Here is a 57,671-nt window from a genome sequence, read left to right as displayed (position 1 = left end):
GCCTGGTCGCCGAGCATGGTCGGCAGGAATGGAACGAACGGACTGACCGCGACGGTGCCCGTCTCTGTCGCTGTCGTGGCCGTCACCTCCGGCGGCGCGGACGCAGCGACGAGCCCGGTGACGAGTGCTGGCGACGCGCCGAGGAGGGGCTCATCGTCTGCGGCGAAGCGCGATGGTGACAGCTCGGCGGCCAGCATCGGGCGCGTCGGCGACAGCTCGTCGTCTGTCGCGGAGCGCGGCTGCGGCAGGTCCGCGTCCCCGTGCGGCACCCGGTGTTGTGCACCAGGGCGGATACGGTGAGCGCGCAGCACGGGCGCGCCGGACGACAGCAACTAACGGCGCGAGGGTTGCTACCTCTTCCGTAGCCGCTCGGGCAGCGGCTTGGTGTGCAGGACGGCCAGCTCGCGGTTCGGCCGGGTGAGTGCCGTGTAGAGCGGCCCCTGCCGGCCGAGGTTCTGTGGGAAGTCAGCGGGCTCGACCACGACGACAGCGTCGAACTCCAACCCGCGGGCGGTGTCCGGGTGGGCAACGACAACCTCGCGGCCCGAGTGCTCCCAGGTGAAGCGGTCGCTTCGGGACTTCGCCCAACCCGCCAGCCGCAGCATGGTCTCCACTGCCTTCGGGTCGGCGGTGATGATGGCGAGGGTGCCCTGAGGATACGAAGACTGCAGGCGGCTCAGGTGGCGGATCACCGTGGCAGGCAGGCCCGACTGCTGGCACTTCTCGACGGTCGGCTCGGGCCCCTCCTCCTGAAAGGCCAGGACCGCGCGTTCCGCAGCGGGGAGAAGCCGGTTGGCGTATTCGAGGATCGGTCGGGTGGACCGGTAGCCCCGTTCGAGCCGGCGCACCGGAGGATCGCCGTAGGGGATGGCGAGCAGACCCAGGACTTGTGCCCACGACGCCAGGGTGTGGTCGGAGCGCCGCTGGTTGAGGTCGCCGATGAGTGTCCACGCGTGCGCCTCGTTCATCGACGCCAGCAGGAGCCACTCCAGCGGCGTCACGTCTTGGGCCTCGTCGACGATGATGTGTTCGATGCCTACGAGGTCGCGTGGTTTGGCGACCTCCCACTGGATGGTCGCGAGCAAAGGGGTGTGCGCTCGCATGGTGAGGGCGTCCCGGGTCGGTGGGAGCCTGCGCAGATAGGCGTCCCACTCCGGGTCTCGCGTCACTGGGGATTCACTGCTGCCGTTTCGGCGCACGTGATCGTAGACATCGTCACATGTCGGTTTCGTGCCGGTGGCCTTCAGCCGCGTGACCGTGGCTCGCACGAACATGGCCAGTTCTTGATCGACATCCTGCCAGGACCGGGAGATCGTGCCCCGGGGCTCACTTCCCATGCCGAGTATGTGCAGCATCAGCTCTGGCAGCGAGAGGACCCGGACGCGCTCCGATCCGCCGGTGAGCCGGTCGATCACCGCCTGTACGTGCCGAGAGTAGCCACTGGTCGGTCCCACGATCAGGACGTCGCCATCGAGGGTGTTCTCTTCTGGAGTGTCGTCGCTGACAAGGTAGGCCGCCCGGTGGGAGGCGACGATGGTCTTGCCAGTGCCGGGCTGGCCTTCGATGATCATGCTGTCCATCGCCGGCACGGTGACAAGGTCGTACTGGTCGGGCTGGAGCGTGGCGAGCACGGGGGCGAGGCTCTTGGTGCGCGGCGCAGCGAGCCGTGCGCGCAGCAGATTCTCCGCACGCACGGGTGGCCGCGTGGGGGGTCCGGACTGGGCACCCGGGCGCGAGGGCGGATCCTTGGGCCGCCCGGCCGGGAAGGCTGGGCGTACGGGTTGCGCCGAAGGGGCTGCGGCGGTATCAGCCGAAAACACGGCCGCGGGCGAGTTGCGTTGGTGAGGTACTGGCGGTGTGGAGCCGGCGGTCGGGGCGGACGCTGCTGGCTTCTGCGGTGTCGTCGGCTGCGCCGGTGGGGAGTGTGTGGGTGCCGGTGGCGTCGGGGGCCGGGGCGCTGCGGGTGGGCGGAGCGTTCGGCTCGGCGCGGTGGGGACGGTCAGTGCGCGCTTGCGGAAGGGGTGCGCCGGGACGTCGTCGCACACCGGCTCGTCGTGGAAGTCGACGATGTCGTCGCCCCGGTGCTCGAAGGCGCGGATGACGGCGACCTCGTTGCACAACTCGTGGTGACGGGACCCGCGGAAGAACGTGCAGGCGACGGGGGCGGCCCAGCTGAAGACGTAGACGCCGTCGAGGTTGGCGTAGGTCTCGCCGATATAGAAGTCGCCGTGCCCGTCGAGAATTTCCTCGTCCGCCTCGCCGAGGGCCACGCGACCGACGAGAGAGCCGAACGGCATGACAGGGCTGTTCGGCAAGCCGGTGCCTGTCCAGAAGTTGTTGCGCGATCCCTGATGCGTGATGGGTTGGCTGGCCCGCTCCTGAACCTTGCGGCGGTAGCGCTTCTGCGCGGTCCGCTCGTCTTCGAGATCGAGCTGTTTCCTACCCAGGGTCATCCCTTCTCCGTCCCGTTGACGATCTGGACAACACATGCGGCGAGCGGCTCCAGCCGGATCTCCGGTTGGCTCGCGGTGCGAATGTCTTCCAGCAATGCGGCGAATTTTTCCTTCGCGCGGCGCTCCTGGCCTCGAAATCCCGCGACGGCGCTGTGCCCGCGGCCGCGGGACAGGGCAGTCTCGATTCGCTTGCGGATCGTCGCCAGCTTCCGCTGGTGCTGGGCGGTGACCGTGATGATCCGCGCCTCCTGCAGCGCCGCGAACTCACCGTCCCGCCGGGCCTGCTCGTCAAGGTGGCGCAGGTGCAGGCGGTCCGTCGCGCGCTCGGCGAGCCTGGGGAGCCGGTCGATGGTGGGCAACGGCGCGTCGACGAGCTTTCCCTCCGCCAGCGCGGCCAGCAGGGCGTCTACCGGTCCGTCGCCGGCATTGCGCCCGGCATCGGTGACCGCGGCGCCCCAAATCTCGTCACCACGTGGGGAAGCGGTCGCGGCCGTCGCGAGCACGACGACGTAGGCGCCGGGGGCGACCTTGTCCGGGTCGCCCGTGATTCTTAGCGACGCGAAGCGCGCCTGCCGATGACCGGGAATCGCCGCCGCCGCCATAGTGAGCGGGCTCGTGGCGGTGAGCAGGGTGCCGCCGTTGGTGCGGGCGTGTTCCTGGTCGAGGACGAGCGTGAGCGGCAGTTCGTTGCGCAGTTGTGCAGAGATCGCCCGCGTCTCGGTGCGTGAGCGCTGCGAGGACTTGGCGAGATCGTCGACGCGGGCGGCCATGGCGGCGTTCCCACGTAGTTCCAGGGTGAGGCCGTTGGGCGCGACCTTCACGCCGGTCGCGGCATCGGTGCGCGCCCAGTCGTCGAGCAGCAGCGCAAGCTCGCGCTGCCCGATGTAGCGGCCCGTCCTCACCAGGTCGTCCTCGAGCCCGGCGACGTCGACGTCATTGCTTACCAGCAGCGCGTTCGACGCGTCCGTGACGTCCTGCAGGCCGGCGCGCTGCTCCTCGATGGCAGTCAGCGCCTCGTGCAGCTTCTGTTCCCGCTGAGCTGGCGTCAGGGTGAAGTCGAAGCCGGCCTGCAGCGCCCTCGGCGCCTGCGCCGAGATGATGGGCTCCAGTGCACCGATGGACGACTCAAAGATCTCGATGCGATCCAGCAGGCGGGCAAGGATGCGCTCGTCGATGGTCTCCTCGTTGACGAAATTGACGACGAGGATCGTCTCCTCCTTCTGTCCGATCCGGTCGATGCGGCCGATGCGCTGCTCGATCTCCATCGGGTTCCACGGCAGGTCATAGTTGATCACCGCCGAGCAGAACTCGAAGTCCAGACCTTCGCTGGCCACCCGGTTGGCAAGCACGAAGTCATAGCCACCGGCACGGAAATCGGTCATGATCTGGCGCCGCGCTTCGCGGCTGACGCCGCCGTGCATGACCGCGACTTTGAACTCGGTGCCGAGCCGGTCGGCGAGGTAGGCCAGGGTTGGGCGGGAGTGTGTGAAGAGCAGCGCTCGACGCTCCTGCTGGTGCAGCCCTCGCAGCACCGCCCGCAGCCTGTCGAACTTGGTGTCAACGTGCTCGGGGAGGCGCTTGGCGGCCGCGACGAGGGCGCCGTGCGGCTCGAGCCGGTAGGCGGTGGTGTCCGAGTCGGCGTCGGTGATGTCGCCGAAGGCATCCGGGTTGAGCACCGCCTGACGCGCCATGGGCAGGCATGCGCTGGCCAGGCGTAGCGGCATCTGCATCGCAAAGTAGAGGTTGCTGTCCATCGCTGCGGCCCGGTTTACGCACCACTGGACGTACTCCTTGTAGAAGGCCGACTCCGCGTTGAGCCACTCAATTTCCTGCCGGTCCTCGGTGCGCTTGGCCTTTCGGTCGTCGACCTCGACCTTCTTGGTGCGCGTGATGACGGTGGAGAGTGTGTTCAGCCCGGCCAGGTAGCGCTTGGCGTCGACAATGTCGCGCGGCGTCAGCTCGTCCTTGGCCAGCACGCCACGCAGGAGCCCGAAGTCGGGCCGCCGCATGAGCGCGCCACCGAGCGATGAGGTCCTGAGCTCATCGAGCTGAGCGAGCAGCTCCCGACTGCGGACCCCCTTCTCGACAAGGCGCGCGGTGACGGCGTTGATGACACGGTTGGGCTCCAGCCGTAGCTGCAGGTCCAGGCTGCTCCCGTAGTCCTCGGGGACGAGGAGTTCGAGCAGGTTGAGCAGGTCCTGCTCGCGCAGGTTGATCGGCGTCGCCGTGAGGAAGACCAGGTTCGCGGACCAGTCCGCCAGCTCCGTGCCGAGCGCGTAGCTCTTGGTGTCCTGGTTACGCATGGAGTGCGCCTCGTCAACGATCACCAGATCGAATTCGGGCGGCACGGCCCGCAGATCCTCCAGCCCACCCCACGTACGCAGACGTTCCAGACTGCAGATGTAGGCATGGCGGCCAGGCAACCGGTTCTGCTGGTGGCGCTGGAGAAACGACCTCAAGCCCGCACTATCGAGCTCCGTGAGCTCGAACTCGAAGCGGTCTTCCATCTCCTGCTTCCACTTGCCCACCAGGCTCGACGGGCACACGACCAGAACCCGGTCGGCCTCTCCGCGGGCCTCCATCTCGGTCCAGATAAGGCCTGCCTCGATGGTCTTACCCAGGCCCACCTCGTCAGCGATGAGCAGCCTCGCCTTGCCGGTCTGCAGCAGCTTGAGCACCGGCTTGAACTGGTATGGCCGGAACGTCGTCCGCGTGGCGCGGAACGAAAAGAGCGTGTTGGCGAACTTGCCCAGGAGCTTGGCGCGGGTGAGCGTGGCACCGAACCTGCTCGCCGGGGTCGGCTCGCGGGTCACCCACGTGGGCGGGGCGTCAATCTGCGGACGTGGCCGCAGCCGCGACTCCACGACGTCCTGCTGGCGGCCCTCAACCATCACCGTGTAGGACCAATGCTCGCGGAGGAACTTGCGGTCACGCACCACCACGTCCACCCCACCGGGGTGAGTGATGGCGGCCTCGTTCACCGCGAAGAGCGGGGCAGGGACCCTCGCGGCCCTGTGCCACAGCTCCTCCACCCAGCCCCACGCGGCGAGCAGCGGATGCTCGGCGTCGAGACCGTAAGGCGATTCCACCATGGCGCCGCCCGGCAATGCACCGGCTGCTGCGACCTGCAGGATGATCGGGCCGTCGTCCACCCCTTGGAACCAGTAGACGCCCTCGGGGAGTTCCACCTCCGGGTGCCACAGCACCCGGCACTCGCCCACTTGATCGGCGAGCGACCGCACGGGCGCGTCCAGGACGAGCGCGCGCGCGAACCGACCCCGGTCAAGGGCGACATCGGTCCGCTCGTAGTCGGGGAAGTAGCCGAAGGTCACATCACCAGGCGACGAGAGGGGCATCACCGAGCAGGCACTCCTTGGCGTCCGCAGTTTGTCGGTAGGAAGAAGCCAGGGCCGAACCTGGCTAATGTGGCGCAAGTCTATGGGCCGGATCGCAGGTCAGGGGTCATCCCTTCGTGATCATCAGTGCTCCATCCGGCCATTCATGTGCTGACCCGTCGTTCATCCGCGGATCCCCTGATCCGCAATGCCGCCTGTAGCTGCAATGGATCGGGAGAGGCTTGCGTGCGGCCAGCTACCAACGAAGCACGGACCTCTGCGACCGCTCTCATACAGTCATCCGTGGGCGAGCTTCCCCGCGAAGGAAATGGGCATCGCCTTCGATGTAACGGGGGCCCTGCGGATCTTTTCGGACGCCACCACGCTGATCGCGGGGACCGGCTCCCGCGTCTGCGGGACATCAGCGGCCGGCTCAACGAGGGCATCCTGCTGACGGCGGGCAGCGACTGTAGCCGCAGGTGCTCGCATCAATCCGGAGGCGGCCGTTACCGCCGATCCGCACCTGTTAACTGGAACTCGTAACGGTCCGCCTCGCGGGCAACGGCGCGAACTAGCGCTTGGAAGACGTCCGAAGTGAGTCCGTCCTTCGGCGTCCACCCGTGGGCGATCATCCGACCGTCCGCGTCGACCCGGAAGCCCACCAGCCGGCTGTGGCGGTTCCTCTCCCAGGCCTCCCGATACAGGCGGTCCCACTGCCCGACGATGTCAGCTCCGGCGACCACAGCGGTGAGGAGATACCCCTCCGCGCCGTCGTGTACGTGTACGAAATGTGAGCGGCCATTGGCGAAGGAAACTCTCACCTGCTTTCCCTTTGGCCGCATGTCATCGGTCTCGCAGAGCCGACGCCAGTCATCGCGCATGCCGAACATCCCGCTCCAACTCCGCCCTGAACTCCTTGAGCAGTCGATCGCGTTCGGGAAGATGCTCCCGTTCGAGCCCATCAGCGAGCGTCGTGACCCGCCGGATCAGCGCCCCGACCCGAGGCGGGTCGTACGCCGGTTCGGTGAGCAGGACATCCTCCTCCACGGTGACGTCGTAGCTGCCGCCGCGGGCCTCGACGGTGCCGAGCCGCGCCGGTATGCCGGCCGACCACCTCGCCAGATCATCCCACTGGTCCGCGGTGCTGATCCGCCCGATTGGGCTGACACACCGGACGACGAGGTGCGAGCCTTCCCGTTCCAGTTGCAGACTGAACGGCTGCTGCCGCCCGCCGGCGAAGACGACCGTGCCAAGGAGCCCGCCGTCGCCGGGCTGGTTCCGCTCCCACTCGACCGCGAGGTCGGGCAGGACCGCGCGTGCCAGCCCGTTGAAGCGCTCGAACTGCTCCATGGCATTCGTCTCGTCCACCGCCAGCGGCCGGTCCTGCCCGTCGAGGTGCTCCGGGCGTACCGGAAAGGAGGTCCGGAGCGGTTCGGCCGGCGGCGGTGGGACGTCCTCATCCGCCAGTGCCTCCCGGCTGACGTCGAGGTGGCCGTCGCCGGTGGTCGGCAAGATCAAGCCTTCGTGCATCAGCCGGAGGAAATCGTTGATCCTGCGCAGTACCCGACGGACCTGCAGGCGTTCCACGGTGTCGGTGAGATGGGGGTAGTACACCTGCAGCCGGTCGTCGCCGTCCGCACGGTCCAGGGCCGTCAGCCGACGCTCGCTCTCGGACCGCACCCGGTCGATCCGCCCAATCCGCTGCTCGATCGCCGACGGGGTCCAGGCCAGACCGTAGTGGTATACGCGGGAGCAGAAGGTGTGCAGATCCTCCCCTTCCTGAAGGAGGTCGGTGCAGATCAGCACGAGCGGATAACCGGGGAGACGGAATTGGTGCACGTGGCGCCTGTTGACCCGGCCGGACATGCCGGCGACGGGCTCCTGCGCGGTGAAGAGTCGGCTGACAAGAGCGCGTGCTTCTCGCAGATCGACCTGCCTCGCATCGGGCAGGTTGGTATCGAGGACGAGCTCGTAGTGCTCGGCCAAGGCGGCAAGTTCATCCAACCCTGCCCACTGTCGGGTGCCGGGTGAGGCCGCTGCCTGGCTTTCGAGTTCCTCGAGGTATGCGGTGATCGCCACGTCCGGCCGGTCGATCGCGGCGGAAGGCTCCAGCGTTGGCAGGTGGTCGGTGACCACCGCGTACAGGTCGAGGAAGGCGTGCCCGAGGCGGCCAGCGGCAGAGAGGAGCTGTGCGCGAAGATACTGCTCGCGAAACGACTCGCCCAGGTCGGCCCCGGTGGGCTCCGGCCAGATCAGGCTACGCAGCCGCTCCCGCCGGCGAAGCTCGGTGAAGAAGGTCGTGGTCTCGAGCAGATCCGGGTCCGCCTCCGCCGACACGGCGCCGCGCTTCTCCGGGCGGTACAACTCACGCCAGATCACCTCGGCACGTTCCCGGTGTGGCCCCTCGTGGTGGGCGAGCAGTTCGAGCGCGGCGGCTTGGACAGCGTCGAACCGCGCGGCGCGGGTCGCCTGCTTCGCCTCGGTCAGATAGTGACGTGAGTGCTCCCGAATGAGCCGGTCAACCTTGTCCCGCTCCTGGCCGAGCGCGCACGCCAGCAATTCCCCGACCTGTCCCGGGCCGGCACCGAGGAGCGCCATGACGTGGTTGTCGTCGAAGAAGGTGCCGAGCGCGCCGCTCTGGTTGCGGAACCGCCCCTGGACGGTCGCTCCGCTGACGATGCCAATGGGTCCGGCACCTCGGAAGAACCATGCGAAGAACGTGTCTCGGCCGCCGGCGTCATCGTCCTCCCGGACCTGATCGACCATTGTGGGGGCGGCCGAGTCGCGCAGCGAGCGCTGTCGGCGGAACTCGTCGACGGCGTCTTCGAATGCCGGCCGATGCCGCTCCTGCAACCGGTTGCGTAGTCGGTCGATAAGCCAGTCGCTGTACTCGTCGTCGAGCTTGCGCTTCAGTTCGGCGACCGACGCCACCCGCCGGACGAAGACCAACCCCTTGCGGCCGTCGCGCCAGGACGTGGCGAGGGTACGGACGAGGGCGTCCATCTTCGGGTGCGGCAACTCGCGGCCGAACCGCCGGAAATGGTCGCGGGCCAGGTCGTTGAGCATCGGCACGTCGATGCCCTGCCGCTCGACCGCGTCTGTGGCCTGCCCGGCGTCGTCGAAGTTCCCCTCGACAGCTTCGTCCGGAATGTCGTCCGGGTCTTCCGTTGCGGTCGGCTTCTTCGCGGCGCTGGTTTCGAGGAACGACTCGAACGACGCCAGCATGCCGACTTGGAACCGGGTGCCGAACCGCTCGTTGTCGAGCAGTTCGCTCACCTTCTTCTGGACCAGCGCGACGGTCAGTCGCTGCCGGTCGTCCGTTATCCGGATCGGCTCATCGTGCTCGGCGACGCCTCCTCCGCGCCACTCCCGCCGGTAGAGATTCTTGGTCAACTGCTGCCCGGAAACCTGCAGCGATGTCACCCGGCGGAGAAGGAACTCCCCTGCCACCTCCCGCCGCTGCTGCTCGCTGGCGTCCGGGTTCCGTAGCGGCCGGAAGGGCTCCGCGAGCCCGAAGACATCGAGCTGATTCCACAGTTGCCGGTAGTCGTCGTCGACGGGCGTCGCGGACAGCAGCAGCACCTTGCCGGCCCGCCGACCGTACTTCCCGCGCAGCTTCGGTTCGACGTCGGCACGGTCGCGGCCGAGCACGGTGGCCAGCACCCGGTTTCGGGAGGACGACTGTGGGCCGCAACCGTGCTTGAGGTTGTGTGCCTCGTCCACGATCACGAGGTCGAAGTGGGGCAGAGCGGCATTGATCGCCTGCGCGAACCGGTCCTTGATGACGTCCGCGTTGGCCCGCAGGTCGACCAGGTCGTCGGGAAGCCACGGCACCTGCGCGCAGAGCCGGTCACGCAGGTTGCGGCGCTGCTGGGCGTCACGACGCATGGGCAGGCTGAAGCTGGGAAGCCGGACGAAGAAGTCGCGGTCGGGGCCGACTGCGGTCTCCTCCAACAGTTCGATCAAACTCCGGCAGTGCACGCGCGGGCGTGCCGGCAGCCCGCCCGGCATCCGCACCCGCAGGTCGTCCAGGCGCACGTTGTTCTTGGTGAAGAGGCCCTGCTCCCGCTGCCACTTCTGCTGGATGTTCTCGCGCGGCGCGATGACGAGCACCCGCAGGTCCGGTGTGAAGTGGCGCAGCAGGGCGACGACGCCGAGCGCCACGTACGTCTTGCCCATGCCGACCTCGTCGGCCAGGTAGGCGACACGATGGCGCTCCAGGATGTTGTGCAGGGCGACGGCCCCGTGGAGCTGATCCCTCGCCAGCTGCGGATTGTGGATCATCCGGTCGAAGTCCAACAGCTGCGCTGCGGTGTCGACAGTGATCATCATGCCGTCACCACCGCCGTCTCGGCCAGGAACCGGGGCTCGTACCAGTCGAGGAACTCCGCCATCTCGGCGTCGTTACGCGCGATGAGCAGCTCTCGCAGGACGGCCTGCACGGTGAGCGCCTCTTCCAGGCGGGAAACCCCGGCCGGATCCGACGCCCAGAATGCGGGGAAGTCGCGGCGTACGCGGTCGGCGAGCTGTCCCGCGCAGAGCACCATGAGGTACCGGTCCAGCGGATCCCCCGCCGTCTCGTTCGCCATCTGCTCGACGAGGACGGGCAGGGAATCGTACTTGGCACCGAACATCCGGAACCGAGCCTCCTCGACCCGTTCCTCGTCGAGGGCGTCGCGCACGGCGCGACCCAGCGACGCGAACCCGTGGAATATCCCGGCGAAGCGATCGAAGATCGTATCTGGTCGAGACTCCGCCGACAGTCCCTCTCCGGGTCCGCGCAGCGCCTCGCCGTGCTCGGACAGGTAGGCGTTTCGCTGCTCCGCGGTGAGCATCGACCAGTAGCGGAGGATGTCGGCCGGGCTCAGGTCGAGCAGAATCGACGGGCGGTGTGCCATGCCGGTCTCGTGGACGAGGACGATCCCGCGCTGGTCACCAGTGACTGCGGTCAGGAAGCTGGTCTCGCGCAGCCGCTCGCGCAGGATCGCCGCGTCGTCGCCGGACAGCGACGTCCAGCCGGCTCGCTCCAGCTGGCCGACCTCGAAGAGGTGAACACCGCGGTCGTACACCTTGATGGGCGGGCTGTCGCTCGCACCGTCCCACAGGACCTCGGCCTGCCCCGACGCCCAGTCGTACCGCGCCAGCAGCGGCACGTAACCCTGGTCGACGTCGTCGTCCTCGCCGACCGGCTGGGCGAACGGCGGTGGTTCCTCGATCGCCTCAAGCCAGAACCGCGGCCGCCGGTCGACGGCCACCTCCGACAGCACTCCGCTCTCGACGTTGCCGCTGCCCGAGTGCGCCGGGCGGGTGAGGTTGAACGACCCGACGAGCGTGATCTCCCAGTCCTTGGTGAAGAAGCGGTACACCTTCGCGTGCACGGTCCGGTGCGCCGCTCCCGCCGCCTGCTTGCCGCCGCGCGCGAGAATCGCCTTGGGCAGCCGCCCCCATTCGCCGCCTCGCTCGCGCACCCAGTCGTAGAGCTCCGGACGGCACCGCGCGAGACCGCCCTCTTCGGGCAGCAGCACCCGCCACCTTCCCGGTTGAAAACGGTCGATCAAGGTCTCGAGCGGCACCGACGCGTCCGCATCGTCGAGGTACGGGGAGAGCACCTCCAGGTCGGCGTGACGTAGCCACTGGCCGGCGGCGGTGTCGAGCTGGTCGACCAGCGACTGCGCACCGCGCCGCCCGTTGAAGAGGAAGTGCGGGTGCAGCCGACCGTTCGCCGTGCGGTGCACGATCGGTTGCACGGTACGAAGCACGCCGTGGATGTCGTCCAGAGCTGCGTGGGTGTCGAAGTTCTTCGCCATGGTCCGCAGGTGGCTGAGGAATCGCTGGATCTCCGGTGCGGTCCGCGACCGGCCGGACTCGGCGATCTCCTCCAAGTGGGCGCACTCGACGTTCTCCCACCAGCCCGCCTGGGTCAGGTTCGCCGACCCGGCGAGCACGACCAGCGACCGTTCCTGCGTCGACGTGTCCCGCACGAGGATGAACGCGTTCTTCGGATGGAAGTAGCCGGTGCGGGGCCGCACCGGGATTCGACGGACGTCCAGGCAGGCCGTTCCGTCACCCGTCACGATCGCGCCAGGGTCGTAGTAGACGGCGACGCGACCGGCAAGTGGGCGTAGCGCCTCCTCGAGCTGGACGCGCCGGATCTGCGGGTCCTGGTGCAGTTGGAGGTCGAAGAGAGCCGGGAGGATCTCCCGCTCGAAGAAGCCGGGATCGAAGCGGAACGTGCAGAAAACCGCGGCCAGCACCTCACGGCCGTTGATCTGCGCGCGCAGCGCCTCGGTGAGTACCGCCCGGGGAATGCCCTCGCTCACGCGTCACCCTTCCCGATCGCCGCCAGCATGGACACGAGTGACGGGATGAAGTACGGGAACCACCACAGCTTCCGGATCTCGTCACCAGTGGGCAGGTCGGCCGGCTCGTCGCGGAACCGCACTCGCAGTTGGTCCTGCTCGGTCACCTCCAGCCAGGCGAGTGCCCCACCGCGCTCCCGCATCACCGTGGCGTTGCGCTCGGCCAACGTCCTGACGAGCTGCGGATAATTTCCGTGGGCGAGCGCCTCGGCGATGCGTGGCCATTCCTGGCCGGGCAGGGCGGATACCGCGAGCGGATCGATCGAGTCGAGGCGGTCGCCCCAGGACGATCGAAGGTCAGCCACGACGGTGTCGAGGTGGGCACCGTTCCGTCCAAGCAGGTAGTTGAAGAGCAGTGACGCCGGCGCGAGCACAGACTCGCAGGCCATGACCCGGCGCACCAGGTCGGCAATGTCGCTCCAACCGCGCGATTCAGCGTCGTCGGCGATTGCCATCAGGTACGGCCGCGAGGGCCACGCGGATTTATATGGTCTGGCCTCGAATAGCGTGGCGAGCTTCCGCTGCCGCCCTTCGGTCGGATCAACTGGTCCTCCTTCAACCAGGTGATACCGGTAGAAGTCGACCTCCTGCTGCGACATCGCCGGGCTGAAGATACTCGCGACCGACTCACATTTCTGGTTCGCGCCAAGGTCGAACACGATCCGATCCCGCCGCAGCTCTCGTACGAGGTGACGGGCGTCGTGGCCCCACCCGGATTCGAGTCGCGGGATGTAGACGGTGTCCACAAAGGCGAGTGCTTCAGGGGTGAGACGCGCGGGGCTTCCCGGCGCGACGAGCCCGGAGGCCCGTGCCGGGGCGGTGTAGTTGCCGAGCAACCCGTCCGTTCTCTGGTTGCTCAGGATCTGGTGCTCTGGCTGCGCCGACAGGTGAACCTTGCCGCCATTGCCGCCAGCCTTCGCCGTCCGCGCAGCGATCCGCTGCTGGCCGAAGAAGCCCCGATCTTCGCGTATGACATGCCGCACGTACGCCGCCATCTGCTCCCAGATCAGGAAGACGTTCGTCGTGTTGTCCAACTCGTCCGCACTGGCGAGCTCGGCCAGTCGCAGCCCGACGAGCAAGGTGGTGAAGCCCGGGAGCGAGTCCGTGACGGTGGTGAGATTGCCGATGAGTGGCCGTCCCGTCGCTGACCAGACAGCCTGTGCACCGAGGCCGTCCCGCGATCCCTTCACGCGAGCACGAGAATCCAGGTCGGTCAGAAACAACACCACGGGCGCAATCCTTACCAACTGGAATCTGACCGCCAATCCTCCGTACCGACACAGATCTCGGGCGTTCCGCTCCGGGTGACGGCACGCGTGGCTCGGCTGCCGCCGGTGGATCGACGGGTCGCAAGATGACAAGGCGGACGATGTGTCGATTTGCTGGAGCCCAGTAGGTTGGGCGGATGTTGACGGCGGGGATCGACCTTGCAGCGGAGGACACCAATACTGCGGTGGCCTGGATCCGGTGGACTACGACCGGAGCCGTGCTGGAGGAGCTGACTATCGGCGCCGGCGATGATCAGCTCATGCGGGCGGCGTCGACAGCGGACAAGGCCGGCATCGACTGTCCGCTGGGATGGCCGGAGCCGTTCGTGGAATTCATCATCGCCCACCACCGCGGAGATCTTGCCGCCCCTACCGGCCTGGTCGGGCGCGACTGGCGCAGGAGCCTGGCCTGGCGCCGCACCGACGTGGTGACCCACGAGCTAACCGGTCGCCTCTCGCTCAGCGTGGCGGCGGATCGGATCGCACACACCGCCATGCGGTGTGCCGCCCTGCTGGCGCGGCTCGCCGAGGTCGGGCAACCCGTGGACCGCAGCGGCAGCGGAACGGTCGTCGAGGTCTACCCGGCGGCGTCGCTAAAGCAGTGGTTGCTGCCCTATCGGGGATACAAGGGGCGGCAGAACAGCGACGCACTGAACGAACTGGTTGACGGACTGATTGGCAGCGCGCCGTGGCTGCAACTCGGTGCCTTCGAGCCGGTGTGCCGGGGCAGCGACCATGCAGTCGACGCTGTCGTCGCCGCACTGACCGCTCGTGCGGCTGCCATCGGCCAAGCCACCCGGCCCGGGCCCGCCGATCTGGCCGCTGCCACCACCGAGGGCTGGATCGCGCTACCGACCACACCACTGACCAGCCTCACCACCTCACGTGCGAAGGGCTGACGGCATGTCCGATGAACATTCCTTAGGCGAGGTCCCTGCCGATTGGCCTATTCCGGGCCAAGCGACGCTGACTGCGGCTCGCGACGCGGCGCTTGACGCGCTGAAGGACACCGAGCTCGCAGGGCGTCGACTCGGCCGCTACTACGACCCAACGGGCAACTTCGCCGGGGCGACCTACCGGACCGTCTTACCGAACGACCCGGGGCAGATCACGGCTGCCGACCTGTTCGCGGTGACGCTGCTCAGCGTCCGGCTGCGCCCAGCCGCCGCCCGCCGTCTACTTGATGATGAGCGCCATCGCGACGCAGTGCAGCGCCGCTTGGCGGCCGTACCGGAAGACGCCGACCTGGCAGAGGCCGATGCCGCCACCCTGGTTGACGCCAGTGCACTGTATGAGGACGTCAAGCGAGCGCTTGCGAGCCCGAGAACAGCCAAGTCGGATCCCTGGGTGACCGCCAGCAAGCTCTGCGCGCGAAAGCGGCCAAGCCTGCTTCCAGTGAGGGACAGGAAGGTGCGAGAACTGCTAGGCATACCGCCAAGGTCGGACCACCGGCATGACTGGCTGATCCACCGCGGGCTGATGCGCGACAGCATGACCCTCGGGCTGCTCCGTGATGCGAAGACCAACGCGACAACCCAGGACGGCATCCGAGCCGACGTTCGAGACCCATCCCTCCGGGTGCTCGACGTCGTGCTCTGGACGCACGCCATCAGCCTCGATGCTTCATAGGCCCCGGACCCGGTCCCGCCTCAACATCCAGGGCTTACGCGCAGCTCCGCCCATGGTCCCCGGCCACCCTCACGGAAGGTGCGTTGTCATTTCCGCTGGGGGGACGCCGGATCGTTGTCGTTCGTCCTCTCCAACTTCCAGATCCCAGCAGGCAGAAGACGCTCAGCTTCACTGAGGAATCGGCTTCGGTCAGCCGGCGCGTTGAAGCGGAAGGTGGCCCTTCCACCGCTGAGGCGCCAAGACTTGGCGGTCGTACCTCCCCACGCGATCTGCGGGTGCTGTCCCAAATAGCAATGTTGTGTCAGCGCGCGGAGCACGTGCAGGACGGCCATGTCGTCCGTCTGCAGGGTGACGCTGTACTTGCAGGCAGCGTAGTTAGCAGCAGGCACTGCGGAGCATCCTTTCCCTACTGGCGATTGAGAATAGACGACAGGAAGGGGCTGGCCGTCCCGCTCCAGGACACATGCAGCGCTTCCCGGGCCCGCGTGCTTGCAACGAACAGCAAGCACCGCTCGCGGAGCAGGTCGCTCTCGTGCTGCATCAGGTCCACCTCAGGCGGCGTGACTTCCTTGGCGAACGGCACCGCCCGCGCCGTAACACCGACCACCGCCACGCACCGGAACTCCAGCCCCTTCATCGCGTGCATGGTGGCCAGCCGCACCCCGCCGACGTCCGCCCTGGGCTGATCCCGCACCCGTACCGCCGGAATCCCGGCGGCAGCCAACGCCTCCTGCACGTCGCCCAAAGTGGTGTTGAACCTGGCGCACACCGCGATCTCACTCGCCTGGACGCCCTGCTTCAGCCACTCCCCCACCCGCTCCACGAGCGCCGCGATCTCGGCCTGGCTCGTCGGGTACCCGGCGGCGTGGGGCCGCTTGCCGTGCAACAGCGATCGGTAGCCGGCGAGGCTGTCGTCACCCTCGCCGCCGAGGTTCTCGATTCGCGAACCGACGAGTACGCCTGTCGACCAGGAGAGGATTTCCTCGGTGCTGCGGTAGTTGACCCGCAGCCGACTGCTGCGTCCGGCGACGGAGACGCCGAGCACGTTGAGCGAGACCCGGGAGTCATAAATCCGCTGGTGCGGGTCACCGGTGATGAAGAGGTCGTCGGGGCCGGGCGTCACCGCGGCCCGCAGCACCCGCCACTGCGCGGGATGCAGGTCCTGCGCCTCGTCGACCACGACGTGGTCGTACCCGTGGCTGGTGAGGTCAGCGCCGCCGAGCAGCTGCGCCGCCTGGGCGCAGATTTGCAGGTGGGTAGCTATGCCCGCCGCCGACAGCTCCTTCTGGAACATGTCCACGGCGTCCCACACCCGGTCGCGCTGCCGCGAGCCGAGCGCCGACCCTCTCCCTCGCCGGCTGGCCGCGCGGTAGTCCTCCCGGCTCTGCACGCCGTGGGCGAGGATCACGTGCCGGAACTCCTGGGCGAGGAACTGCTCCGTCCAGGGCAGGTTCAGCCTGCGGCTCACCCGCCGCCAGACCTGCCGCTCGTCCACGTCACCGATCGGGGTGGGCACCCGCCCGGAGAGGGCCCGCACGGTGCGGTGCGCGACAGCGTTCACCGTGGTCACCTCCACCCGCGCCAGCTGCTCATCGTCGTCGAGGAGCAGCGCCAGGTTCTCCCGCAGGGTCGCGGCCAAGGCGTTGGTGTACGTGGTGAGCAGCAACCGGCTGTCGGGCGTACGGGAGAGCAGGTGCTTGACCCGGTGCAGCGCCACCACCGTCTTTCCCGTGCCGGGCCCACCCGTCACCTGGGCCGGCCCGTTGTAGGAGACCCGGTACGCGACCCGCCGCTGCGACGGATGGAGGAACACCCGCCAGGCGGCGAAGGGCTTATCGAGGATCTCGGCGAGCTCGTCGGGCCGGGTCACCAGCGTGATGCGGTTGGCGGTGTTGGCGATCGCCACCGCCAGGCTCTCGCTCGGCTCCGCCGTCGCGTCCGCCGGTCGGCGCTCGGCGACGACGTCGCGGTAGACCTCATCCGGCGTGAAGCCCTCTGCGAGGTACTGCAGCACCTCGAACTGGTCCTCGGGCAGCAGCGTGCCGAACGCATCCAGCTGCCGCTTGTCGATGATCGTGCGTACCGCCCGCAGCACCTGGTCGTCGATGCCGAGGTGACGCAGCACCGTGTCGGAGTAGCGGGCGAACAGCAGGCTCGGCGCCTGCGCCGCGGCCTTTTCCAGCGCCGGGGTGAGCTGCTCGATGGCGACGACGTTACGGACCTCCAGAGCCCGGGTCGCCGTGTTCACCGTGTAGAGCCGCTTCGCGGCCCAGGTGTACGCGTTGTCGTGCGGCACGACGTTGAGCAGCAGGAAGGTGTCGCTGCCGTCGTCTGGCGCCAGCACGACCCCGCGCCAGAAGTCCGTGATCCGGATAGTCCGCATCCGCGCGTCCCGGGCATTGTTCACCGACTCCAGGTGCAGGCCCTTGTCGGCGTGCAGCTCGGCGATGCTGAGCTGCTGGAACTTCTCCATCGCCTTGCGCACGCCGGATTTGACCGGCTTCTCCAGGACGTCGTAGCTCTGCCAGAAGCTGTTGGCCAAGGCGAGCTGCGGCACGGCGCGGCCTCCTGCATGATCGATCGCGGCGGTGGGTGCGACCCTACCGGCTCTCGGGTGCGTAAACCTGGACCGTATCGGCAGAGCTGGCGTGCACCGACGCTATCGGTTCCTGTCCGCTCGGCCAGGTCACCGTAGGTGAGCTGTCCATAATCCGACAGTGATTCGCCACCTCTTGGCTTCAGGGAGTCGCAATATCCACACTGGTGTATGGCCCGCTCGGACGGTACGCCAGACGGAAGCCGCAGCCGCCACTCATCACCCCGGCCACAGGTACGTGCGCCCGACGGCTTCCCCCCGTCACTGCAGCCCCTGCTGACACGGATCGCCGACCGGCGTGCCGCCCGCACCGAAGCGACCCTGCAGGCTGACATCCGCCAGCTTCTGCTGGCCGGTGACTTCGGGCTCTTCGACTCCCACCTCGACGTCGACCTCGAAGCCCCAGTTGGCGGCGGCCGACGCATCGACATCGAGGTCGGCTACACGATCATTGAGGTCAAGCGACGACTCCAGACAGGGCGCCCGCTGTTGGAGGCTGAGCGGCAGCTCCGCGGCTATGTTCGGTCGCGGAGCCTGGAGAGCGGCCAACGATACGTCGGCATCCTCACCGACGGCGCCACCTGGCGTGCGTACCAGCTGACCGGCGACGCGCTGGCCCTCATCGACACCCACACGTTGGCCGCTAGCCGCCCTGACGGCCTGGCCCTCTTCTACTGGCTGGAAGGCGTGCTGGCGACGAGCCAGCGGGTCCGTCCGGCACCCGCCGAGGTGGCGCGTCGGCTCGGCGCGCAGAGCACCTCCCACAAGCTGGATCGCGCCGCGCTCGCCGCGTTGTATGCGGAGCACCAGCATCTGCCGACTGTTCAGTTGAAACGGAAGCTGTGGGCGGAGCTGCTCGACAGCGCCCTGGGCACGCAGTTCGTCGATGACCCGGATCTGTTCGTCGAGCACACCCTGCTGATGAACAGCGCGTACATCATCGCGCACCTGGTCGTCGGTATCGACGCCCTAGAGTTGCAGCCGCACGACCTCATCACCGGGCAACGGTTCGACAAAGCCCGCATCCTGGGCGTGGTCGAGCACGACTTCTTCGGCTGGACTACCGAGGTACCCGGCGGCCGCGAGTTCATCCAGGGACTCACCCGGCGACTGGCCCGGTTCGACTGGCTCCGGGCCGACCACGACATCCTCAAGGTGCTCTACGAGTCGATGATCGGTCCCGAGACGCGCAAGCGGATGGGCGAGTACTACACGCCCGACTGGCTCGCGGAGCATCTGGTCGACACCGTCGTCGCCGCTCCGCTGCGGCAACGGGTTTTGGACCCCGCCTGCGGCTCCGGCACGTTCCTCTTCCACGCCGTACGCCGGTATCTCGCCGCAGCCGAGACGGCGGGCGTGCCGCTGGATACTGCGCTGACGCAACTCACCCACCACGTGGTCGGCGTCGACCTGCACCCCGTCGCCGTGGCGCTGGCGCGCGTGACCTACCTGCTCGCTATCGGCCACCAGAGGCTGACCGATCAGCGGGGCCCCATCACCATCCCGGTCTATCTCGGCGACAGCATGCAGTGGCGGCAACGCCGCGACCTCTTCACCGAGGAGCACGTACGGATCAGCGCCGGCTACAACGCCAGCGAGGTCGAGGAGTGGCTCCGCTTCCCCAAGAGCCTGCTCGACGAGCCGAGCCGCTTCGATCAGATCGTCGCGGGGCTCGCAAGTATCGCGGCAAAACCGCGAGATCCTGACAACCCGCCGTCGCTGGCGGCCTTCTTCCACAACATGCGGATCGGGCCGGATGACCAGCCAATGATCCGCGGCACCTTCGAGGCGATGTGCCGGCTGCACGACGAGGGCCGCGACCACATCTGGAGCTACTACCTGCGCAACCTGGCCCGGCCCGTCTGGCTCGCCATGGACGAGAACCGGGTGGACGTTCTCATCGGCAACCCGCCCTGGCTCTCCTATCGCCACATGCCTCGGGACATGCAGGCACGGTTCAGAGAGCTGTCCCGCGACCGCGGGCTGTGGCACGGCCGCGAGTTCGCCACGAACCAGGACCTCTCAGCCCTCTTCGTGACCCGAGCGGTCCAGCAGTATCTTCGCGACGACGGCTCGTTCGCCTTCGTCCTGCCGAACTCGGTGCTCGATCGGGAATACTTCGAGGGCTTCCGCAGAGGATGGTACGAGGACACCGTCGAGCCAACCGCCGTCGCCTTCACCGGCTCCTGGGACCTGCGACGTCTACGCCCCCATCCCTTTCCGCGCGGTGCCTGTGTCGTCTTCGGCGACCGGGCCACGCTGAGTACCTACCGACGCCTGCCCTCGGTGACCGAGCGTTGGACGGGACGCCTGCCGACGGACGCAAAGTCGTGGCAGCAGGTGGAACCTTTGATCACCCGGGAGGCAGCCGATCTGGTCGCCGGCGGATCGGCCCTGACCGAGTCGCCGTACAAGCCACGGTTCGCGCAGGGCGCCACGATCGTGCCGAGGGTGCTGTTCTTCGTCGAGACAGATACTGGCGGGCGCCTCGGCCTCGGTGCCGGGCGGCACGCCGTTCGCTCTGCGCGCAGCAACCTGGAGAAAGCCCCATGGAAGGAACTGCCCGCACTCGAAGGCGTCGTGGAAAGCGAGTTCATCCGGCCCGTGCTGCTCGGCGAGAGCCTGCTGCCGTACCGGATCCTGCCTGCGAAGCAGGCGGTGCTCCCGCTCGACGGTTCCACGTTGATGACCGGACCTGGATCCCGACTCGACTACTACTTCGGCCTCGCCGAATGGTGGCGGAAGGCGGAAGCTACCTGGGAGGCGCACCGCAGCAGCGCGCGCCTCACCCTGGCCGAGCGACTCGACTTCCATCGCGGGCTCAGCGCCCAGTTCCCCGCGCCACCTCTGCGGCTGGTCTACTCCGCCTCCGGGATGCACGTCGCGGCTGCCATCGTCGATGACCCGACCGCAGTGATCGAGCACAAGCTCTACTGGGCACCAATAGCGACCTTGGAGGAGGGCCTTTTCCTGTCCGCGATCCTGAACAGCAGCGTGCTGACCGAACTTGTCCGACCGATGATGTCCTACGGCAAGGATGAGCGCGACATCGACAAGCACGCGTGGAACCTGCCCATCCCCCAGTTTGATGACGCGAACGCGTTGCACCACCGCCTCGCGGAGCTCGGCCGGCAGCAGTCTGAGACTGTCGGCGAGATGCACCTCACCGACAACACGAACTTCGTGGCCTTGCGCCGTCAGGTCCGCGCCGGGCTCGCGCGACACCCGGCCACTCCCGAGATCAAGGCGGTCGTCATGGAGGTGCTCGGTGATGGGCGCCCGTCAACAATCCGTCTCAACGGGTCAGGTTCGGCGGCAGCGATCTCGAAGCTCGGAGATGACTGCTCCCTCGAGCGCGTTCACGGCACCATCTACAGTGGCCACCCGGTCGGCCACGTCAAGGATGTCACTCAGATCCCCTGACTCGCTGAGGTCCGGCCGGACCCGGACGATCCGGAGTCGGAGCGGACCGTCCGCGTACCGGTAGTCGGACTCCGCGAGCTGGACCACGTCCCCGGCGGCCCGTACGGCGGGCGTTGGACTCCATCATCGAGCTTGGCGAACTGGTCGGCCGTATGGGCATCGGCGTCTTTGTCGCGGAGACTACCGAACAACGCTGATAGCTCACGGGCCGGCCGGTCGAGCCGCAGTACGAGGGACGCTTGAAGGCGGCGACCGGTTACGGCGGTAAACGGCATGGCCGCCAAGTACGGGGCGACCATGCCGTTTACGTCACTCTTTATCGAAGGCACGAAGCACGAGGGTGCGAGTGCGATAGTCGCCGTACCTCCGCCGTTCCTTGCGTTCAAGAGTAGGGAAAGTAGTCAGGATGTACTCAAGCTGCTTACGGTCGAGGTTGAAGAGCTGCTTCGCCACCACGGCGTCGATCTCGGCTTGCGCCTCGGCACGAGCGAGCTCAGTCACAAAAGCTTCGGCAGAGACGTGTCCCTCTGGGACAAATGACGTCCAGCCGAACTCTGTCATTCGGTTCCAGAAAGGCGTCATCTCTGGACTCGTGCACGTAAGGCGAAGGACCAGAGGCGCGAGGCGTTCGAGCACCGAGTCGCCGGGGCGAACACGTGGAAATGGAAGACTGTCCACCACTCCCAACTGCATATGGAGCGTAACCTTTTTGCGAGCAAGGAAGTCTACGCAGATGGAGTTCGCCGCGGCCAACCAAAGAGTATATGCCCACTCGAAATTCTCGCCAAAATCTATCGTCGGCACAGAGTGACCGCAAATGACGTTGGGAGGAATCAATGCTGCCATTAGCGAGCGCTCATTCCGCGGCGATGCCACGTCACAGAAGCCGATACGGAACCGGTTGATCCTTCCCTTCACCTTGTTGGGGATGTTCCGCTGGGGCACCACCCACTGGGGAACAATAGCCTTTTCCGGTGAGCCGAACTTCAGCTCATCCCACACCGCCGACCGACCCCTGCCGGAAACATATGCCTTCGCCCGATGGTCGTACTGCCCTACCATCCTCCCTTCATACAGAGGAAGGCCGGGCTCCTCGTCAGTGTAGCGATCGCGATCGGTTCCCATATCGATCTCACGCTGGTACACCCTCTTGGGGTATCCCGCTGAAGTCGTCGAAAACGCTGGCCACTGACGGTAGAGATGGTCGGTCACCTCTGAATCGGTGCCACCCAGCGTATCGCTGATGGCTAGGGCATCCGGAGACTGGCTGCGCACTACATCGACCGCCAAGCTCGGCGAGTTCCTCAGCACCGAAGCCAGGTCCGACGGGTTCTTAATCTGGAATCCCACATTGAACTCTTGGGTCGTCCCAGAGCGACGGGCCGAATACGCGCTGAAGCTCATGTCGCCGTGGGCTCCGTCGAACCACTCCTCGCCGGTGTTAATGAACCCCAGCATGAGCTTCAGATCCCAGTGACCGAAGAGTTCGGCACGGATGGCCTGAGCGTTCGCGCCGTTGTAAATCCCTGATGGCGTGACTTGCGCGATCGTACCCCCCGTCCCAGTCACGGTCATCGCGGTCTCCACGAACATCCGGTAGACGTTGAAGTCGCCCTTCCCGAGATTCCCCTGAGAGAACAAGCGGTATCGGCCGCTCCGCTTAAGGAAATGGACCAGGGCGTATAGGTCACGCCGGGACAACTCCCATCGATCCCGGATCGCCGGGCTCTCCAACAGATACGCAATCGCCGTCTGGCGCGCCTCCTTCCTCATTGCGCGTACATCCGGATTGTAGGTGGAAAAGAATTCTTTCTCATCGGGGCTGAGCGTGTCCCATGGCGGGTTTCCGAGCACGCATGAGAAGCCCCCTGTCCACCCGGCTTCGCCGGTGACGGCCCGATCGATCTTATCGGGGACCTGAAAAACCTCCGGGAACTCGAGGTGCCAGTGAAAGAAACTGTATCTGCCAGCGAGTTCCATAATTTCTTGACGCGTCTCTGCCGAGGCACCAGCGCCATCCTGGTCGATGAGCGCTCGGAAGACTTCCTGCGTCACCGGTCGTGGCGACCCCGCCGTCTTTTTCCAGAAGAATGACGAACACCAAGCATCCGCAACGTGTACGGCGTGGAGGTAGGACGGACTGTTCTGCCACTCTTGAAAGGCCGCGGACTGCTCACGCACGTCCCTCAGGGTGTCGGTCTTCCGCATGGTAATGCGGTGCAACTCGTCAGCGAAGAAGGAATTGGAGACCGGAATTTCACGTTCATTATCGGCGAGGAACAGGCCTACCTGCCCTTCGTGTTCCTTCTTGTTGACTCCTCTCAGGTCTCTGACAGTGCTCTCGTCATCCCCCTCGACGCAGGTGAAGGCATCTGTGGGGATGCCCCGGGCAAGGAGAGCGGGCGTCACGCCGACCAGTGCATTCCCCTGCTTGATGTGTGCATCAAGGAAGCCGAGAGGCTTACCGGGTTCCAGAGCCTCCAGCCATAGGGAGACCTTAGCCAGCTCTACCGCCATCGGATTTATATCCACACCGTAAATGCAGTGGGTCACCACGTCCCACATCGCGCTGCGGACCGCATCAGGGGTTGGTTCGACGGTGCCTTCTCGTACCGCCGCGATGCGCTTCGCGATGCGGCGGGCTGCGGCCACAAGGAAATGGCCCGACCCACAGGCGGGATCACAAACAGAGACCCTCAGCAGTTCGTCCACGATGCTAGCTGTATGGCTAGCTGGGTCCGAGGTTGCAGGACGATCCCCTCCCCTCTTCACGGCATCGTCGAGGACAGGGTCGAGCGTAGAGTCCAGCAGGCATTCGATAATGGCGGAATGGGTATAGAAGGATCCTGTCGTCTTTCGCGCATTGCCGCCGACTTGCACCATCTCAGCGGAACGCAGATCCGCTGACGGAGTCAGGCGGAGTTCGAGGAGGAACTCGTAGATTGATCCAAGTTCCTCCGCACCTAGGTTCCGGTAATCGATGGTGCGGTAGCGGCTGGAAGCCTTGTCCTTGACTTGGCACAACTGCCGCACTGCAGACAGAAGGGCTTCGTTGGAAAGTGAGAGGCCGGACAGGACGCGATCCGCTTCGGTCTCCTCGAAGATGCCGCCGAGCGCCGGCAAGCCCAGTTCTGGTCGCCCCTCTTCTCTAGCCAAGCTGTGGAGCACAAGCCTGAGCGCTTGATAAAGATCCGAGTGCGTGCTACCACGACGGCGCCGGGCTACGCGTCGGAGCCTGGCCGTCGAGAAGTAACGCCTGTAGCGCTCCCGTGCTTCTGGCCCAGCGTCGGGCGCATGCAAGATGCCTCTGTCTTCGGCGACAAAGACGAAGAGCAATCGATAGACGAAGCGCATCAGCGCGTGCTGTAGTTCCTCCGCATCCAGGCCCTCCCGGAGCCGCCCGTTCGCGGGGTGCTGTAAGAATCCGGTCCCGAGGGCCGCCAACGCCTCCTGTACGCCGGAGCGAATCTGCTTGAGTGCTCGAATGCCCGTCTGGATGGCGTCGGTACGCCACTGCTCCAGCCAGCAGGTCGAGGCTGCAGCGCCCTCCGCGATCTCGAAGCGAGAGACGTGCAGCAGCCGATACAGCAGCACGAACTCGCTGAACAGCTCGCCATCGAAGATCGCCTCCAGGTCGAACTCGACGTACGCGGCGGTGGCGAGCGCGCTGGAGTCGCGCAGCAGCCGCAGCTGTCGGCCGTTGGTCAGCACACCCCACAGGTGCGCCTCGGACCGGTTCAGCAGCTCCTGCACCAGCGACTGCGGCGGCACACTGCCCGCGCCGGCGGGCCGCTTGTCCAGCGCCGCGTTCCACGGTGCCAGGTGGATCGGCACGTGGTTCCAGCGATGGCTGATCGCAAACGTCTTGGCACCGTCGTCAGACGTGATGCCAGCGGAGCCGAGCGCGGTTAGCGGACCGAAGCCGAGCCCCTCACCGAAGAGTGGCCCCAGCCATTGCGCCACCGCCAAGCCGGTCGGATCGGCGGGGGCCTCGGCCTCCGGGGCGACGGGGAGCTGGTCGCGCAGCTCCTTCCAGACCGACTTGAGGTAGTCCCAGCGCCGCTCGGCGTCGTCGCGGACCGACCGCGAGCCGACCACCCGGTAGTCAGCGGGCTTGTTGCCGCTGACGTCTTTGCCCTCGGCGATCCGGACCAGCATGTCGGCGGGGATCAGCCCGCCGATCGTGTGGACGGCGGAGAAGACCTGGTTGCGGGCGGTGGCGGACATCAGGCGTTGCCTCCGGCGGCAGGGGTGGAAGCGGGCAGGTAGACGTACGCGCCGAGGATGTCGGCGGGCTTCTGCGCGGTGACGGTCAAACCGCGGACGATCTCGCCGGCGGCGCTGCGCACCCGGCGGTGCGAGGCGAGCAGTTCGGCGGCCAGCTCCTCGCCGTACGCCTCAAGGTGGTCGGTGACCTCGGACAGCCCGTCGAGGATCCGGCTCATCGTGCGCTCGCCGAAGTCCGGGTCGGTGTTCTCGTCGGCGGTCGCGTCGAGCAGCTTCAGCGCGTCCTCGGTGGGCAGCCAGGTGGCGTTGGCGGGTGCGCCGGCGAAGGCGAGCAGCCGGGCGTCCTCGGCGACGAGCTGCCGGGTTCCGGTCCGGGACGGCAGGGTGAGGTGGAAGCGGTAGCGGACCAGCAGCAGCGTGGTCCGGCCGGTGACCGCCCCGGTCCGGATGACGCCGCAGCGGCGGGCCGGGCGCGGGCCGCTGACCTGGCCGTCCAGGGCGGCGTTGAGGACGTACCCGGCGAGGGCCGCCACCGCCGGGTCGGTGCGGACCAGGGCGGCTTCGCCGCGGGCCACGGCCGCCGTGGCCCGGAACGGGACCAGGCGGCCCGCCTCGACGGCATCGCCGCCGAGCATCGGGGCGAGCGCATCACGGAGCCCGGCCGGCGTGCCGCTCACGTCGGCGGTGAAGTCACCGGAACCGCCCGCCTCGTCGCGCAGCACGCCGTCGAGCGCGCGGAGCGACTGGCGTGCGAAATCGCGGATCTCGGCGGCGCGGCCGAGCGTGTCGCGGATCGCGGCGACCTCCCGGGCCACCTCGTCCGGTCGAATGGTCTGCTGGGCGAACCGAGAGCGGGACGTCTTTTCCTTCTCGGCCGCGGACTGCCACTCGGTCGCCAGGGCGGCGGCCTTCTTGTCGATGGCGCGGTACTCCTCGGCATCGAAGAGGCTGCCCTGTTCCTGCTCCTGCCCGCGCAGTAGCAGCCACTCCACGATGGCGTCGGTCACACCCTGCGAGGCGGCGTCCGGGACGGAGACAGAGACGCCGAGGTCCTTGCGAATCTGCCGGTGCTTCTTGATGAGGACGTCGAGCACCTTGCCATCGATGCCGTTGTCGCTGCCCCAGAGGGTGATGACCCGGACCACGTCCCGCTTTTGGCCGTACCGGTCGACCCGGCCCTCCCGCTGGTCGTGCCGAGTGGGGTTCCAGGCGAGGTCGTAGTGCACCACGGCGTCGAAGTGATGCTGGAGGTTGACGCCCTCGGAGAGGCAGTCGGTGGCAATCAGGACGCGGCGCGCGGCGGGGTCGTCGCCGGCCGCCTCGGCGAGTTCCTCGATGCGCTGCAGGCGCTGCTGCGGGGAGAGCGCGCCGGTGACCGCCCGCACCACCGTCTTCTTACCGAGCGCGCCCTCCAGGTGCTCCGCGACGTACTCCGCGGTGGGGATGTAGCGGCAGAAGACGATCGGGTGGTAGCCCTCCTTGAGCAGACCCTTGAGGTGCTTGATCAGCGCTGCCAACTTCATGTCGCCGGCCGGGCCTTCCAGCTCGGCCGCCCGATCGGCCAGTTCGGCAAGTCGCGCGCCCGCGTCGACTTCCACGCTCCCGGCCTCCGCGCCGGGGGCGACATCCAGCCCTTCCAGGGCGTCGGTGTCGGAGAAGTCGCTGGTCAGCGGGGCGCCGAGCCGGTCGGCCTCCTCGGCGGTGACCGCGGTCGCGGTCGCCGAGCGGGTCCGCAGGGTCTGCGCGGCGGCGCGCGGCGAGGAGACCAGGGACCGCAGCAGGGCAATCGCCGACCACCACGCGATCCGGGCCTCCCGCCGGCCCCGGCTGTCCGCGGCGCTCACCCGCTCGCTGGCGTATGCGATGGCGTCGTTCAGCAGCGCCCGGTAGGCCGGGGATAGCTTGTACGTCTCGTCCTTGAAGTGCCGGTCGGACGGGAACGCCGTCTCCTCGGCGAGGCTGTCGTCGGCCAGGCCGTCTTCCCTGGTGAGGTACTGGCGCACGTCGGCGCGCTTGCGGTGCACGAAATGCTGGGCGAGCATCCGCCGGCCCGCCTCCGAGCCGAGGTCGACGGTGGCGAGTTCCGGCCGGACCAGGCCGAGCAGGTTGCGGAAGGCGCTCTCCTTACCGCTGTGCGGGGTCGCAGTCACCAGCAGCAGGTGCCGCTCGGTGTCGGCGGCGACGCGCTGCAGCAGTTCGAACCGGAGCTGGTTCTGGGACGACGTGTTGTCGTCAGCAGCGACGCAGGTGTGCGCCTCGTCGACGATCACCAAGTCCGGGCAGTGGCGGACGAAGTCGTCACGGTGCCGGGTGGACTTGATGAAGTCCATGGAGACGATCACGTGCGGATGCTTGTCGAACAGCGACTGCCCCAGGTCCAGCCCGCGCTCCAGCTTGGACACCGTGGAGGCCAGGACCAGTTCGGCGTCGATGCCGAACTTGGTGCGTAGCTCCGCCTGCCACTGCTCGGCCAGGGCCGGCGAGCAGAGCACGGCGAGCTTACTCGCGCTCCCCTGCGCCAACAGTTCACTGGCGATCAGGCCGGCCTCGACGGTCTTGCCGATACCAACGTCGTCGGAGATCAGCAGCCGCACCGTCTTCTGCCGCAGCGCCATCAGCAGCGGCACGAGCTGGTAGGCGCGCGGCTCGACGGCGATCCCGGCGAGCGAGCGGAACGGGCCGGCGCCGGAGCGGAAGCCGATGCGCAGCGCGGAGCGGAGCAGGCTGGCCGCGTACGCGTCGCCGAGGTCGGAGGGCGTGGGCGGAGCGAACTCGGCGCTCGTCACCTGCTCGAAGGCGGGGAAGACGGCGGCGATGTCGTCGTCGGCGCCGCCCAGCGGTCGCAGGACCAGCATGTCGGGGGCGCTCTCGGGCAGCACGACCCAGTCGCGGCCCCGGGCGGAGACCAGCGTTCCGGCGCTGAAGGTGGTCATGAAGTGGGTTCCTTGCGTCGTCGTCGTGGTGAGTGGCGGTCGGGTGGTCAGGCGCTGGCGCCGGTACCGAAGTAGCGCTTGTTCTTGGCGGCGATCGCGGACCAGTCGGCGTCGTACGGGAACCGCACCACGTCCCAGCCCATGTCGAACAGGCGCTCCTCCGCCTCGCGGTCGCGATCGGCGACCGACTCGTGCTCGTGAACCGGACCGTCGACGAACACGGCCACATTCGCCCCGGGCAGGCGGTAGACGTAGTCGGGACGGGCCAGCGCCTCGGTGATGAAGACCTGCGCGTCGTCCGGCAGCCGCAGGCCGCGCTCCTTCAACCAGGCGACCAACTTTCCCTCCAGCTTGGTGTCGGACTGAGCGGTGAGGCGCGCCAGCTGCTCCGTCCGGGACTCACCCTCCCCGGTCGTCCGCGCCGCCGCACCGGCGAAGCGCAGCAGCAGGTCGCGGACCAGGTGCCGGTTGATCGAGTGGTGGTTGAGCTGGTTGCCGTACGTCAGCAGGCACTCGTAGCAACCCCAGGCGCAGGGCCGGTCCGGGTGCGGACCGCCCCGGTCGGTGCCGTCCGCGTCGAAGTGGCAGATGTCAAGCGCCGTGGCAGCGGCGCGGGCCAGCGCCGCCGGATCGGATTGCATGAGCCGGAGCACACCGGCGCCGCCCTCCGCCGCCTCGGTGAAAAGCATCCGGTCGCGGAGCCCGTCGTCCGGCGGGAGCAGCTCGGTGGTGAGTTCCGAATCCTCCAGTTCGAAGGCGGCTTCGATGCCGCGTTCGAGCGCGTACATCAGGGTGAGCGCGACGTCGTGTTCCAGCGGCTCGTCGAGCTTGAGAACGAGGATGTTCCGGCGGTCCTCGACGTACGGGATGACGCGCTTCTTGCGGCGCTTCTCGTTGCCGTCGGCGTCGACCACCGGCATCTCGCTGGAGTCGCCGGACGCCTCACCGGCGTCGCGTTCGTTCATCCACCGCCCGTCCGCCGGGTCGAGCCAGAAGCCGTCGGGCTCGTCCTGCTTGGCGCGGACCCGTCCGATGTTGGTGATGCGCACGGTCGCCGAGTCGCCGTAGGAGAGCGTGGCGATCCGATCGTCCCCGTCCGAGACGAGCGCGTCCTGCCGGCCCGGTCGGGCACCGTGGTCCTGGAAGCGGTAGGACGTGACGAGGCGGAAGCCCGCGCGGCGCCGCTCTTCCTCGTCGGAGGAGATCCGTTCCCGCCGCCTCGTGTAGACGGTGTGCAGGTGCAGCAGCCCGTAGGTGGTGTCGCCCAGCTTCTCGTTGCACATCTCGCAGCGGACCGCGCCACCGCGGATGTCGTGGTGGTACCCGCAACTGGTGCACCGCCGGGCCTCGCTCGTCACCACCTCGCCGGCCGCATCCGGCGGCAACTGGATGCGGGTGACCTGGTAGCGGGCGCCTTCGTGATAGATGAGCGCGCCCGGCCCGAACTCCCGGATGGCGAGGAAGCGGGGACGCTGCAGGTAGTCACCCTCACCGGATCGACGGCCGGTGGTGGGCACGTACGCGGCCAGCGGGAGGCGCGGGAACGAGTAGCCCGGCAGGAAACCCTCGCTGGCCAGGTAGCGGTAGGGGTTGAAGTCCGAGAGCACGGACCTGCTCTCCACCGTCTCGTTCTTCAGCAGGTTGAGCTGCGTCTCGGCCTCCTTCCGGCGGCCGACGGCGATCCTCCGGTCCCGCTCGGAGAGAGTGTGGTCCAGGACCCGGCGGTTCTGCTCGGCCTGGTCGACGAGCGCCGCCCGGAACAGGTCCCGCCAGCGATCGAAAGCGCGGTCGAATCGCTCCGGCGTGGTCCGGACCGTGTCCTCGATCCACCGGTCGTCCCACCACGTCGACTTCTCGAAGTCGGGCAGCAGACCGGCGAACACCGTGCGGGCCGCGTCCGCGGCCCGCCCCTGCGCGTGCGTGTCCCGCAGCGCTGCGGCGATGTGCTCGTGCAAGGCCAAGGCAGGGTTGGGCCGGCGGCTGTCCTCCAGGTAACTGATGTCGATCGTCTCGGGGATGGCTCTGCCCAGCTTGAGTCCCGCCTCCGCCAACCAGACGGCGTGCACGTGCGAGCGCACCAGGTCCTCGTTGGCCAGGTCCAGCCGGGGCGGAGCCACCGCCCCGGCCACCATCCGGTCGGAGCGCCGGAAGTAATACTGGTCGTGGCTGTTGCCGGTGGCGCAGTACGTAGTGACCAGGGCCGGCTGCCCCGACCGTCCGGCGCGGCCACTGCGCTGCGCATAGTTCGCCGGGGTCGGCGGAACGTTGCGCATCATGACGGCGTTCAGCTCGGAGATGTCGACGCCGAGTTCCATCGTCGGGGAGCAGTAGAGCAGCTTCAGCTCCGCCTTACGGAACGCCTCCTCTCGCCGCTCCCGCTCGACCGGGTCGACCTGCGCGGTGTGCTCCCGCGCCGTCAGGCCGGCGAGGGTGCCGGCCGCGGTCTTGTACAGGTCGCGGAAGAACGTGTTGACCCGGGGGCCGTCGCCGCTGGCGTACGTCCGGGTCAGCGGGTCGTGGCTGCCGGTCTGACCCGATCCGGCACGCCAGATGAGCGCGGCTGCCGAGACCTGGTAGCCGGTGGCGGGGATGCCGACCGGACGCCGGTAGCGGCCCGCGCGTTCGGGCACCTGAGTGACCTCGGTGACCTGGCCGCCCCGCTTGAGCACCTGCAGCAGGTCCGCGATCAACTCCTGGGCATCGCTCCACGACAGCTCAGGGAAATGCACCCTGCGCAGGTACTTCCCGACCTTCCCGCGGCCGGAGAGGAACAAGTTCGACCGGTCCAGGCCCCGCCCGGACGGTTGGGGATAGGCCGCTCCGACCTTGGGCTTGTCGCTGGCGGAGAGCACCCAGGGGTCGATGAGGCGTTCCTCACTGGCCCGCTGGAGGGAGTCGAAGTCGTCGCGGAAGTACTGCACGTCGATCGCCAGGGCGCGACGCATCTCGTCCAGCAGCACCCGCATGATCTTGACCCGCTCGTCGGGCTCCGCCTCACGGAGCTTCTCGTGGGTCGCGGACCAACGGTCCTGCTTCTCGGCGAGCCAGGTGAGATCCTGGTAGTCAATCTTCAACAGACCGGTCTGCTCCAGGTTGGGCATGGTGATGCGCCAGCCGCGCTCCAGATCGAGATACAGGCGGAACGCAATGACGTCCCGGAGCGTCTTCGCCGCCATGCTGGCCATCGCCGGCGGGAGATCGGCCTCCCGCGCGTAGTCGGCGAGGCTCAATCCGAGGGCAGCGCTGACCTGCGTGGCGAGATCCTCGTGGGTGATGCCCTCGTCGCCCGCTTCGACCACCGCTCGGTAGAGGGCACCGCGAAGCTGCGTGACCTGGACGAAGTCGTTGAAGTGACCGGCCTGCAGCGAGGCGTCCTGCCGGTTGTCCACGAAGGTGAGCAGCTTGCGGGCCTTGTTGTTCAGCGCCTCCGGTGGCGCTTGCATCAGCGACCGGACGATCGACGCCGACACCAGCGAGGTCGCCGAGGAGCGGCCCTCCTGGTCGAGCGTCGCGAGCTTGGCGAAATCCTTCCCCCGGGTCTGCTCATAGCTCACGCCGCAGTGCAGGCAGAAAAGGAACGGAGAGGGGATGAAGGTCGCCTTGAGGTCACCGTGGCCTTCCCAACCCTGTGGGTTGACGGTGATCGCTTGCGGGAGCCGCTGTCGATAGGAGCTACGGACCACCTCCCGTCCGCCGGCGTCGACCTCCAGCCACGACTCCGGGATGCGGCGGGCCTCGATCGCCTCCTCCTCGTTGGCAGGCCAGGGCCGGTCGGAGTCGATGTACAGGTAGCCGTCGCCGGCCCGGCCGCCGGTAGCGGCGGTATCCCGGCGGGGTGCGTAGACAACCTTCCCGTCCTTGTCGGACCGCCACACGGTCAGGTACTCCTGACCGCACTCGCGGCAGAAGGCCAGCGGCAGGAGGATCTTCTCGTCCGAGCCCGGTAGGACGAGCTGGTACTCACGGGTGAGGTGCCGGGTGAGTTCGTCCTCGAGGGTGACGTAGACCGTGTCGCCCTTGGAGAGGAACTGGTGGAGGCGGAAGGCGAACAGCGGACGCTCAGTGATCGGGTGCCGCGCTTCGGACCCGGCCTTGAGCGTCGCCCGGATGGCTTCTCCGCACTCCGCAGGGGTCAGGCCGCTCTCCCGCGCCAACTCCTGCGCGGCGTCCTCGATCTTGGCCGGCTTCTGCCGCACCAGTTGTCCCGTGACGGGATCGGTGGCGAGCCCGAAGCGGGTCTCGATCCAGCGGGCCAGCGGATCGTTCACCAGGTCGGCGTAGGCCCGGGGCGCGCCGGGCGCCCTCAGCCTCTCCGCCGGCACAGTGTCGGGCGCCTCCGCCGTCGCCCGGATCAGGGTCTCCCCGATCACGTTCTGGCTGCTGACCGCGTTACCGAACAGAGTGGTGGCGACACGCGCCACCGCTGCCCGCTGGTCCTCCAGGGTGCCCTCCGACGACATGGTGGCGGAGGTGCCGATGCACTGCAACTCAGCCGCCTGACAGGCTTCGCGGACCCGACGGATCAGCAGGGCCACGTCGGCGCCCTGGCGACCACGGTAGGTGTGCAGTTCGTCGAAGACGAGGAACTCCAGGCCCCGGGCCATCTTGATCAGCGACCGTCGGTCGTCCGGCCGGGTCAGCATCAGCTCGAGCATCACGTAGTTGGTGAGCAGGATGTCCGGCGGGTTGTCGCGGATCTCCTTGCGCCGCTCGTCGCTCTCCTGCCCGGTGTACCGGGCGTAAGTCACGGGCTCGCGGCCCGCCCCGTAGCCGTCGCAGAGGTACTTGTCGAGCTCCTTGAGCTGGCTGTTGGCCAGCGCGTTCATCGGGTAGACGATGATCGCGCGGACGCGCTTCGACGCCTTCGCGCCCTCCTGCTGCCGGGTCCTGAGCACCTTGTCGACGATCGGGACGATGTAGGAGAGGGACTTGCCGGACCCGGTACCGGTGGTGAGCACGTACGAGGCGCCCGACTGCGCCTTGTCAATCGCCTCACGCTGGTGCCGGTGCAGGGTGAGCGGTCGTCCGTCGCAGTCCCTGCCGCCCTCGGTCTTGTTCGCCTGGAAGATGCGCGCGCACTCCGGGTGCAGCACACCTGCGTTGACGAGTTCGAGCATGCTGCCGCCGGAGGCGAAAAACGGGTTCAGCGACAGCCAGGGGTCAGGCCACTGCGACTTCGCGTCGAGGTCGTCCTCGACGAAGTCCGCGATCCGGTCGTCACGAATGGTGGTGCCGCCTTCGGTGAAGGCGCGGTAGTCGCTGATGAGCTGCCGGTGCACCTCGAAGACGTCCATGCCCGGCGCCGGGCGTGAAAGCGGTGCAGAAGCCGGACGCGCCGGACGGATGGCCGGAGCACCCAGGGTGTAGGCGGTGCGGCGGAAATGGCCCACCGGGTTGAAGTCGTCCCAGCCGGGGACCTTGTCCTCCCCCTGCACCAGGGGCAACAGCACCTCGCGGACGGCGACCGCATCCTCCGGTCGCTCCGTGGGGTCCTTGGCAAGCAGCCGCTCGATGAGTCGCTCCAGATTCCGAGGCACGTCCGAGCGCAGGACCCGGACGGGCGGCGGCGGCTCCTCCAGGTGCTTCTGTCCGACCTCGTGGGCCGAGCCGCTCTGGAAGGGCGGCACACCGGTCAGCAGCTCGAACAGCATGCAGCCCAGGGCGTACAGGTCAGCGGCCTGGGTGACCGCCGAGGCCCGGAACTGCTCGGGGGCCATGTAGCGGGCCGTGCCTACCGTGACGCCGGTGCTGGTGAGCTTCTCGGCTTCCTCTGCGTCGGTGATCCGGCCCATGCCGAAGTCCAGGACCTTGACGAGTCCACCACGCAGCAGCATCACGTTGGACGGCTTGAGGTCGCGGTGGATGACACCGGCGCCGTGTGCCGCGGTGAGCGCGTCGGCGATCTGGGCACCCAACGCCGCAGCCCAAGCGATCGGCAGTTGCGGCTGTTCGGAGATCAGATCGCGCAGCGTCTCACCGTCGAGCAACTCCATCGCGATGTACGGAAGACCCGAGTGGTCGACTCCGCCTGCAATCGAACGCGGCAGGTTCGGGTGGGCGAGGCGGCGCATGATGCGGGCCTCACGTTCGAACCGCTGTACCGCCTTGTTGTCGGCGGTCGAGTCGATGATCGCGCCCGAGCGGCTGCGAAGGATCAGCTTGACCGCAACGACGCGGTCCGCCGAGCCTTCCGGCGCCTGCAGGTCCTCCGCCCGGTGGACCTCCCCCATGTTTCCCCTGCCCAGCGCGTTCAGCAGGCGGAACCTGTTCGCCACGCGTTCCACGTTCACGGCCACTCCTACATCCCCCACTAGCCGCCGCTGTGCCTACGTCAGCGTTCCTGTGACACGGTCGAGGTCAGCGCCCGCACGCGCCGTCCAACCTTCTCACCGCGTTTCTTTCGTTTTCCTTAAGGCACGCAGTATGCCTGCTGGTTTGCATCGTTGTAGTCCGCCACACGGCCAAGATGATCAACCCGCATTCCAGCGAAAGCCCGACACACCGGCCAGATCGGTGTCGGACATGCCGCCTGGGTGACGCTGCCAGCCAGGCCGGCGTCATCACCTCGCGGCCGGATCAGCTCCGGGCCGTGCTCGGTGACGGCTGGGAGATGTTGGAAATCTGGCCTCACCGGGTCGCGCCGTCCGGCCGGATCGACCCACGGGCGAGGCCGTCGGCGGTGAGCTGGACCAGCTCCGCCCCCAACGACGCTGCTTGTCGGATTGCCGACTCAAAGGCGTCGAGGCGGCGGAACGCCTCCCCGTGCACCCGTTGCTCGTCCAGCGACAGCCGCCGCACCTGCGCCCGCCGGATGTCGAACCGCAGCGTCCCCGACAGGCTCGACGCCTGCTTCTCGTTGGCCGACGTCCGCAACTGCCCGGCGAGGAACCAGGGATCCAGCGCGGCCGGATTGGGCCGCAGCAGGTACAGGTTGCGCCCCAGCAGCGCCCCCTCGGCGGTGACCACCCGGGCGGTGAGCTGCCGGGCGATCATCGGCACCACCACGTCCCCGACCGCGAGGGGAATCTCCTGGCCGTACCGGTCGTCGATCCGACCCGACGCCTCGTCGCCCGCCAGCACGTCCTGCACGGTGAGGACCGGCGGCCCGTCGGGTGACGGCTCGGACGAACCGGCCCGGACCGGCCCGATCAGCTGGAGCGCACCGGCCCGCGCCAGCTCGCCCACCGTGAGGAACTGCCCCTCCGACTCGTCCGGCGCGGGTGTGACCTGCGGCATCAGCGCCGACAGCTCCCCCACGACGGCGGCCAGCCGCTCCCTGGTCCGTACCAGATGCTCTCCCGACGCCTCGCCCGCGACGGCCGGTTGCCGGCGCGCGGGGGTGAGGTCGACCTCCTCGTCGAGCAGCTCGATGACCGGAACCGCGCGCGCGAACCCGGGCTCCTCGACCTCGGTGTCCGGCGCGGCGGCGAAGGACCGCCACGCCGCCAGCACGCGCGGGGCGGTCTCGGCCAGCTCGCCGCCGGCCGCGTCGACGAGCAGCGCCCGCGCCGGTAGCGGCGCGTCGGTGGCGGTGCGCTGCAGCACCCACAGGTGCAGCGGTACACCGTGCGGCGCGGCCACGCCCGGCGGAAGCGCGATGACGGCGCGCAGATGACCCCGGCGCAGCAGCTCACCGCGGATCCGTTTACCGGCCCGCCGGCTGGCCACGGTCGGCGGCATCAGCAGAACGGCGTGCCCGCCGACCCGGAGGCGGGCGAGCGCGTGCTGCACCCAGGCCAGCTCTGGTTCGGTACGTGGTGTGGTGCCGACGATCCAGCGTGGGTCGTGAACGAGTTCCTCGTCGCCCCAGTTGGTGACACCGAACGGTGGATGGCAGACGACCGCGTCGAAGGCGCGGTCGGGGAAGGCGTCCGCCCGCAACGAGTCCCCGACGACGACCTCTCCCGGCACCTCGCGCAGGGCGAGCCAGAGCCGGGCGAGCGTGCCAAGGTCGGCGTCGAGCTCCTGGCCGTACGCGGCGGTGCAGCCGGCGCGGACGGCGGCCCGCAGGATGGCACCGGACCCGGCGGCGGGGTCGAGGACGGAGCCGCCGCCGACGTCGGCGAGCCCGACCATGAGGTCGGCCAGGTCGTCGGGGGTGGCGAACGGGCGGCCAGGGCCTGGCGCGGAGAACCGTTGCCACAACTCGTCGAACGCGCCCTGCGGGCCCAACTCGTCAGTCAGTGCGTCGACGTCGGGCAACAGGGGCGCCAGGTGCGGATCGGCTCGGCGGGGACGGCCACCGCGCTGGCAGGCCAGCAGCAGGGCACCGACGGCGGCGAGGCCGGCGGCCGGGGATTCGCTGGCTGCGGCGAGGTGCCGCCAGAGCCGGTCGGCGGTGGCGAGCTCGGGGAGCTTGCCCTGCGCGCGCAGCCACTGCTCGACCTGGATCAGGTCGAACTCGGGGCTGGCGGCGGTGCCGCCTACCGGGGCGGGGAAGTCGGGGTGCCGTTTGCGCCAGTTGCTGACCGCGGCGCGACCGACCCCGGCGAGCCGGGCGATCTCCGCTGCCGTGATGGTCGGGGTCTCCTGCACCTCCGAAGTGTGTCACACCTGTCAAGCATCATGCTTGTTGACAGTGTTCACGGATGATGCTCTTATTGACGCCGCAACGTTCACATCAGGAGGAAAACGATGCGCAAGGCCACCACTCTCGCCTTGATCGCCACCGGTCTCGTCGCGCTGGGCTGCGGCTCCGGCGCCACCGAGACGTCCAAGAGCTCCGGCGACGGCGGCAAGGGCGAGGACGCCCCGGCGAAGACTGCGAAGATCGGTCAGCCGGCCCGCGACGGCAAGTTCGAGTTCACGGTGAAGTCCGCCAAGTGCGGCGTCGCCAAGGTCGGCACGGACCTGCTCGGCGAAAAGGCGCAGGGCCAGTTCTGCCTGGTCACTGTCAATGTCAAGAACATCGGCAAGGAAGCGCAGATGTTCGACGGCAGCAGCCAGAAGGCGTACGCGGCCGACGGCACCGAGTACTCCGCCGACGGCGGCGCCGCCATCTACGCCAACAAGAACGCCGAGACGTTCCTCAACGACATCAACCCCGGCAACCAGGTCAGCGGCGTCGTCGTCTTCGACATCCCGAAGAACGTCAAGCTCACCAAGCTCGAGCTGCACGACTCGCCGTTCTCCGGCGGCGTCGACGTCGCGCTCGGCTGACTTTCTCCTTCCACACCGGGGCGGGCACCGATCCGCCCGCCCCGGGATCCCCGGCTGTTCACACGGCCACCTGTTCACAGAGGAGTCCTGCCGTGACCGACCCGACCACCCCGATGCCGGCCGGCGAGCCCGCCGACCCGTCGCAGCCTCCGGTCCCGCCCACTGCCGATCCGACGTCCACCACGCCTGCGGGCGGCATGCTGCTCGGCGCGCCTGTCCCGGCCATGCCTGGCCAGCGGTCTCACGCCCGGGCTTGGGCGGTGGGCGGTATCGCCCTGCTCATCGCCCTTTGCTGCGGCGGTGCCGTCATCGGCGCGGTGAGCAGCGATGACGGGGAACCCTCGCCCGGCGCGAGCGGCCAGGGCTCCAGCAGTCCCACCACCGCCGCCACGACGGCCTCGCCGACCACCGCGGCCCCGACCACGGCGGCTCCGACCAGTGCCCCGCCGACGACGGCGGCTCCGACCACGACCCCGCCGGCGCCCAAGCCCAGGGTGATCAAGGGGCGGGGTGATGACGTGGTGCGGATTCCCGAGCTGACCGATCTGGCCGTCGTAAAGTTCACCTGTCGATGCAGCGGCAACACCGTCCTGCGCAGCGACGGACCCGACGGTCTGCTGGTCAACGAGATCGGCTCGTACAGCGGCAAGCGGTGGATCAACCTCGAGGACGGCGCGCTCACCACTCAGTTCGAGGTCGAGGCGACGGGCAGTTGGACCCTGACCATCGGATCGGTCGACCAGATGGCCACCAAGGCCCTGTCGGGAAAGGCGTCGGGGAAGGGCGACAACGTCATCGTCCTCGGCGGAGACGCCAGCGCGGTGAAGATCACCCACTCCCGGGGCAGCTCCAACTTCGTGGTGCACGCCTACTCCCTGGAAACCGGCGAGGGCGGCCTGCTGGTGAACGAGATCGGGGGTTACTCGGGAGTCCGTCCGCTGTCGGCGCCGGCGCTAGTGCAGGTGACGGCCGACGGCAACTGGACCATCGCGCCCGCTTAATTCGTCCACACCATCAGCTTTGTAGCGCGCAACGAGCTCTTTCCCCCGTTGAGACGTCAGGAGGCGTCGTGCGTCCCGATGAGTTCCTCCGCACCCTGGCCCTGCTCCCCGCTCCCCTGCACGACCGCGCCCTCACCCTGCGCGCCTTCACCCGCCCCACCCGCTGCGACGACTGCCAGCGCATCGGCGACGCCGTCCGCCTGGCCCTCACCGCCGCCCACTACGACGAGCTGACCTCCGCCGGCGAACTGCTCGACACCGCCGAGCGGCTGGCCGCCGACCACGGCATCCACCGCCGGTCCGGCGACGACCAGCAGCGCGGCCGCGGCCGGGTGGTCCGCTGGGCGACGGCGTCCGCGCCGCTGGTCGCCGCGACCGACGCCAGCTGGAAGGGCCGCGTCGGCGGCATCGGGTACGTCGTCAGCGACGGCCACTACGGCCTGCTCGGCCGGGGCATCGGCCGGCTCGACCCGACCGGCGCCTCCCGGGTCCTGATCAACGAGCTGCGCGCGGTCGACTACCTGCTGACCGGGTACGACGAGGTGCCCGTGGGCATGACAGTGCCGCTGGACTGCCTTGCCGCCCTGCGCTACCTGCACCGCTGGCAGACCGGCGAGACCGATGCGATGCCGGCCGGCTACAGCCTGCGGGAGCGCCGCTGGTCGGACCAGCCGACCCTGGTCCGGCTCGCCGAGCAGGTGGCCCGCAGACCCGACCTGACGTTCGCGCACGTCAAGGGGCACAGCGGCCACGCGCTCAACGAGGCCGCCGACGGACTGTCGCACATGGCCCGCCGCCGGCGGGAGGAGGCCTTCGACCTACGTCCTCGGGCGCACGCCCTGGTCGACGCGTTCCTGCGCGACTGGCACGCGAACGCCACGCTCTGACGCCCGCCCGCCCGCAGCGGGGACGGCCTGATTCGTCTGCGACATCAGCTCCACAGCGTCCGACCGCCACCACCGCTCTCCCGACTCCACTGCTCGCCCCAGCCGGGCCGACAGCGGCCTGCCCACTTCCACCGCTCACCCCGGGCGGACCGGCGACCCGTCGATCCGCGGACACCACGCGCCTGGAGACGACCATGACCGACACCGCGCAGCCCACCACCGCACCCCTGATCGAACTGATCTTCGACCGGCTCGCCGCCGACAGCGACGTGCCGTCCGACACCGCCGAGCTGGTCCTCGCCGCGCTCACCGGCGAGGACGACCTCACCGCCGCCCTTGCCGGCCGCCCCACCCGGCTCGACCCGCGCTCCCCGGCGCACGACGAGCCGTCGGAGCGGATCTGGCTGAAGTCGGTGACCGTCGCCGGGTTCCGCGGCGTCGGCCCGGAGCGCACCCTCGACATCGCGCCGGGGCCGGGCCTCACCCTGGTTGTCGGCCGCAACGGCTCCGGTAAGTCGAGCTTCGCCGAGGCCGTCGAGCTCGCCCTCACCGGCGACAGCGCCCGCTGGGCCGACAAGACCAGCGTGTGGCGTACCGGGTGGCGCAACCTGCACGCCCCGGAGCCGTGCCGGATCGGTGTGGAGCTGCGGGTCGACGGCGTGGCCACGCCGACCCGGGTGGCGCGGGCCTGGCCGGCCGGCGGTGAGCTGGCCGACGCGGAGGTGACCGTGACCGGCGCGCGGGGACGGCACACCGGCCTCGCCGAACTGGGCCTGGCCCGCCCGCTGGAGCTGTACCGGCCGTTCCTCACCGCGGCCGAGCTGGGTCGGCTCGCTGCCGGCACGCAGAGCCAGCTCTTCGACGCGCTCTTCGCCATCCTCGGCCTGGACGCGCTGACCGACGCCGACCAGCGGCTGATGCGCGCCGCCCGGCCGCACGACACGGCCGTCAAGCAGGTACGCGCACAGCGCGCCGCCCTGGCCGACCTGCTCGCCGGGGTCGCCGACGACCGGGCTCGGCGGGCCGCCGGGCTGCTGCGCGGACGGGGCGCGGTCGACCTGCCTGCGTTGACGGCGATCCTCGACGAGCCGGACGAGGCGACCGCCGACGAGGCGGTGTTGCTGTGCCGGGAGCTGGCCGCCCTCGACCCGCCGCCGGTGGACGAGGTGACGCGGCTGGCCGGGCAGCTGCGGGAGGCGGCGGCCGAGACCCTCCGGTACGACGGCGGTCGGTCCCGGGCGGCGCTGCGCAGCGCGGAACTGCTCCGTCTCGCCATCGAACACCACGAGGACCGGGGTGACGGGCCCTGTCCCGTCTGCGCCACCGGCACCCTCGACGGTGGGTGGCGGGCCGCCGCCGCGCAGAGCCTGACCGAGCTGCGGCAGCGCAGCGTCGCCGCCCAGACCGCGGCGACCCGGCTCACCGCTCTGCTGCGTCAGGCGCACCACCTGATCGACGACCTGGCCGTGCCCGACGGCCCCGGATGGCAGACGCCGACCGGGTCGCCGCTCAGCGGCATCGGCGCGGAGGCGCCGCGCCAGCGGGCGGGCACGGAGGTACTTTACGAGAGCGCTGGCACGACCGGGCCGCGCGAGGACGACGGCGCGGAGGCGCTGCTCGGGGCGCTGCGGGAGGCCGTGGCCGCGCTGCGGGGCGTACCCGGGGAACCGGCCGACGTGGCCGACCACCTGGCGGCGCGGTACCCGGCGGTGGTGGCGGCGGCGGACGCGGCCCGTGCGTACGCCGAGGGGTTCCTGCGGCAGCGTGACACCGGGTGGCGGTCGGCGGCGGCCGAGTTGCGCGAGTGGGTCGCCGCCGTCGGCGGGCTGGCGGCGCGGGAGGCGGCGCTGGCCCGGGTGAAGGCCGCGCGCGCCTGGTTGAAGGAGACCGGCGCGGCGGTCCGCGACGAGCGGATCGCGCCGTTCGCCGCGCACTCGCAGCGGATCTGGGAGCAGCTGCGGCAGGAGAGCAACGTCGAGCTGGGCGCGATGACCCTGGCCGGGACGAACACCCGGCGGCGGGTGGTCTTTCCGGTGAGCGTCGACGGTGCGGACAACGGCACCGCGCTGGGCGTGATGAGCCAGGGCGAGATGCAGGCTCTCGGGCTGGCGACGTTCCTGCCGCGCAGTTGCGCCCCGGAGAGCCCGTTCCGGTTCATCGTCGTCGACGACCCGGTGCAGAGCATGGACCCGTCGAAGGTGGACGGGCTGGCCCGGGTGCTCGCCGAGCTGGCCGAGGACCGGCAGGTCGTGGTCTTCACCCACGACACCCGGCTGCCCGACGCGGTGCGCCGCCTCGACCTAGGCCGGGCACGGATCGTGGAGGTGCAGCGCGCCGAGCGATCCGTGGTGACCCTGCGGGCCGGCTCCGACCCGGTCACCCGCTACCTGGACGACGCGTGGGCGCTGGCCCGCAACGACGAACTGCCCGCCGACGTACGCGGGCCGGTGGTGGCGGAGCTGTGCCGATCGGCGATCGAGGCGGCGTGTCACCTGCGGGTGTGGCGGGTCCGGGTGACCCGGGGCGTTCCGCATGACGAGGTGGAGGCGGCGATCGTGGACGCCTCGCGCCGGCTGACCACGATCGTGGCGTTGGCCGTCTTCGACGACGCGGAGCGCGGTGGCGACGTGCTCGGCTGGCTGGGCCGCCACGGCGGCTGGGCGGTCGGCGCGTACCGGGCCTGCCGGGAGGGCGTGCACGGGGCGTACCTGACGGACCTGCCCGGCCTGGTCACCGACGCCCGCGCCCTGGCGAAGGTGCTGACGTGACCGCGCCGACGCCCCGCCGCTGCCTGGCGGCGGCCGACCAGCTGCTGCGCGGCGCCGGCCCGCTCGGCGCCACGGCGGTGACCGCCGGCTGGTGGCCGCGGGCCTGCGCCTGCCTGATCCGCCTCGCCCTCGAAGGCGGCATCGACGACTACTGGCGGCGGGTCCGGCCGGCCGTGGTCGCGTGCCGGCAGGGCCGGGCCAAGCAGCTGATGCTGCGCGGCCGGCTCGGGCCGGGCGCCGAGGTGGCCCGCCGGATCACCTACGCCTGGTCGACGCTGTCGGCCGCCACCCACCACCACTGCTACGAGCCGGCCCCGACGGCGGCGGAACTGCGCCGCCTGCACACCGAGGTGAGCACCCTGCTCCACCGACTCGACCAACGACAGGAACCGCGACGATGACCTACCCTCAGCCCGGCCCCGAACCGACCCGGCCCCTGCCACCGGTCTCGGCCGTCCCCGCCGGCCCGTACCCGCCGGCCGGCCCGTACCCGGCGGCCAGGCCCTACCCGCCTGCGGTGCCGTACCCGGCCGTGCCGTATCCGGCGCCGTTGATGATCGCGGCGCCGCCCACGTCCGGCACCGCCACCGCCGCGATGGTGCTCGGCATCGTCGGCGTGCTCGGCGGATGGTGCGTCTTCGGCCTGCCCTGCCTGATCGCCGTCGTCCTCGGGCACATCGGGCTGCACGAGACCCGCGACGGCCGGAAGTCCGGGCGCGGCATGGCCGTCGCCGGGCTGGTGCTCGGCTACGTCTTCGTCGCCCCGGCGGTCGCGCTCACCGTCATGGTCTTCTTCGGCGGCGTGATCGGCGCCGCCACCCCGACCCCTACCTCCACTCCGTGAAAGGTCACTCCTGATGACATTCGACGAACCCGAGGTGCTCGCAGTCGACGCGTACCGGGTCATGGTGCGGAGGTACGTCGAGCGGCTCGTCGCCGAACTTCCCGACGCCGACGCCTACGGTGAGGCGTATCGGCAGGGCCTGCGCGACATCCACGCCGACCTCGTGGGGCGCGGCCACGCCACGCCGCTCGACCTGCTCGCGAGCGTGGTGGGCGTACCGGTGGACACGCTCGCGGGGTGGTTGCCGAGCGCCAACGACGGCCTGACCTGAGCCAACCGGCGACCGGAGGGGTCATCGACGACGACGCCGAGCCCGGCCTGGTCACGGACGCCCGCGCCCTGGCGAAGGTGCTGGCGTGACCGCCCTGACGCCCCGCCGCTGCTTGCCCCACTAACCGAAGTCGCTGGTTGCGCGGCAGCCGGGATCCACTGCCGCCTAGGTCCCGGCGTGCGGGGGGTGGACGCGGCCGAGGAAGTCGCGCATCAGCGACACCACCTCGTCGAGGTGGGTCTCCAGCAGCCAGTGACCGCCGTCGAGCAGGTGCAGCTCGGCGTCCGGGAGGTCGCGCAGGTACGCGCGGGCGGCGCCCTCGGGCATGTACCCGTCATGCGGCCCCCAGACGATCAGCGTGGGTGGCCGGTGCTCCCGCAGGTACGCCTGCTGACGCGGGAACCAGTCGACAGTGGTGCGCTGGTCGGCGATCAGGTGCACGAGGTTCTCGGGGCCGGGCGGCCGCCCCACCTGCGCCCAGAAGAGCGTCCAGAGGTCGGGGCTGATCCGGTCGGCGATCTCGCCGGGCACCTCGCCCAGGAACTCGTCGCGGAACCCGCGCTCCGACACGTGCTCCGCCACCTCGGCCAGCGCCTGCGGGCTGGGGTCGGCCCACATCTTCTTCAGCGGCGCGTACTTGGGTCCGTGCTGGTCCTCGTAGATGTCGCCGTTCTGGATGACCAGCGCCGCGACCCGTTCCGGTGCGCTCATGGCCAGCCGCAGGCCGAACTGGGAGCCGTAGTCCTGCAGGTAGATGGCGTAGCGACGCAATCCGAGGACGTCGGTGAACCGCCGCAGGAAGTGGGCGTACCCGTCGAAGGTGTAGGCGAACTGCCCGGCGTCGGCCCGGGTGTAGCCGAAGCCCGGTAGGTCGGGGGCGAGCAGCCGCCAGCGGTCGCCGAGCGCCGGCATGAGGTTGCGGAACTGGAACGACGAGGACGGGTAGCCGTGCGGCAGCAGCACCACCGGGGCGTCCACCGGCCCGGCCTCCCGGTAGAAGGTGCGGATGCCGTCGACGTCGACGGCCCGGTGCGCCACGGGGACGGCTGCCATGACCCCGCCCTACCCGCCATTGAGCTGGGCAAACCGCCGAAGGCGGACCCGCCGCGCCCGGCCGTCGTCGCCTGCCGCGCCGCCGCTGGTCGTGGCGGCGCCCACGCGCCGTTGCCGCGATGGTGCTCGGCGTCGTCGGCGTGCTCGGCGGAGGGTGTGAAGGGTGACGGTCGCCGTGGCACCACGGCGACCGCCACCGAAGGGTTCAGTCCTCGGCCTGCCAGCGGTAGAACTCCTTGGCCACCGCATCCTTCGGGCTGTGCCACGTCTCCGGGTTGTACGGGCTGATGAACGGGCTCAGCTCCGCCATGACCTTGGCGAAGGCAGGCTGGTTGTGGTCGGGTCCCCCGCCGGCCGCCGCGGCGGTGCGCTCCAGCAGGTGCACGTAGACGTCGTCGATCGAGTACAGCCAGCGTCCGGTGACGCCCAGCTGGACCGGCAGCGACCCGGCGTCGGACTCGCCGAAGATGCGCGCGACGTCGGGCTCCGCGCCGGGCTTGATCCGTCCGACGACGACGGTGAGCTGCCGGTCGGCCGACTCCGGCGCGGAGTCGGCGTCGGGGACCCAGCGGTAGAACTCCTTGGCGACGGAGTCGGAGGGGTTCTTCCAGTATCTCGGGTACGGCGTGACGTACGGGGCGATGGCTTCGGCGATCTTCTGGAACGCCGGTAGGCCCCGCTTCTGGCCCGAGATCCTCGGGTCCTCCTTGCGTTCGATCACGTGGATGTAGAGGTCGTCCAGGGACAGCAGCCGGCGCCCGATCACGCCGAGGTCCTGCGGTCGGGTCGACTTGTCGTAGTAGCCGAAGACGTCGCCGACGATGTTGTCGCTGCCCGGAACCATGTGACAGACGATCACGTTACGGAAGACCATTACCGCTCCTCGGGTGTGTGGACGCGTGATTGCGTGGACGGTGATCTCTGACTGCGGATCGGCGGCGGGGCTGCGGCGCCCGCGCCGATCGGGGACGGCGCTGCGGCGCCCCCGGCGGTGAACTCGACCGGAAGCTCCAGCAGGCCACGGAACGGTGACCCGGCCGGCAGCCGGCGCAGCCCGGCGACCGGCACCGCGAGCCGCAACTCCGGTAGCCGGGTCAGCAGTGCCTCGATGGCGATCTGTGCCTCCATCCGGGCCAGCGAGACCCCGAGGCAGTAGTGGACGCCGTGGCCGAAGCCGAGGTGCGGGCCCCGCACGCGGCGCAGGTCCAGCCGGTCCGGGTCGACGAAGTGGGCCGGGTCGTGGTTCGCCGCGTTGATCACCACGCCGACGATCGAGCCGCGCGGGATGCGGACGCCCTGGTACTCGACGTCCTCGGTGGCGATCCGAGGACTGGCCACCGGCAACGGGCCGTCGAATCTCAGCAGCTCCTCGATCGCCGAGGGCAGCAGTTCCGGCTTGGCGCGCAGCAGGTCGAGCTGGTCGGGATTGGTCAGCAACGCGACGGTCGCGTTGCCGAGGAAGTCGGCGGTGGTCTGGTGCCCGGCGAAGAGCAGCAGGAACGTGGTGGTGACCAGTTCGGATTCGGAGAGCTTGCCGTCGTGGTCGCAGGCGTCGATCAGGGCGCTGATCATGTCGTCACCGGGGTGCGCGCGTTTGGCCTGGACCAGATCGGCCAGGTAGTGATGCAGCCGCAGCTGGGCTTCCTGCACGGCCGCCCGGTCCTCCTGCGGGCTACGGCCGGACGACCCGGACGTCCTGATCACCTGGGTCCAGTCGAGGACCGGCTCGTGGTCGGTCTCCGGGATGCCGAGCAGTTGGCTGATCACCATCATCGGCAGCGGGATCGCGAAGTCGTGCATCAGCTCGGCCCGGCCCTGCGGGATGACCTTGCCGAGCAGGGTGTCCACGATCTCCGCCACCCGCGGCCGCAGCGCCTCGACCCGGCGCGGCGCGAACGCCTGCGACACGATCCGGCGCAGCCGGGTGTGCTCCGGTGGGTCCGCGTTGAGCATGTTCTTGTTCAACGCCTCGGAGTTGGGCCCGAAGATTCGCAGGTACTCCCGGCCCGGGCCGTAGAGGTCCTTGGACAGCCGGGGGTCGACCAGCGCCGCTCTGGCGTCGTCGAACCGGGTGATCAGGTAGGAGTCGAACCGCGGCGAGCTGATCGGGCACACCGGCTTCTCCGCCCGCAGCCGGCCGAAGGTGGGATAGGGATTGGCGGCGAAGTCGTGGGTGTAGAGCTCCGACGCGGGTACGGCGTCCTCGGTCATCGCGGCTCCTCGGGCTCGCTGCGTACGCTGTGCAGGACCTGGTAGGTGTGCCGCTGCGCGGATTCGCGCAGCTCGCGGATCATGTGCAGCAGCCGGTCCCGGTGCTCGCTGCGGCCGAAGGCGTCCAGCCGTTCGCGGTCCACCCAGTCGCTGATGATCAGGTAGCTGCGCGGGTCGTCGGCATCGCGGACCAGGTCCTGCTTCAGGCACCCGTCCAGCGCGCGGACCTCCTCCGCCGCCGAGCGCCACTCCGCCTCGAACTGCTCCTCGCACCCCTCCTTAATGCGCATGGCGAGCACGGTGCGTACCGTCGTCATCGCGCGCCTCCGAGGACCAGTTGCTGGTGCTCGCCGAGCGCGTCGGCGTCGGTGCTGAGCAGCAGATGGCTGTCGACCTGCCCGGACGTCTGCCGGCGCACGTCGGCGCAGAGCGTGCCGAGGCCGGTCATGGTGCCCTCGTCGGCGGGGAGCCGCTGCTCGACCACCCGGCACCCGGTGCCGCGCCGGGCCGGCTCGACGGCGGCGATCGGCCCGGTGGGCTCCGCTGCGGCGATGAGGACGTCCGTTGTCGTGTGCACGTCGATCTCCTTGCCCGTACTCGGTTCTGGCCTGCTGTCGGGGTGCGCCACGCGGTGGAACAGGCGGCGCCGGAAGCCGAGGAGGACCGGCGCGATCGGCCCGGCCTCCGCCACCCGGCGGGGCTCACGAGCGATGAGCGTTCTGCGGGTCATCACAGCTCCCTTCCTGCTCCCCGCGGAGGTGGTTCCGCGACCGGCCCGCCGGCGTCAGGGTCGGGACGACGGCCGGCGCCCGTCCTTCCTCGCCCGGTCGCCCGGACCGGACGGCGGCGCGCCCTGCGGCACCGGGTGGCAAGCCCCGCCCAGCGGCGCCCGGACCGCGGCGCCGTCGTCCTGCGACCGTGCCGGAGCCCGCGTCACCCCGCCGTCACGGGCGGCCGGCACCGGGTCCGGGACCGTTGACGCGGTGGAAACGAGTCGCGGGACGCCGCGCCCCGGCTGGGCCGGGGTCCGCCGCGCGGGCCGGTCGTGCGAGGCGAGCACGTCGCTGATCAGCGCGCGCATCGCCGCGGACGGTTCCAGCTGCAACTCGCGCCGCAGGAGATCCCGGTAGACGAAGTAGGCGTGCAGCGCCTCGTACGCGTTGCCCTCCGCCAGGTGCGCCTGGACCACCAGCCGGTGCGGGGTCTCCCGCAGCGGTTCGGCCGCCATCGCCTCGAGCGCGGCCTGCAACGCCTCCCCGTGCTCGCCGGCACGCAGGTGGGCCCGGGCCATCTCGTCGAGCAGGTGCAGCCGCAACTGTCTGAGCCGTTCCCGCTCCAGCAGGACCCAGTCGTTGTACCAGCCGGGCAGCAGGTCGAAACGCCCGGCGGCGAGGACCGCCGCCGGCCGGGCAACGCCGCCCTGGCTGATCCGGGCGTCGGCCCGGACGAGTTCGTCGACGTCCACGTCGACCCTCGGGTGCAGCCGGACCGTGTCGCCGTCGGTGAGCACAGGGCAGGACGGGTCCCGGCGCAGCCGCCACAGCGCGGTACGCAACGAGGAGAGGGCGCGCTCCTCCGGCACCTCCGGCCAGAGCGAAGCGGCCAGTTCGGCGCGGGTCGCACCCGGGCGCAGCCCGATCAGCGCGATGGTGCGTTGCAGGCCACGCGGCACCACCACCGGCCGCCGGCCGTGCAGCAGCCGGAACCCACCGAGCAGCAGGAGCCGGACCTTGGGCTCGGCGTCGGACCCCGGCGGTGCCGGGGTACCCCCTGCCGTGGACAACCGTGCGCTCTTCTCACAGGTCACGATCGAACTCCCTGCACCCGGGACCATGGACGGCGAAGGCCCTGTCGGAGCCGACCGACCGCCGGCTGGACCCGACCGACCGCCGGCTGGACCGGTGAAGGGGGCTCGGGTGGCCCGGGGATCGCTCGCCTCAGCAGCAAGTCTGCGCAGCCGGCGTCACCCCAGCGTCACCGTGCGCCGGAATCTGTGCGTCTCCTGTGACAGCCGGTTGACACCGCACCTGTGACGGCACGCGAGCGGCCCGGCTGGTGGTCAGCCGGGCCGCGATCGGTCGTACGGTCAGCCGCCGAGGCTGGCGGCGGCCGAGGCGATGGACGAGGCGAAGTAGCTCACCTGGGTGTAGACGCCGGGGTAGTTGGGCCGGGCGCAGCCGTTGCCCCAGCTGACGATGCCGACCTGGATCCACGCGTTGCCGGCGTCGCGGCGGAACATCGGGCCGCCCGAGTCGCCCTGGCAGGTGTCCGTGCCGCCGCCGGCGTACCCGGCGCAGATCTCCTCGGCGACGATGACCTCGCCGTCGTAGTTGGCGTTGCAGGTGGCGTCGCTGACGAACGGCACGGTCGCCTTGAGCAGGTACCGCTGCTGGCCGCCGCCCTCTCGGGCCGCGCCCCAGCCGGCGACGGTGAACGTGCCGTCGTCGTAGGCGGTCGTGGTGGCGATCGGCAGGGTGCTCAGCCCGGTGACCGGGGTGGCCAGCCGGATCAGCGCCCAGTCCTTGCCGCTGCCGTTGTAGCCGGGCGCGCGGTAGACGTAGTTCGACCGCACGGTGATCCGGCTGGACGACCGCAGGTCGACCACCCCCAGCGTGGCGGTGATGCTGGTGTTGGTGCCCGTGCCGCCCACGCAGTGCGCGGCCGTGAGCACCAGTCGCGGGCTGTACAGGGCCCCGCCGCAGCCCATCGAGAGCCGCACCATGAACGGGAACTCCCCTTGGGCGGCGCGGGTGCCGCCGACGACGTACGGGGTGGGCGTGGGGTCGGCCGCGGCGGCGGGCGCGGCGAGGGTGAGGCTGCCCGCGGTCACCGCGGCCAACGCGGCGGCCAGCAGGCCGGTGAGGGTGCGCCAACGAAGCATGATTCCTCCGCATTCCGACCGGCACGCCTCGTGCGCGCACCTGGTTCACAATTGCGGACATCATATTGAGATTCGTCGATTGAGCGGCCCTATCCGCCGGGTCATACCCCGGCGATATGGACGCCACGGCCCGGCCGGATCAGCCCCGGCCGGGCTCGCCGGCCTGCTCAAACAAGGGCAGGTCGGCGCGATATCGGTCGTCGGGATCAGCGGCGGTTGTACCGGTACATCGTCAGGGTGCCGAAGACCACGACGAACCCGGCGCTCCACAGCAGCATCCACATCATGCTCGACGGGTCCGACGAGCCCGACATGGCCGCGCGCACCGAGGCCACCAGCTGGGTGACCGGGTTGACCTTCACGAACGCCTGGAGCCAGCCGGGCATCGTGCCCGGGTCGACGAACACGTTGCTCAGGAACGTGAGGGGAAACAGCACCATCATGCTGACGCCCATCACCGATTTCTCGCTGCGCAGGACGAGGCCGAAGAACGTCCACACCCAGGAGAACGCGAACGAGAAGACCACCAGCAGCCCGATCCCCGCCAGCACGCCGAACAGCCCGCCGCCGGGCCGGAACCCCAGCACCAACCCCACGCCGAGGATGACCACGGCCGCCAGGACGTAGCGCAGCACGTCGCCGAAGATCATTCCGACCAGCGCGGCCGGCCGCCAGACGGGCAGCGTACGGAACCGGTCGAAGACGCCCTTCTCGATGTCGGTGTTGAGGCCGACGCCGGTGTACATGGTGATCATGACGACGCTGGTCACCATGATCCCGGGCAGGAAGAACTGCAGGTAGTCACGGGGGCTGTCGGCGAGGGCGCCGCCGAACAGGTAGGTGAACATCAGCACCATGATGATCGGGAACGCGGTCACGTCGAAGAGCTGCTCCGGCACGTGCTTGATCTTCAACATGGCGCGCCAGCCGAACGTGAGCGACGCCGAGAGCGCACTCGGCCGGGGCGGTCGCGCGCCCGGCGCGAGGACGGTCCCCAGGGCCTCGGTGGACGGTACGTAGACCGACGGGGCCCGCCCTGTCGTGGTCGTGGCGGTGTCGCTCATCGGGCTGCCTCCAGCTGCTCGTCGCGCTCGTCGGCCGAGGCGGGGTGGTCGGTCAGGGCCAGGAAGACCTCGTCGAGGCTGGGCTGGCCGACGGAGAAGTCGTCCACGACGATGCCGGCGGCGGCCAGGTCGCCGAGCGCGCGGGCGGCGTGCCGGCTGGCGTCGAGGTCGCTGCCACCTCCGCCGACCCGTGCCGTCAGCGCGACCGGATCGGCCCCGAGCTGCACCGGAACACCGAGCGCCGCCTGGAGGACCTGCTCGGCCTCGGGCCGCTGTCCCGGGTCGCGCAGCCGCAGGTGCACGGTCCCGGCGCCGACCGACGACTTCAGCTCGCCCGGCGTGCCCTCCGCGATCACCCGGCCGTGGTCGATCACCGCGATCCGCCCGGCGAGCTGGTCGGCCTCGTCGAGGTACTGCGTGGTCAGCAGCACGGTGGTGCCGTGCGCCACGACGGCCCGGACGATCTCCCACACCTGGTTGCGGCTGCGTGGGTCCAGCCCGGTCGTCGGCTCGTCGAGGAACAGCAGGTCGGGAGTGCTGAGGATGCTCGCCGCGATGTCGATGCGCCGCCGCATGCCGCCGGAGTACTTCTTGACCTGGCGGTCGCCCGCCTCGGTCAGGCCGAACGCGGCGAGCAGGCTCTCGGCACGCTCCCGGGCCGCCGGCTTCTTCAGCCCCAGCAGGCGACCGAGCAGCACCAGGTTCTCCGTGCCGGTCAGATCCTCGTCCACGGAGGCGTACTGGCCGGTGAGGCTGACCCGCGCGCGGACGGCGTCGGCCTCGGCGACCACGTCGTGACCGAAGACCCGCGCGGTGCCGCCGTCGGGACGCAGCAGCGTGGCCAGCACCCGTACCGCCGTGGTCTTGCCGGCACCGTTCGGGCCGAGCAGGCCGTAGACGGTGCCGGCGGGGACCTGGAGGTCGATGCCGTTGAGCGCGCGGGTCTCGCCGAACGACCGGGTGAGGCCGTCGACCTCGACGGCCGGCCCGGTGGTGCGTCTACTCATGATCTGAACCTTCCTCTGACAGCTTCAGGAGACGTACCGGCGCGCGTCCGGCGGCGCAGCAAGGTCAGGCGTCGTCAGCGCGCGTGCACCCCGGTGACGATGATGCACGCCGATTGAACGCCGGCGGTACGACACAACGCGGCCCGCGTCAGATCTCGAACCCGGCGTGCATGAGTGCCTGCGCCCGGTCGATCGCCTCGATCTCGGTGATCCCGGCGGTGCCGGCGTACAGCTGCGCCAGCGCGGTGATCAGGGCCATCGCCCCCAGGTTGAGCGCGTTGTACTGCTCGACGAACGCGGCGACGAGCTGCTCGTTGCTGCGGTTGCGGTCGAGCATGACCGGGACCGCGCGGTCGTCCCGGTCGTGCAGGTGGCCGTAGACCAGCGACCACATGTCGCTGCGCTCGCCCGTGGCCACGCCGGTGATGATCTCCCGGGCGATGGTGGCGAGCTGGTTGCCGGCGGCCACCACGTCCGCGTCCTCCGGGTCCAGGCCCCGCATCACCGGGCTGCCCCATCCGCAGTGGTGGGCCGGCGCCACCCCTGATCCCCGACGGCGGGTATCGGTACGGCGGCGGGGTCGGGCCGGGGCGGAAGGTCGGCGACTGCCCTGGCGTGGATGTCCTCTGCGATGCGCGGAAGGAAGGTCATGTTGGAGTCAACGAGCCTCGGACGGCACGGATCCGTGTCCGTGCCGCTCGGCATCGCGGCCCGTCCGGCGCGGCAGCCCCGCTCTTCCGGCGCGATCGGCAGCGTAGTGGCCTGACCTGCCGGAAGAGCCCGGGTCGGGAACATCACTTCACAGAATAAAAACTTGCAGACTCCGCAAGTTGGCTCGTAGCGTCGCCGGAATGACTGGTGCCGACCAGGCCGCCCCCGGGCGCCGCGACCGCAAGAAGCGGCTCACCCGGGCGGCACTCACCGCCGCGGCGCTGCGGCTGGTGGCCGAGCGCGGCCTGGAGAACGTGACGGTGGAGGAGATCAGCGAGGCGGCGGACGTGTCCTCGCGGACCTTCTTCAACTACTTCACCGGCAAGGACGACGCGCTCATCGGTGACCGGGCGCTCGACCGCGACCGGGTCGTGACGCTGCTGGCCGCCGCCCCACCCGGGGTGTCGGCGCTGGAGGCCGTCCGGCTCTGCCTCGACGAGGCGATCGACACGATGCAGGCCGACCGGGAACTGTGGCGGCTGCGGCTCGCCGTCATCGCCCAGAATCCTTCGCTGCTGCCCCGGCTGATCGCCGGCAACGCCGAGACCGAGCGGGCGATGGTCGAGGCCGTCGCCACCCGACTCGGCGTCGATCCCGACCACGGCCACCCGGCGCTGGTCACCGCCGTGGCCGGCGCCGCCTTCCGTACCGCGCTGCTGCGCTGGGCTGCGGACAGCGGCGGCCGGGCGCTACGCGACCTCGTGGACGAGGCGTTCGCCGCGGTCGCCGCCGGCCTGCCGGATCCACAGTCGTCCTGATCCCACCAGTCCTCGGCCCCGGTGCGACCGCACCGGGGCCCGCCATGCCCGGTACACCCGAAAGAGAGCGTCAATGACCGCAACCGCCCCGCCCGCCGACACCGCCGAGGTCGGCACGCGCATGTCGCGTCGGGAGGTTCTCCAGGCCCTCTCCGGCCTGATGGTCGGCATGTTCGTGTCCATCCTCGCCTCCACGGTGGTGGCGAACGCGCTGCCGCGGATCATCGCCGATCTGCACGGCAGCCAGACCGTCTACACCTGGATCGTCACCAGCGAACTGCTCGCCATGACGGCGACCGTGCCGCTGTGGGGCAAGCTGGCCGACCTGTACAGCAAGAAGCTGCTGATCCAGCTGTCGCTGGGGCTGTTCGTGGTGGGCTCGCTGATCGCGGGCCTCACGCCGAACGTCGAGGTGCTGCTGGTCAGCCGGGTCGTGCAGGGCATCGGGGCCGGCGGCATGACCGCACTGGCCACGATCGTGATGGCCGCGATGATCCCGCCGCGGGAGCTGGGCCGCTACGCCGGCATCTTCGGCGCCGTCTTCGGCGTCGGCACCATCGCCGGTCCGCTGATCGGCGGGCTGCTCGTCGACACCTCGTGGCTGGGCTGGCGCTGGTGCTTTCTGATCGGGGTCCCGTTCAGCCTCCTCGCCATCGTCCTGCTGCAGCGCACCCTGCACCTGCCGGTCGTACGCCGCAAGGTCCAGATCGACTGGCTGGGCGCCGTGCTCATCACCACGGGCGTCTCCACGCTGCTGATCTGGTCGTCCCTGGCCGGCAACAAGTTCGCCTGGGCCTCGGGCTGGACGGCTGTCATGGTCACCGGCGGTGTGGTCCTGCTGGCGCTGGCCGTGCTCGTCGAGGCGCGGGCGGCGGAGCCGATCGTCCCGCTGGACATCTTCCGCAACCGCACGGTCTCGCTGGCCACCGTCGCCAGCGTGCTGGTCGGTGTCGCGATGTTCGGCGGCACCGTCTTCCTGTCCCAGTACTTCCAGATCTCGCTGGGCAAGTCGCCGACCGTCGCGGGCCTGATGAGCCTGCCGATGATCTTCGGTCTGCTCGTCTCGTCGACGGTGGCCGGCCAGCTCATCACGAAGTTCGGCCGGTGGAAGGCGTACCTGGTGGCCGGCGCCGCGGTGATGACCGTCGGGATGCTGCTGCTGGGCACCATCGACGCAGGCACCAGCGTGCTCGTCCTGTCGATCTACATGGCGGTGCTGGGCATCGGCGTCGGCATGCTCATGCAGAATTTGGTGCTCGCCGCGCAGAACGACGTGCCCGCGCACGAGCTCGGCGCCGCCACCAGCGTGCTGACCTTCTTCCGCAGCATGGGCGGCGCCATCGGGGTCAGCGCGCTCGGCGCCATCCTGGCCAACCGGGTGACCTCGCTGACCGCCGAGAAGCTCGGCCCGGCCGCGGTGACCGACGGCGGCTCCGCCGAGGTGCCCGACCTGTCCACCCTGCCCGCGCCGCTGCTGGCCGTCGTGCAGGATGTGTACGGCACGGCCACCGCCGACCTGTTCCTGATCGGCGCGCCGATCGCGCTGCTCGCGTTGATCGTAGTGCTGTTCATCAAGGAGAAGCCGCTGCACACCCTCAGCGGGGACGAGCGACGCGTCCAGGAGGAGGCAGCCGCGCAGGCGGCCGCGCACTGAGCCGGTACGACGACGGGGGCGGGCCGATCGGCCCGCCCCCGATCCGTCGGCGCGGCACATCGTTACTGGTCACGCGGTATTCGCGATTTCAAACTCCGCCGTTGTCACGAATTCGGGGTGGGAAACTCACCGCCGAACGATGACGCATCGCACTTCGCACGCCACTGGGCCGTCCGCAGGATGGACCTCAACCGATCAGGCGGCGGAGGCAGGCGACATGGATGAACGGTACGACTCGTACTGCGCGGTCGATCCGCTCTTCTACGACTCGTTGGCCAGCGCGAGCGCCGTGGTCGCCGGCTACGCGACGGACCGCCCGGTGCCGGACGGCTGGGAGTGCGAGGTCAAGGACGACTGGCTGATCCACGGCCCGGTCGGCGGCAACCTCCCCCAGCAGGGTTGGAAGATCCACGTGTCGGCCCGGCTGGAGAACGCCGAACGGGTGCTGACCCGGGTGATGGACTACTGCCGGCCGCGCGGCATCCCGTTCAAGCACCTGCGCGGGCCGCGGATGCTGCTCATGCGCAACAGCAAGTACGCCCGCCGGGCCAGCAGCGGCAAGTTCATCACGGTCTACCCGCGCGACGACGCCGAGCTGGAGCTGACCGCCAAGGAACTCGCGGCGCTGCTCGACGGCGAGCAGGGCCCGTACATCCTCAGCGACCTGCGCTACGGCGACGGGCCGGTCTACCTGCGCTACGGCGGCTTCGCCGCCCGGTACTGCCTCTCCCCGGAAGGGCAGGTGGTGCCGGCGATCGAGGACGCGAGCGGCAGCCTGGTGCCGGACCGCCGTGACCCGGTCTTTTACGTGCCGGAGTGGGTTACGCTGCCCGACTTCCTCGCCCCGCACCTGGCCGCGCGCAACGCCGCCAGCACCACCGAGCTGCCGTACCGGATCGAGAAGGTGATCCACTTCTCCAACGGCGGCGGCCTGTACGAGGCCCGGGACACCCGTACCGGGGACCGGGTGGTGCTGAAGGAGGCCCGGCCGTACGCGGGACTGGACGCCACCGGCGCGGACGCGGTGACCCGGCTGCGCCGGGAGGCCGACATGCTGCGCCGGCTCGCGGACGTGCCGCACCTGGTGCGGGTGCACGACGAGTTCAGCTTCGGTGGGCACGAGTTCCTGGCCTTGGCGTTCGTCGAGGGCCGGCCGCTCAACCAGCTGGTGGTGGAGCGCTACCCGCTGGTCCACCTCGACGCCGACCGAGCCGCCTACACCCGCTGGGCGCTGGACGTGCACCGGCAGGTGACCGAGGCGGTGGACGCCATCCACGCCCACGGAATCGTCTACGGCGACCTGCACATGTTCAACGTCATGGTCGGCGACGACGGGACCGCCACGCTGGTCGACTTCGAGGTCGCCGCGCCCGCCGACGCGGCGGGCCGCCCGGCGCTGCGCAACCAGGCCTTCGCCGCCCCGCGCGACCGCACCGGCTTCGCCGTCGACCGGTACGCCCTGGCCTGCCTGCGGCTGGCGCTCTTCCTCCCGCTGACGGCCATGCTGCGGCTCGCCCCGGAGAAGGCGGCGCACCTGGCCGACGTGGTGGCCGAGAACTTCCCCGTCCCCCGGGACCTGCTCGACGAGACCGTCGCCGTGATCGTCGGCGGCCCGGCCGCAACACCGGACGGCCACGCCGAGGCGGCGGACGACCGGACCAGGGCGGCAGACGGGCACGCCGGAGCGCCGGTGGACCCGCGCCGCGCCGTCCGGATCGACCCGGACGACTGGCCCGGGCTGCGGGACCGGCTCGCCGCGGCGATCACGGAGAGCGCCACCCCGCAGCGCGACGACCGGCTCTTCCCCGGCGACATCCGGCAGTTCTCGGGCAGCGACGGCGGGCTGAACCTCGCCCACGGCGCGGCCGGGGTGCTCTGGGCGTTGCACGTCAGCGGCGCGCCCACCGACGCGGAGCACGAGCGGTGGCTGATCGACCGGGTACGCGAACCCGCCTCCGGCAGCCGGCTCGGCTTCTACGACGGGCTGCACGGCATCGCGTACGTGCTGGACCGGCTCGGACACCGCGACGAGGCGCTGCGCCTGCTGGACCTCTGCCTGGACCAGCCCTGGACGGAGCTGGGCAACGACCTGATGGGCGGCCTCCCGGGCGTCGCGCTCAACCTGACCCACTTCGCCGGGGTCACCGGCGAGCGCCGGTACGCCGACGCCGCCCGGCAGGCGGTCGACCTGGTCGTCGAGCGGCTCGGCGACGTCGACTCGGTCGCCGAGGTCAGCGGCGGCCGACACCCGTACGCGGGACTCACCCGCGGCGGGGCCGGGGTGGCGCTGATGCTGCTGCGCAGATACGAGCTCGACCACGATCCGGTGCTGCTCGACCACGCCGCCACCGCGCTGCGCCAGGACCTGCGCCGGTGCGTGGAGCGCGATGACGGCCACCTGGAGGTCAACGAGGGCTGGCGGACCATGCCGTACCTCGCCGAGGGCAGTGTCGGTATCGGCCTCGTGCTCGACCAGTACCTGCGCCACCGCCCGGACCCGCAGTTCGAGACCGCGGCGGCGGCGACCCGGCGCTGCGCCGACTTCCCCTTCTACGCCCAGTCCGGCCTCTTCGCCGGACGGGCCGGCATGGTCAGCTACCTGGCCGGACGGGGCGAGTACGACACGGCGCGGCAGCAGGCCCGGTTGCTGAGCTGGCACGCCCTGCCGTACCGGGGGCTGACCGCCTTCCCCGGCGACCAGCTGCTGCGGCTCTCCATGGACCTGGCCACCGGCACCGCCGGCGTGCTCACCGCCCTCGCGGCGACCCGACCGGCGGCGGCCGCCCGGCTGCCTTTCCTGACGCCGCTGCCGGACCCGGCGCCGACGGGATCGGCCGACTGACCGGCCCACCAAGCTCCCCGGGTCACCCCGGGGCCGACCGACCGACCCGACTCATGTGGAAGGAGGTGAACGACATGGCTCTGCTCGACCTCCAGGGAATGGAACTGCCGGCCGCCGAGCGCACCGGTGGCGGCAGCCGCGCCAGCCTGCTGCTCTGCGGCGACAGCTCGCTGAGCGTCACCACCTGCAACTGAGTGAGCGGTCGTCGACCCGACGACCACCCGACCGGCCCAGATCCACACCACCAGAGAAAGAGGTACCGACATGGCTCTGCTCGACCTCCAGGGAATGGAACTGCCGGCCGCCGAGCGCACCGGTGGCGGCAGCCGCGCCAGCC

37 protein-coding genes and 1 pseudogene (1 of these 38 running past the window's edge) are annotated in these 57,671 nt (G+C 69.7%); 15 read left to right on the top strand and 23 right to left on the bottom strand.

Annotated features, from left to right (window positions below; all coding sequences use genetic code 11):
* The 7 genes from ACSNN7_RS06345 to ACSNN7_RS06315 all read right to left on the bottom strand — a co-directional run.
* Window positions 1-269 carry the 5' portion of a hypothetical protein gene (locus ACSNN7_RS06345; RefSeq protein ID WP_436679697.1) on the bottom strand. Its footprint begins 43 nt before the window's first position, so only the first 269 of its 312 coding nucleotides appear in the window; its start codon is at window positions 267-269; its stop codon lies off the left edge, out of view.
* 81 nt (window positions 270-350) lie between these two features.
* Complete coding sequence (locus ACSNN7_RS06340; protein WP_436679696.1) at window positions 351-2,453, bottom strand: AAA family ATPase; 2,103 nt, start codon at window positions 2,451-2,453, stop codon at window positions 351-353.
* Entirely contained in the window at window positions 2,450-5,785 is a 3,336-nt protein-coding gene (locus tag ACSNN7_RS06335) for a DEAD/DEAH box helicase (protein ID WP_436679695.1), read from the bottom strand. The genes ACSNN7_RS06340 and ACSNN7_RS06335 overlap by 4 nt, the downstream gene beginning before the upstream one ends.
* Window positions 5,786-6,294: 509 nt before the next feature.
* Complete coding sequence (locus ACSNN7_RS06330) at window positions 6,295-6,669, bottom strand: YbjN domain-containing protein (protein WP_436679694.1); 375 nt, start codon at window positions 6,667-6,669, stop codon at window positions 6,295-6,297.
* A complete protein-coding gene (locus tag ACSNN7_RS06325; protein WP_436679693.1) occupies window positions 6,659-10,120 on the bottom strand; it encodes a DEAD/DEAH box helicase family protein in 3,462 nt (1,153 codons plus the stop codon). Before ACSNN7_RS06325 ends, ACSNN7_RS06330 begins: the two co-directional genes overlap by 11 nt.
* The gene (locus ACSNN7_RS06320; protein ID WP_436679692.1) at window positions 10,117-12,108 is read right to left on the bottom strand and encodes a hypothetical protein; all 1,992 of its coding nucleotides are present in this window, start codon (window positions 12,106-12,108) and stop codon (window positions 10,117-10,119) included. The genes ACSNN7_RS06325 and ACSNN7_RS06320 overlap by 4 nt, the downstream gene beginning before the upstream one ends.
* Entirely contained in the window at window positions 12,105-13,376 is a 1,272-nt protein-coding gene (locus tag ACSNN7_RS06315; protein WP_436679691.1) for a hypothetical protein, read from the bottom strand. Before ACSNN7_RS06315 ends, ACSNN7_RS06320 begins: the two co-directional genes overlap by 4 nt.
* 176 nt (window positions 13,377-13,552) lie before the next feature.
* Here ACSNN7_RS06315 and ACSNN7_RS06310 point away from each other — a divergent pair, with 176 nt between their 5' ends.
* Both ACSNN7_RS06310 and ACSNN7_RS06305 read left to right on the top strand, forming a co-directional pair.
* Window positions 13,553-14,314 carry a DUF429 domain-containing protein gene (locus ACSNN7_RS06310; RefSeq protein WP_436679690.1) on the top strand — a complete coding sequence of 254 codons (762 nt, stop codon included), beginning with the start codon at window positions 13,553-13,555 and terminating at the stop codon, window positions 14,312-14,314.
* 4 nt (window positions 14,315-14,318) lie between these two features.
* Window positions 14,319-15,044 carry a DUF6308 family protein gene (locus ACSNN7_RS06305; protein ID WP_436679689.1) on the top strand — a complete coding sequence of 242 codons (726 nt, stop codon included), beginning with the start codon at window positions 14,319-14,321 and terminating at the stop codon, window positions 15,042-15,044.
* 406 nt (window positions 15,045-15,450) lie between these two features.
* Here the strand turns inward: ACSNN7_RS06305 and ACSNN7_RS06300 are convergent, their stop codons facing one another.
* Entirely contained in the window at window positions 15,451-17,601 is a 2,151-nt protein-coding gene (locus ACSNN7_RS06300; RefSeq protein WP_436679688.1) for a UvrD-helicase domain-containing protein, read from the bottom strand.
* A gap of 210 nt (window positions 17,602-17,811) precedes the next feature.
* On the opposite strand from ACSNN7_RS06300, the gene ACSNN7_RS06295 reads away from it, so the two are divergent.
* A complete protein-coding gene (locus ACSNN7_RS06295; protein ID WP_436679687.1) occupies window positions 17,812-21,063 on the top strand; it encodes an N-6 DNA methylase in 3,252 nt (1,083 codons plus the stop codon).
* A gap of 309 nt (window positions 21,064-21,372) precedes the next feature.
* On the opposite strand, the gene ACSNN7_RS06290 is transcribed toward ACSNN7_RS06295, so the two are convergent.
* From ACSNN7_RS06290 to ACSNN7_RS06275, 4 genes are all read right to left on the bottom strand, one after another.
* Window positions 21,373-25,290 (bottom strand): Eco57I restriction-modification methylase domain-containing protein, encoded by a 3,918-nt coding sequence (locus ACSNN7_RS06290; protein WP_436679686.1) that lies wholly within the window; start codon window positions 25,288-25,290, stop codon window positions 21,373-21,375.
* A complete protein-coding gene (locus ACSNN7_RS06285) occupies window positions 25,290-28,223 on the bottom strand; it encodes a helicase-related protein (RefSeq protein ID WP_436679685.1) in 2,934 nt (977 codons plus the stop codon). The genes ACSNN7_RS06290 and ACSNN7_RS06285 overlap by 1 nt, the downstream gene beginning before the upstream one ends.
* 47 nt (window positions 28,224-28,270) lie before the next feature.
* Window positions 28,271-34,513: a protein kinase domain-containing protein gene (locus ACSNN7_RS06280; protein ID WP_436679684.1), complete on the bottom strand. Its 6,243-nt coding sequence runs from the start codon at window positions 34,511-34,513 to the stop codon at window positions 28,271-28,273.
* 337 nt (window positions 34,514-34,850) lie between these two features.
* Complete coding sequence (locus tag ACSNN7_RS06275; RefSeq protein ID WP_436679683.1) at window positions 34,851-36,758, bottom strand: N-6 DNA methylase; 1,908 nt, start codon at window positions 36,756-36,758, stop codon at window positions 34,851-34,853.
* A gap of 99 nt (window positions 36,759-36,857) precedes the next feature.
* On the opposite strand from ACSNN7_RS06275, the gene ACSNN7_RS06270 reads away from it, so the two are divergent.
* The gene (locus ACSNN7_RS06270; protein WP_436679682.1) at window positions 36,858-37,382 is read left to right on the top strand and encodes a DUF4352 domain-containing protein; all 525 of its coding nucleotides are present in this window, start codon (window positions 36,858-36,860) and stop codon (window positions 37,380-37,382) included.
* Window positions 37,383-37,623: 241 nt separating this feature from the next.
* On the opposite strand, the gene ACSNN7_RS06265 is transcribed toward ACSNN7_RS06270, so the two are convergent.
* Window positions 37,624-37,884: a hypothetical protein gene (locus ACSNN7_RS06265; RefSeq protein WP_436679681.1), complete on the bottom strand. Its 261-nt coding sequence runs from the start codon at window positions 37,882-37,884 to the stop codon at window positions 37,624-37,626.
* A gap of 16 nt (window positions 37,885-37,900) precedes the next feature.
* Between ACSNN7_RS06265 and ACSNN7_RS06260 the strand changes: the two genes are divergently transcribed.
* The 6 genes from ACSNN7_RS06260 to ACSNN7_RS06235 all read left to right on the top strand — a co-directional run bounded on the left by ACSNN7_RS06260 (window position 37,901) and on the right by ACSNN7_RS06235 (window position 43,153).
* Window positions 37,901-38,383 carry a hypothetical protein gene (locus ACSNN7_RS06260; RefSeq protein WP_436679680.1) on the top strand — a complete coding sequence of 161 codons (483 nt, stop codon included), beginning with the start codon at window positions 37,901-37,903 and terminating at the stop codon, window positions 38,381-38,383.
* Window positions 38,384-38,451: 68 nt separating this feature from the next.
* On the top strand, window positions 38,452-39,270 hold the full coding sequence (locus ACSNN7_RS06255; protein WP_436679679.1) for a ribonuclease HI: 819 nt from the start codon (window positions 38,452-38,454) through the stop codon (window positions 39,268-39,270).
* 194 nt (window positions 39,271-39,464) lie between these two features.
* Window positions 39,465-42,038, top strand: a complete 2,574-nt coding sequence (locus ACSNN7_RS06250; RefSeq protein WP_436679678.1) for an AAA family ATPase — start codon at window positions 39,465-39,467, stop codon at window positions 42,036-42,038.
* Window positions 42,035-42,439 (top strand): hypothetical protein, encoded by a 405-nt coding sequence (locus tag ACSNN7_RS06245; protein WP_436679677.1) that lies wholly within the window; start codon window positions 42,035-42,037, stop codon window positions 42,437-42,439. Before ACSNN7_RS06250 ends, ACSNN7_RS06245 begins: the two co-directional genes overlap by 4 nt.
* A complete protein-coding gene (locus ACSNN7_RS06240) occupies window positions 42,436-42,882 on the top strand; it encodes a DUF4190 domain-containing protein (protein WP_436679676.1) in 447 nt (148 codons plus the stop codon). The genes ACSNN7_RS06245 and ACSNN7_RS06240 overlap by 4 nt, the downstream gene beginning before the upstream one ends.
* A gap of 13 nt (window positions 42,883-42,895) precedes the next feature.
* Window positions 42,896-43,153 carry a hypothetical protein gene (locus ACSNN7_RS06235; RefSeq protein WP_436679675.1) on the top strand — a complete coding sequence of 86 codons (258 nt, stop codon included), beginning with the start codon at window positions 42,896-42,898 and terminating at the stop codon, window positions 43,151-43,153.
* A gap of 165 nt (window positions 43,154-43,318) precedes the next feature.
* Here the strand turns inward: ACSNN7_RS06235 and ACSNN7_RS06230 are convergent, their stop codons facing one another.
* The 10 genes and pseudogenes from ACSNN7_RS06230 to ACSNN7_RS06185 all read right to left on the bottom strand — a co-directional run bounded on the left by ACSNN7_RS06230 (window position 43,319) and on the right by ACSNN7_RS06185 (window position 51,910).
* Window positions 43,319-44,206, bottom strand: a complete 888-nt coding sequence (locus ACSNN7_RS06230; RefSeq protein ID WP_436679674.1) for an alpha/beta fold hydrolase — start codon at window positions 44,204-44,206, stop codon at window positions 43,319-43,321.
* 205 nt (window positions 44,207-44,411) lie between these two features.
* On the bottom strand, window positions 44,412-45,080 hold the full coding sequence (locus tag ACSNN7_RS06225) for a TcmI family type II polyketide cyclase (RefSeq protein WP_436679673.1): 669 nt from the start codon (window positions 45,078-45,080) through the stop codon (window positions 44,412-44,414).
* Window positions 45,080-46,417 carry a cytochrome P450 family protein gene (locus ACSNN7_RS06220; protein ID WP_436679672.1) on the bottom strand — a complete coding sequence of 446 codons (1,338 nt, stop codon included), beginning with the start codon at window positions 46,415-46,417 and terminating at the stop codon, window positions 45,080-45,082. Before ACSNN7_RS06220 ends, ACSNN7_RS06225 begins: the two co-directional genes overlap by 1 nt.
* Window positions 46,414-46,734: a putative quinol monooxygenase gene (locus tag ACSNN7_RS06215; RefSeq protein WP_436679671.1), complete on the bottom strand. Its 321-nt coding sequence runs from the start codon at window positions 46,732-46,734 to the stop codon at window positions 46,414-46,416. Before ACSNN7_RS06215 ends, ACSNN7_RS06220 begins: the two co-directional genes overlap by 4 nt.
* Complete coding sequence (locus tag ACSNN7_RS06210) at window positions 46,731-47,147, bottom strand: hypothetical protein (RefSeq protein WP_436679670.1); 417 nt, start codon at window positions 47,145-47,147, stop codon at window positions 46,731-46,733. Before ACSNN7_RS06210 ends, ACSNN7_RS06215 begins: the two co-directional genes overlap by 4 nt.
* A gap of 282 nt (window positions 47,148-47,429) precedes the next feature.
* Window positions 47,430-48,251: pseudogene (locus ACSNN7_RS06205) on the bottom strand (AfsR/SARP family transcriptional regulator); the annotation flags it as partial.
* A gap of 252 nt (window positions 48,252-48,503) precedes the next feature.
* Window positions 48,504-49,298 carry a S1 family peptidase gene (locus ACSNN7_RS06200; RefSeq protein ID WP_436679669.1) on the bottom strand — a complete coding sequence of 265 codons (795 nt, stop codon included), beginning with the start codon at window positions 49,296-49,298 and terminating at the stop codon, window positions 48,504-48,506.
* 206 nt (window positions 49,299-49,504) lie between these two features.
* A complete protein-coding gene (locus ACSNN7_RS06195; RefSeq protein WP_436679668.1) occupies window positions 49,505-50,362 on the bottom strand; it encodes an ABC transporter permease in 858 nt (285 codons plus the stop codon).
* Entirely contained in the window at window positions 50,359-51,369 is a 1,011-nt protein-coding gene (locus ACSNN7_RS06190; protein WP_436679667.1) for an ATP-binding cassette domain-containing protein, read from the bottom strand. The genes ACSNN7_RS06195 and ACSNN7_RS06190 overlap by 4 nt, the downstream gene beginning before the upstream one ends.
* Window positions 51,370-51,517: 148 nt before the next feature.
* Window positions 51,518-51,910, bottom strand: coding sequence for a hypothetical protein (locus ACSNN7_RS06185; protein WP_436679666.1), 393 nt, complete (start codon window positions 51,908-51,910; stop codon window positions 51,518-51,520).
* A 310-nt stretch (window positions 51,911-52,220) separates the two neighbouring features.
* Here ACSNN7_RS06185 and ACSNN7_RS06180 point away from each other — a divergent pair, with 310 nt between their 5' ends.
* The 5 genes from ACSNN7_RS06180 to ACSNN7_RS06160 form a co-directional block, all read left to right on the top strand.
* The gene (locus tag ACSNN7_RS06180; protein ID WP_436679665.1) at window positions 52,221-52,838 is read left to right on the top strand and encodes a TetR family transcriptional regulator; all 618 of its coding nucleotides are present in this window, start codon (window positions 52,221-52,223) and stop codon (window positions 52,836-52,838) included.
* Between the two features lie 73 nt (window positions 52,839-52,911).
* Window positions 52,912-54,492 carry an MDR family MFS transporter gene (locus tag ACSNN7_RS06175; RefSeq protein ID WP_436679664.1) on the top strand — a complete coding sequence of 527 codons (1,581 nt, stop codon included), beginning with the start codon at window positions 52,912-52,914 and terminating at the stop codon, window positions 54,490-54,492.
* A 217-nt stretch (window positions 54,493-54,709) separates the two neighbouring features.
* Window positions 54,710-57,334, top strand: a complete 2,625-nt coding sequence (gene lanKC / locus ACSNN7_RS06170) for a class III lanthionine synthetase LanKC (RefSeq protein ID WP_436679663.1) — start codon at window positions 54,710-54,712, stop codon at window positions 57,332-57,334.
* Window positions 57,335-57,408: 74 nt separating this feature from the next.
* Entirely contained in the window at window positions 57,409-57,528 is a 120-nt protein-coding gene (locus ACSNN7_RS06165; RefSeq protein ID WP_088647629.1) for a SapB/AmfS family lanthipeptide, read from the top strand.
* Window positions 57,529-57,598: 70 nt separating this feature from the next.
* Window positions 57,599-57,671: SapB/AmfS family lanthipeptide (locus ACSNN7_RS06160; protein WP_436679737.1), on the top strand; the 73-nt coding region annotated here is incomplete at its 3' end.

The organism is Micromonospora sp. URMC 105, assembly GCF_051386295.1.
Taxonomy (GTDB): Bacteria; Actinomycetota; Actinomycetes; order Mycobacteriales; family Micromonosporaceae; genus Micromonospora.
Note: the sequence above shows the minus strand (reverse complement) of the source record. Positions and strands in the feature narration are given on the sequence as shown.

Bases quoted from the DNA above. Each gene is read 5' to 3' on its own strand.
- ACSNN7_RS06340 (WP_436679696.1), bottom strand. From the start codon at position 2,453: ATGACCCTGGGTAGGAAACAGCTCGATCTCGAAGACGAGCGGACCGCG.
- ACSNN7_RS06330 (WP_436679694.1), bottom strand. From the start codon at position 6,669: ATGCGCGATGACTGGCGTCGGCTCTGCGAGACCGATGACATGCGGCCA.
- ACSNN7_RS06325 (WP_436679693.1), bottom strand. From the start codon at position 10,120: ATGATGATCACTGTCGACACCGCAGCGCAGCTGTTGGACTTCGACCGG.
- ACSNN7_RS06310 (WP_436679690.1), top strand. From the start codon at position 13,553: ATGTTGACGGCGGGGATCGACCTTGCAGCGGAGGACACCAATACTGCG.
- ACSNN7_RS06305 (WP_436679689.1), top strand. From the start codon at position 14,319: ATGTCCGATGAACATTCCTTAGGCGAGGTCCCTGCCGATTGGCCTATT.
- ACSNN7_RS06295 (WP_436679687.1), top strand. From the start codon at position 17,812: ATGGCCCGCTCGGACGGTACGCCAGACGGAAGCCGCAGCCGCCACTCA.
- ACSNN7_RS06290 (WP_436679686.1), bottom strand. From the start codon at position 25,290: ATGTCCGCCACCGCCCGCAACCAGGTCTTCTCCGCCGTCCACACGATC.
- ACSNN7_RS06285 (WP_436679685.1), bottom strand. From the start codon at position 28,223: ATGACCACCTTCAGCGCCGGAACGCTGGTCTCCGCCCGGGGCCGCGAC.
- ACSNN7_RS06270 (WP_436679682.1), top strand. From the start codon at position 36,858: ATGCGCAAGGCCACCACTCTCGCCTTGATCGCCACCGGTCTCGTCGCG.
- ACSNN7_RS06250 (WP_436679678.1), top strand. From the start codon at position 39,465: ATGACCGACACCGCGCAGCCCACCACCGCACCCCTGATCGAACTGATC.
- ACSNN7_RS06240 (WP_436679676.1), top strand. From the start codon at position 42,436: ATGACCTACCCTCAGCCCGGCCCCGAACCGACCCGGCCCCTGCCACCG.
- ACSNN7_RS06235 (WP_436679675.1), top strand. From the start codon at position 42,896: ATGACATTCGACGAACCCGAGGTGCTCGCAGTCGACGCGTACCGGGTC.
- ACSNN7_RS06230 (WP_436679674.1), bottom strand. From the start codon at position 44,206: ATGGCAGCCGTCCCCGTGGCGCACCGGGCCGTCGACGTCGACGGCATC.
- ACSNN7_RS06225 (WP_436679673.1), bottom strand. From the start codon at position 45,080: ATGGTCTTCCGTAACGTGATCGTCTGTCACATGGTTCCGGGCAGCGAC.
- ACSNN7_RS06220 (WP_436679672.1), bottom strand. From the start codon at position 46,417: ATGACCGAGGACGCCGTACCCGCGTCGGAGCTCTACACCCACGACTTC.
- ACSNN7_RS06215 (WP_436679671.1), bottom strand. From the start codon at position 46,734: ATGACGACGGTACGCACCGTGCTCGCCATGCGCATTAAGGAGGGGTGC.
- ACSNN7_RS06210 (WP_436679670.1), bottom strand. From the start codon at position 47,147: ATGACCCGCAGAACGCTCATCGCTCGTGAGCCCCGCCGGGTGGCGGAG.
- ACSNN7_RS06200 (WP_436679669.1), bottom strand. From the start codon at position 49,298: ATGCTTCGTTGGCGCACCCTCACCGGCCTGCTGGCCGCCGCGTTGGCC.
- ACSNN7_RS06195 (WP_436679668.1), bottom strand. From the start codon at position 50,362: ATGAGCGACACCGCCACGACCACGACAGGGCGGGCCCCGTCGGTCTAC.
- ACSNN7_RS06190 (WP_436679667.1), bottom strand. From the start codon at position 51,369: ATGAGTAGACGCACCACCGGGCCGGCCGTCGAGGTCGACGGCCTCACC.
- ACSNN7_RS06180 (WP_436679665.1), top strand. From the start codon at position 52,221: ATGACTGGTGCCGACCAGGCCGCCCCCGGGCGCCGCGACCGCAAGAAG.
- ACSNN7_RS06175 (WP_436679664.1), top strand. From the start codon at position 52,912: ATGACCGCAACCGCCCCGCCCGCCGACACCGCCGAGGTCGGCACGCGC.
- lanKC (WP_436679663.1), top strand. From the start codon at position 54,710: ATGGATGAACGGTACGACTCGTACTGCGCGGTCGATCCGCTCTTCTAC.
- ACSNN7_RS06165 (WP_088647629.1), top strand. From the start codon at position 57,409: ATGGCTCTGCTCGACCTCCAGGGAATGGAACTGCCGGCCGCCGAGCGC.